Annotated in this window: 48 protein-coding genes, 1 tRNA gene, 1 pseudogene and 1 riboswitch (1 of these 51 running past the window's edge); of the genes and pseudogenes, 9 read left to right on the top strand and 41 right to left on the bottom strand. The window is 71.7% G+C overall.

Annotated features, from left to right (window positions below; all coding sequences use genetic code 11):
- Window positions 1–88: 88 nt before the first annotated feature.
- The 3 genes from AB0C84_RS16900 to AB0C84_RS16890 all read right to left on the bottom strand — a co-directional run bounded on the left by AB0C84_RS16900 (window position 89) and on the right by AB0C84_RS16890 (window position 3,865).
- Entirely contained in the window at window positions 89–529 is a 441-nt protein-coding gene (locus AB0C84_RS16900) for a hypothetical protein (RefSeq protein WP_361066655.1), read from the bottom strand.
- A gap of 12 nt (window positions 530–541) precedes the next feature.
- Window positions 542–1,636 carry a DUF6745 domain-containing protein gene (locus AB0C84_RS16895; RefSeq protein ID WP_361066652.1) on the bottom strand — a complete coding sequence of 365 codons (1,095 nt, stop codon included), beginning with the start codon at window positions 1,634–1,636 and terminating at the stop codon, window positions 542–544.
- A 636-nt stretch (window positions 1,637–2,272) separates the two neighbouring features.
- Complete coding sequence (locus tag AB0C84_RS16890) at window positions 2,273–3,865, bottom strand: GMC family oxidoreductase N-terminal domain-containing protein (RefSeq protein ID WP_361066649.1); 1,593 nt, start codon at window positions 3,863–3,865, stop codon at window positions 2,273–2,275.
- Window positions 3,866–3,935: 70 nt separating this feature from the next.
- Here AB0C84_RS16890 and AB0C84_RS16885 point away from each other — a divergent pair, with 70 nt between their 5' ends.
- From AB0C84_RS16885 to AB0C84_RS16875, 3 genes are all read left to right on the top strand, one after another.
- Window positions 3,936–4,550 (top strand): cob(I)yrinic acid a,c-diamide adenosyltransferase, encoded by a 615-nt coding sequence (locus AB0C84_RS16885; RefSeq protein ID WP_361066646.1) that lies wholly within the window; start codon window positions 3,936–3,938, stop codon window positions 4,548–4,550.
- A gap of 119 nt (window positions 4,551–4,669) precedes the next feature.
- A complete protein-coding gene (locus AB0C84_RS16880; RefSeq protein ID WP_361066643.1) occupies window positions 4,670–5,596 on the top strand; it encodes a DUF4097 family beta strand repeat-containing protein in 927 nt (308 codons plus the stop codon).
- A gap of 108 nt (window positions 5,597–5,704) precedes the next feature.
- Complete coding sequence (locus AB0C84_RS16875; protein ID WP_361066640.1) at window positions 5,705–6,280, top strand: DUF4913 domain-containing protein; 576 nt, start codon at window positions 5,705–5,707, stop codon at window positions 6,278–6,280.
- 27 nt (window positions 6,281–6,307) lie between these two features.
- Here the strand turns inward: AB0C84_RS16875 and AB0C84_RS16870 are convergent, their stop codons facing one another.
- The 14 genes from AB0C84_RS16870 to AB0C84_RS16805 form a co-directional block, all read right to left on the bottom strand.
- Complete coding sequence (locus tag AB0C84_RS16870; protein ID WP_361066667.1) at window positions 6,308–7,846, bottom strand: M28 family peptidase; 1,539 nt, start codon at window positions 7,844–7,846, stop codon at window positions 6,308–6,310.
- A 187-nt stretch (window positions 7,847–8,033) separates the two neighbouring features.
- On the bottom strand, window positions 8,034–8,513 hold the full coding sequence (locus AB0C84_RS16865) for a DUF2550 domain-containing protein (RefSeq protein ID WP_361066637.1): 480 nt from the start codon (window positions 8,511–8,513) through the stop codon (window positions 8,034–8,036).
- Between the two features lie 22 nt (window positions 8,514–8,535).
- A complete protein-coding gene (locus tag AB0C84_RS16860) occupies window positions 8,536–8,922 on the bottom strand; it encodes a F0F1 ATP synthase subunit epsilon (protein ID WP_179846415.1) in 387 nt (128 codons plus the stop codon).
- Between the two features lie 77 nt (window positions 8,923–8,999).
- Complete coding sequence (gene atpD / locus AB0C84_RS16855; protein WP_258945617.1) at window positions 9,000–10,430, bottom strand: F0F1 ATP synthase subunit beta; 1,431 nt, start codon at window positions 10,428–10,430, stop codon at window positions 9,000–9,002.
- Between the two features lie 7 nt (window positions 10,431–10,437).
- Window positions 10,438–11,343, bottom strand: a complete 906-nt coding sequence (locus tag AB0C84_RS16850) for a F0F1 ATP synthase subunit gamma (RefSeq protein ID WP_258945618.1) — start codon at window positions 11,341–11,343, stop codon at window positions 10,438–10,440.
- A 5-nt stretch (window positions 11,344–11,348) separates the two neighbouring features.
- Window positions 11,349–12,983 (bottom strand): F0F1 ATP synthase subunit alpha, encoded by a 1,635-nt coding sequence (gene atpA, locus AB0C84_RS16845; protein ID WP_258945619.1) that lies wholly within the window; start codon window positions 12,981–12,983, stop codon window positions 11,349–11,351.
- Between the two features lie 41 nt (window positions 12,984–13,024).
- The gene (locus AB0C84_RS16840) at window positions 13,025–13,846 is read right to left on the bottom strand and encodes a F0F1 ATP synthase subunit delta (RefSeq protein WP_179846411.1); all 822 of its coding nucleotides are present in this window, start codon (window positions 13,844–13,846) and stop codon (window positions 13,025–13,027) included.
- Entirely contained in the window at window positions 13,843–14,400 is a 558-nt protein-coding gene (locus AB0C84_RS16835) for a F0F1 ATP synthase subunit B (protein ID WP_258945621.1), read from the bottom strand. Before AB0C84_RS16835 ends, AB0C84_RS16840 begins: the two co-directional genes overlap by 4 nt.
- Window positions 14,401–14,432: 32 nt before the next feature.
- Window positions 14,433–14,663 carry an ATP synthase F0 subunit C gene (atpE, locus tag AB0C84_RS16830; protein WP_179846409.1) on the bottom strand — a complete coding sequence of 77 codons (231 nt, stop codon included), beginning with the start codon at window positions 14,661–14,663 and terminating at the stop codon, window positions 14,433–14,435.
- A gap of 103 nt (window positions 14,664–14,766) precedes the next feature.
- The gene (gene atpB, locus AB0C84_RS16825) at window positions 14,767–15,558 is read right to left on the bottom strand and encodes a F0F1 ATP synthase subunit A (RefSeq protein WP_361066629.1); all 792 of its coding nucleotides are present in this window, start codon (window positions 15,556–15,558) and stop codon (window positions 14,767–14,769) included.
- Between the two features lie 61 nt (window positions 15,559–15,619).
- Window positions 15,620–15,844: a hypothetical protein gene (locus tag AB0C84_RS16820; protein ID WP_179846407.1), complete on the bottom strand. Its 225-nt coding sequence runs from the start codon at window positions 15,842–15,844 to the stop codon at window positions 15,620–15,622.
- An 87-nt stretch (window positions 15,845–15,931) separates the two neighbouring features.
- On the bottom strand, window positions 15,932–16,348 hold the full coding sequence (locus tag AB0C84_RS16815) for a hypothetical protein (protein WP_179846406.1): 417 nt from the start codon (window positions 16,346–16,348) through the stop codon (window positions 15,932–15,934).
- 230 nt (window positions 16,349–16,578) lie between these two features.
- Complete coding sequence (locus tag AB0C84_RS16810) at window positions 16,579–17,739, bottom strand: MraY family glycosyltransferase (RefSeq protein WP_361066625.1); 1,161 nt, start codon at window positions 17,737–17,739, stop codon at window positions 16,579–16,581.
- 99 nt (window positions 17,740–17,838) lie between these two features.
- The gene (locus AB0C84_RS16805) at window positions 17,839–18,939 is read right to left on the bottom strand and encodes a DUF2207 domain-containing protein (protein WP_361066622.1); all 1,101 of its coding nucleotides are present in this window, start codon (window positions 18,937–18,939) and stop codon (window positions 17,839–17,841) included.
- Between the two features lie 237 nt (window positions 18,940–19,176).
- Here AB0C84_RS16805 and AB0C84_RS16800 point away from each other — a divergent pair, with 237 nt between their 5' ends.
- Window positions 19,177–19,605, top strand: a complete 429-nt coding sequence (locus AB0C84_RS16800; RefSeq protein ID WP_179846403.1) for a hypothetical protein — start codon at window positions 19,177–19,179, stop codon at window positions 19,603–19,605.
- 82 nt (window positions 19,606–19,687) lie between these two features.
- On the opposite strand, the gene AB0C84_RS16795 is transcribed toward AB0C84_RS16800, so the two are convergent.
- The 3 genes from AB0C84_RS16795 to AB0C84_RS16785 form a co-directional block, all read right to left on the bottom strand.
- The gene (locus AB0C84_RS16795; protein WP_361066618.1) at window positions 19,688–20,860 is read right to left on the bottom strand and encodes a hypothetical protein; all 1,173 of its coding nucleotides are present in this window, start codon (window positions 20,858–20,860) and stop codon (window positions 19,688–19,690) included.
- Entirely contained in the window at window positions 20,857–21,357 is a 501-nt protein-coding gene (locus AB0C84_RS16790) for a SigE family RNA polymerase sigma factor (protein WP_361066615.1), read from the bottom strand. The genes AB0C84_RS16795 and AB0C84_RS16790 overlap by 4 nt, the downstream gene beginning before the upstream one ends.
- A gap of 88 nt (window positions 21,358–21,445) precedes the next feature.
- On the bottom strand, window positions 21,446–22,183 hold the full coding sequence (locus AB0C84_RS16785) for a BTAD domain-containing putative transcriptional regulator (RefSeq protein ID WP_361066612.1): 738 nt from the start codon (window positions 22,181–22,183) through the stop codon (window positions 21,446–21,448).
- A 186-nt stretch (window positions 22,184–22,369) separates the two neighbouring features.
- Here AB0C84_RS16785 and AB0C84_RS16780 point away from each other — a divergent pair, with 186 nt between their 5' ends.
- Together AB0C84_RS16780 and AB0C84_RS16775 are read left to right on the top strand one after the other, a co-directional pair.
- Complete coding sequence (locus AB0C84_RS16780) at window positions 22,370–22,843, top strand: hypothetical protein (protein WP_361066609.1); 474 nt, start codon at window positions 22,370–22,372, stop codon at window positions 22,841–22,843.
- A 101-nt stretch (window positions 22,844–22,944) separates the two neighbouring features.
- The gene (locus AB0C84_RS16775) at window positions 22,945–23,199 is read left to right on the top strand and encodes a hypothetical protein (RefSeq protein ID WP_361066606.1); all 255 of its coding nucleotides are present in this window, start codon (window positions 22,945–22,947) and stop codon (window positions 23,197–23,199) included.
- A gap of 29 nt (window positions 23,200–23,228) precedes the next feature.
- Here the strand turns inward: AB0C84_RS16775 and AB0C84_RS16770 are convergent, their stop codons facing one another.
- The 13 genes from AB0C84_RS16770 to AB0C84_RS16710 form a co-directional block, all read right to left on the bottom strand.
- On the bottom strand, window positions 23,229–24,050 hold the full coding sequence (locus tag AB0C84_RS16770) for an L-threonylcarbamoyladenylate synthase (RefSeq protein WP_361066603.1): 822 nt from the start codon (window positions 24,048–24,050) through the stop codon (window positions 23,229–23,231).
- 61 nt (window positions 24,051–24,111) lie between these two features.
- A complete protein-coding gene (gene prmC / locus AB0C84_RS16765; RefSeq protein ID WP_179846392.1) occupies window positions 24,112–24,972 on the bottom strand; it encodes a peptide chain release factor N(5)-glutamine methyltransferase in 861 nt (286 codons plus the stop codon).
- A 52-nt stretch (window positions 24,973–25,024) separates the two neighbouring features.
- The gene (prfA, locus tag AB0C84_RS16760) at window positions 25,025–26,089 is read right to left on the bottom strand and encodes a peptide chain release factor 1 (protein WP_258945630.1); all 1,065 of its coding nucleotides are present in this window, start codon (window positions 26,087–26,089) and stop codon (window positions 25,025–25,027) included.
- Window positions 26,090–26,200: 111 nt separating this feature from the next.
- On the bottom strand, window positions 26,201–26,419 hold the full coding sequence (gene rpmE / locus AB0C84_RS16755; RefSeq protein WP_173396406.1) for a 50S ribosomal protein L31: 219 nt from the start codon (window positions 26,417–26,419) through the stop codon (window positions 26,201–26,203).
- A 169-nt stretch (window positions 26,420–26,588) separates the two neighbouring features.
- Complete coding sequence (locus tag AB0C84_RS16750; protein ID WP_361066599.1) at window positions 26,589–27,236, bottom strand: response regulator transcription factor; 648 nt, start codon at window positions 27,234–27,236, stop codon at window positions 26,589–26,591.
- Between the two features lie 58 nt (window positions 27,237–27,294).
- A complete protein-coding gene (locus AB0C84_RS16745; RefSeq protein WP_361066597.1) occupies window positions 27,295–28,680 on the bottom strand; it encodes a sensor histidine kinase in 1,386 nt (461 codons plus the stop codon).
- A 192-nt stretch (window positions 28,681–28,872) separates the two neighbouring features.
- Window positions 28,873–30,978, bottom strand: a complete 2,106-nt coding sequence (gene rho, locus AB0C84_RS16740; protein WP_361066594.1) for a transcription termination factor Rho — start codon at window positions 30,976–30,978, stop codon at window positions 28,873–28,875.
- A gap of 447 nt (window positions 30,979–31,425) precedes the next feature.
- Window positions 31,426–32,352 carry a homoserine kinase gene (gene thrB, locus AB0C84_RS16735; RefSeq protein ID WP_361066591.1) on the bottom strand — a complete coding sequence of 309 codons (927 nt, stop codon included), beginning with the start codon at window positions 32,350–32,352 and terminating at the stop codon, window positions 31,426–31,428.
- Between the two features lie 22 nt (window positions 32,353–32,374).
- Window positions 32,375–33,442, bottom strand: a complete 1,068-nt coding sequence (gene thrC, locus AB0C84_RS16730; RefSeq protein ID WP_179846387.1) for a threonine synthase — start codon at window positions 33,440–33,442, stop codon at window positions 32,375–32,377.
- 58 nt (window positions 33,443–33,500) lie between these two features.
- A complete protein-coding gene (locus tag AB0C84_RS16725; RefSeq protein ID WP_361066587.1) occupies window positions 33,501–34,805 on the bottom strand; it encodes a homoserine dehydrogenase in 1,305 nt (434 codons plus the stop codon).
- Entirely contained in the window at window positions 34,802–36,193 is a 1,392-nt protein-coding gene (lysA, locus tag AB0C84_RS16720; RefSeq protein WP_361066584.1) for a diaminopimelate decarboxylase, read from the bottom strand. Before lysA ends, AB0C84_RS16725 begins: the two co-directional genes overlap by 4 nt.
- The gene (locus AB0C84_RS16715; RefSeq protein WP_361066581.1) at window positions 36,190–36,864 is read right to left on the bottom strand and encodes a DALR anticodon-binding domain-containing protein; all 675 of its coding nucleotides are present in this window, start codon (window positions 36,862–36,864) and stop codon (window positions 36,190–36,192) included. The genes lysA and AB0C84_RS16715 overlap by 4 nt, the downstream gene beginning before the upstream one ends.
- Before the next feature lie 21 nt (window positions 36,865–36,885).
- Window positions 36,886–37,248: a response regulator gene (locus AB0C84_RS16710; protein ID WP_361066664.1), complete on the bottom strand. Its 363-nt coding sequence runs from the start codon at window positions 37,246–37,248 to the stop codon at window positions 36,886–36,888.
- Between the two features lie 114 nt (window positions 37,249–37,362).
- Here AB0C84_RS16710 and AB0C84_RS16705 point away from each other — a divergent pair.
- A tRNA-Arg gene (locus tag AB0C84_RS16705) sits at window positions 37,363–37,434 on the top strand.
- Between the two features lie 753 nt (window positions 37,435–38,187).
- Here the strand turns inward: AB0C84_RS16705 and AB0C84_RS16700 are convergent.
- Entirely contained in the window at window positions 38,188–38,763 is a 576-nt protein-coding gene (locus AB0C84_RS16700; RefSeq protein WP_361066578.1) for a dihydrofolate reductase family protein, read from the bottom strand.
- Between the two features lie 474 nt (window positions 38,764–39,237).
- Here AB0C84_RS16700 and AB0C84_RS16695 point away from each other — a divergent pair, with 474 nt between their 5' ends.
- On the top strand, window positions 39,238–39,441 hold the full coding sequence (locus tag AB0C84_RS16695; RefSeq protein WP_361066575.1) for a hypothetical protein: 204 nt from the start codon (window positions 39,238–39,240) through the stop codon (window positions 39,439–39,441).
- An 11-nt stretch (window positions 39,442–39,452) separates the two neighbouring features.
- Here AB0C84_RS16695 and AB0C84_RS16690 read toward each other — a convergent pair whose 3' ends face one another.
- The 6 genes and pseudogenes from AB0C84_RS16690 to AB0C84_RS16665 form a co-directional block, all read right to left on the bottom strand.
- Window positions 39,453–40,577: a PP2C family protein-serine/threonine phosphatase gene (locus AB0C84_RS16690; protein ID WP_361066572.1), complete on the bottom strand. Its 1,125-nt coding sequence runs from the start codon at window positions 40,575–40,577 to the stop codon at window positions 39,453–39,455.
- A 106-nt stretch (window positions 40,578–40,683) separates the two neighbouring features.
- Window positions 40,684–41,097, bottom strand: coding sequence for a VOC family protein (locus AB0C84_RS16685; RefSeq protein ID WP_361066569.1), 414 nt, complete (start codon window positions 41,095–41,097; stop codon window positions 40,684–40,686).
- A 130-nt stretch (window positions 41,098–41,227) separates the two neighbouring features.
- The gene (locus AB0C84_RS16680; protein WP_361066566.1) at window positions 41,228–43,519 is read right to left on the bottom strand and encodes a pyruvate dehydrogenase; all 2,292 of its coding nucleotides are present in this window, start codon (window positions 43,517–43,519) and stop codon (window positions 41,228–41,230) included.
- 16 nt (window positions 43,520–43,535) lie between these two features.
- Complete coding sequence (locus tag AB0C84_RS16675) at window positions 43,536–43,832, bottom strand: aldehyde dehydrogenase family protein (RefSeq protein ID WP_361066563.1); 297 nt, start codon at window positions 43,830–43,832, stop codon at window positions 43,536–43,538.
- A gap of 100 nt (window positions 43,833–43,932) precedes the next feature.
- A pseudogene (locus AB0C84_RS16670) lies at window positions 43,933–44,313 on the bottom strand (aldehyde dehydrogenase family protein); the annotation flags it as partial.
- A gap of 82 nt (window positions 44,314–44,395) precedes the next feature.
- On the bottom strand, window positions 44,396–45,985 hold the full coding sequence (locus tag AB0C84_RS16665; protein ID WP_361066560.1) for a bis-aminopropyl spermidine synthase family protein: 1,590 nt from the start codon (window positions 45,983–45,985) through the stop codon (window positions 44,396–44,398).
- A gap of 123 nt (window positions 45,986–46,108) precedes the next feature.
- Here AB0C84_RS16665 and AB0C84_RS16660 point away from each other — a divergent pair, with 123 nt between their 5' ends.
- Window positions 46,109–47,146 (top strand): cobalamin-independent methionine synthase II family protein, encoded by a 1,038-nt coding sequence (locus AB0C84_RS16660; RefSeq protein WP_361066557.1) that lies wholly within the window; start codon window positions 46,109–46,111, stop codon window positions 47,144–47,146.
- A gap of 65 nt (window positions 47,147–47,211) precedes the next feature.
- On the opposite strand, the gene AB0C84_RS16655 is transcribed toward AB0C84_RS16660, so the two are convergent.
- Window positions 47,212–48,687, bottom strand: coding sequence for an MFS transporter (locus AB0C84_RS16655; protein WP_361066553.1), 1,476 nt, complete (start codon window positions 48,685–48,687; stop codon window positions 47,212–47,214).
- A 228-nt stretch (window positions 48,688–48,915) separates the two neighbouring features.
- Window positions 48,916–48,968: riboswitch (cyclic di-AMP (ydaO/yuaA leader) on the top strand; it runs 88 nt beyond the window's last position.

Genomic DNA, 48,968 nt, shown 5'->3' with positions numbered 1-48,968 from the left:
CTAGACAGCTCCACTTCACAACCGGAGGCCTTCATCTGTCAGACAGACTCACCGATGCCGAGCGGTACAACCTCCCTGGACATCACAGCTAGTCGGCCACGAGGCGGGAGCCCCAGCCGCCGGGGGCGTACTCGCGCTGGCGGCGGACGACGTAGCGGCCCGGCGCGCAGCCGGACGCGCCGTGCTCGGGATGCAGAAGGTAGACGGGCGCGGACGCCTCGAAGACGCCGATGGCCAGGCCGCCGGGCTCCGACACGCCCCGCGTCCAGCGGCAGGTGCCGGGGTCGGCGACCAGCGTGTGCGGGTTGCCGCCCGCGACGCCCCGGAGCAGTTCGACGCCCTCGGGCGGCACGTCCGTCCATTCGGCCTTAGGCCAGAACGACAGCGACTGGGTCTCCGCCATGGGGACGACGATCAGATCGCCCTGGGCCTGGATCCCGTCGACGACGGGGATGCTCACCGACCGGTCGAGATGGTCGAGGACGGCGAGCCCGGTCTGCTGGGAGAGGGAAGCGAGAGTCACGGTCACAGAGATCACCTTTCAGGTTCGGCGGACGAGGCGTGCGTACTGCTCGGCGGACAGCCCGTAGGTCCATCCGGCCGCGGCGAGCGGGTCGTCGAAGACGCCGGGGACGGCCAGCCCGTACCGGCGGCGGCTCCCGTCGCGTTCGACGGAGCCGTTCACGGCGAGCAGGATCCTGGCCTGCTGGGGCGTCTCCTCCAGCCCGGTCTCGTAGAGCCGCAGCTCCGAGCCGGGGTTGCCGGGGTCCGGCGCGGCGGCCACGGGCCGCAGCCCGGCCCGCTCGATGTACTCGCCCCAGCCGATGTTCTCGACCGCGCACCGCCGGACCTCGACGTTGGCCTCCCGCGCGATCCGCTCGACGCTCGGATCGTCCACCACCCAGGCCGGCACCCTCGTGCCGTGCCAGGCGTGCACGTCCCAGCCGTCGGCGTACCGGAGCGCGGGACCGTCCGAGCGGTGCAGGCGCACCTCGCCGTCGTCGCCCGAGACCTCCGTGTGGACCTCGACGGGCCGCTCGGACACGACGCAGACGCCCTCGCGCGGCCACCACCAGCCGCAGGACCGGGCCGGAGTCGCCCACAGGTCGAGCAGACGCTCCTCCTCGGACGTGTAGACCACGCCGGAGGTCCGGCGAACCGCGTCGTAGTGGGCGCTCCAGGACGGGCACAGGGCCGCGTGCCAAGCGGAGCCCTGCCCGAACCTCTCGTGCTCCCCCAGAAGCGCCATGCGCAGCGTGCTCCGGGCGGAGTCCGTGATCGGCGCCCGGACGAGCTGCCGGATCATCGGGTCCAGCACCCGCGAGCTCCGCATGACCCGGGTGTCCAGTTGTACGAACAAGTCACCGACCAGCCTGCGGAAACGCGGCGGCAGATGCCACTCGGACAGCCGGTTCATGCTCTCGGACGGCCGCGGCCGGACGCCGGGCGGGACGGTCTCCAGCGCCGCCAGCGGCGACGGCACCCAGTGGAAACGGGGCGGATCGAGGCCGATCAGCCGATACAGCTCGGATATGGCCGCCTCGGCGGCCGGACGGTCGGCGGGCGCGGTGGAGAGCAGATGCCCGAGCCACTCCGCGCGGACGGCGGCAGCTTCCCGCTGCGCGTCGTCGCTCACCGGACGGGGGCGGCAGCGCCCCTTTCATTGATCATGCGCAGGATGGTGGCACACCACGCCCGCTCTGTCCACACCTGAGCGAACGCGCCTGAGCCTCCTAGGCTGGTCCTGCCGGCGGGACGGGCTGAGCGTCCTAAGGCCCGTCTCGAAGGGGCCTCGGCCACGCGCGCGAACGCGTGACCTGGCCGGTGGAGCGAAGCCGGAGGCGAGCGGAGCTGGGCAGATCGCGAAGCGATGCCGCGTTCGCCCAGGCCAGGTCACGTAGCGAGCCGCCAGGCGAGCTACGTGGGCCGGGACTGTTGAAACACAGCCGCCAGGCGAGCGAAGTGGGCCGGGACTGTGAAAACACAATCTAAGGCGTCTTAGGCATGCCTAGATAAGGCGTCGTCCCGATGTTGAGGGTGGGGCCTTAGGACGAACCTTGTACATGTCGGGCCAAGAGGGCCCGGCAGGGACAAGGAGAAGCAGATGTTCAGCCAGGAGTTCATGAAGGTCGTCATCGAGGACCGCGTACGAGTGCTGCGGGCGGAGGGTAAGAACAGCCGGCGCGCCCGTATCGCGAAGGCGCTCAAGCGGTGAGCCCCGCAGCCTGCGTCCCAGCGGTCACGCCCCCGTCGTCTCCGACGGGGGCGTTCCTCATTTCGGGGCGCCCGCGGGAGCGAGGGGGGCGCGGCCCCGGATCAGGTCGGCGGCGCGTTCGGCGATCGCGATGGTCGGGGCGTTGGTGTTGCCGCGCGGGACGGCCGGCATGACCGAGGCGTCCACCACGCGCAGGCCCTCGACGCCGCGCACCCGCAGTTCGGTGTCGCAGACGGAGTCGCCGGCGCCCATCGCGCAGGTGCTGGTGGGGTGGAACAGCGTCGCGACCTCGCGGCGGACGAAGTCGGCGATGGCCTCGTCGGAGTCGACCTGCTCACCGGGGGCCCACTCGCCGCCGACCAGGGACGCCAGCGGCCCGGAGGAGGCGATCTCGCGGGCCTGCCGGACTCCGGCGACCAGGATGTCCAGGTCGGCCTTGTCGGCGAGGTAGGCGGGATCGATCAGCGGCTTGGCGTGGGGGCTGGCGGAGCGCAGGGTGAGCGCGCCGCGGCTCGCGACCGCGACGGCGGTGACCATGACCGACAGCAGCCGCTCGGACAACTCGGTGAGGCCCTGGTCGACGAAGGGCGTCGGCAGGACGTGGTACTGCAGGTCGGGGGCGGGCAGGCCCTCCACCGTGCGGGCGAACCCTCCCGCCTCGGCGACGTTCGAGGCGAAGGGGCCGCGCGCCAGGGCCTGGTAGAGGGCGAAGGAGCGGGCGTTCGCCAGCTCCCAGATGGGCTTGGTGCGGGGGGTGGCGAACATGACGTTCACGAACGGGTGGTCCTGGAGGCGCTGCCCCACCGGGGAGTCGACCAGGACGTCGATGCCGTGTGAGCGCAGGTGGTCGGCGGGGCCGACGCCCGAGAGCATGAGGAGCTGCGGGCTGTTCACCGCGCCCCCCGACAGGATCACCTCCGCCTCGGCGCGGGCCGACATCGTCTCGCCGCGCGCCTCGTAGCGGACGCCGGTGGCGCGGCCGTCCTCGATCACGACGCGGGTGGCGAGGGCGTCGGTGACGACCGTCAGGTTCGGGCGGTACTCGATCGGGTGCAGGTAGCCGGCGGCGGTCGACCAGCGGCGGCCGCGCTTGTGGGTGACCTGGTAGAAGCCGACGCCGTCCTGGTCGGCGCCGTTGAAGTCGTGGTTGGCGGCGAGGCCGTACGCCTTGGCCGACTGCACCCACGCGCGGGTGAGGGGGTGCCGGTAGCGCAGGTCCTCGACGCGCAGCGGGCCGCCGACGCCGTGGTAGGGGAGCTCGCCGCGCTGCTGGTCCTCGGCGCGGACGAAGTAGGGCAGCAGGTCCTCGTAGCCCCAGCCGTCGCAGCCGTGGGAGTCGCGCCAGTTGTCGTAGTCGTACCGGGCCCCGCGGATGTAGATCATCGCGTTGGTGGACGAGCTGCCGCCGAGCGTGCGCCCGCGCGGCCAGTACACGCTGCGTCCGGCCGCGTGCTCCTGCGGGACGGTCGCGTAGTCCCAGTCGAACGGCCCCTTGATCAGCGTGGCCACGGCGGCCGGGATGTGGATCTCGGGCGCGTCGTCGGGCGGGCCCGCCTCCAGCAGCAGGACCTTCACGGAGGGGTCCTCGGTCAGTCGGGCGGCCAGGACGCAGCCCGCGCTGCCCGCTCCCACGATGATGTAGTCGTACACGGCGGCCTCCGGGGTCTTTCCGAAACCCTACCGAACGGGCTTCTGCCAGCGGCAGGGCTAGGCTGCCACCATGGCGAAGAACAGGGACAATCCCGTCGTGCTCTCCCGGATCTACACCCGCACGGGGGACGACGGCACCACCGCGCTGGGCGACGCGTCCCGCACGTCCAAGACCGATCCGCGCCTGGCCGCCTACGCCGACGTGGAGGAGGCCAACGCCGCGATCGGCACGGCGCTCGCGCTCGGGTCCCTGCCCGAGGCTCTGGTCACGCTGCTGACCCGCATCCAGAACGACCTGTTCGACGTGGGCGCCGACCTGTGCGCTCCCGTCGTCCCCGAACCGAAGTATCCGCCGCTGCGCGTCGAGCCGTCCTACATCGAGCGGCTGGAGGAGGCCTGCGACGAGTACAACGCCGACCTTCCGACGCTGCGCAGCTTCATCCTCCCCGGCGGGACGCCCGGCGCCGCGCTCCTGCACGTCGCACGGACGGTGGCCCGCCGCGCCGAGCGGTCCGCCTGGGCCGCGATCGAGGCCCACGGCGACTCCGGCGTCACGCCCGAGGGCGGGGTGAACCCGCTGACGGCCAAGTACCTCAACCGGCTGTCGGACCTGCTGTTCATCCTCTGCCGCGTCGCCAACGCCGAGCACGGCGACATCCTCTGGAAGCCCGGCGGGGAACGCTGAGGCGTTCCCGGGGGTGGGGCTAACCCCACCCCCGGTCGACCGGCTCTCCTCCTGGCGACGCCGGCGCGCCTGGAGCAGGCTTGGCCGGACGGGCGCACGCCGACGACGGGGAGAGACCAGTGAGGACCCTGACAGCCACGGCCGCCGCGGCGGTGACGGCGGCGGCGCTGGCCGGCTGCGGCAACGTGAGCGTCGGCCGACACCAGCAGGACCGCTCCTACAGTGCGCCCGCGGGCACCGCCGGACTGAGGATCACGGCGCACGGGGGCCGGGTCGAGATCACCGCGTCCGACTCCCCCGGCATCAGGATCACCGAGCGGCTGCGCTGGTCGAACGAGAAGAACAAGCCGAAGGCGCGGCACGTGTCGGAGGGCTCCACGCTGGCGCTGTCGTCCTCGTGCGGCAGGAACGTGATGGGGTTCGCGGCCTGCGGGGTCTCCTACCGCGTCCAGGTCCCGCGCGGCACGCCCGTGCAGGTCGACAGCGGGGACGGGACGATCGAGGCGTCCGGGCTCGCCGGGACGGTGCGGCTGCGCAGCGGCAGCGGCGCGATCAGGGCGACGGACCTGCGCGGGGCGACGGTGTCGATCAGTGCCGGCGACGGCTCGGTGCGCGTCACGGGCCGCGCGGCGACCGCCGACCTGCACGCCGGCACCGGCTCCGTCACCGCGGATAACCTCACCGCCGACCGGCTGAAGGTCCGCGCGTCCGACGGCCGCGTGGAGGTGAGCGGGCGCGTCGCCGCCGCCGACCTCGGCACCGGCACCGGCTCGATCTCCCTGGACGGGCTCGCCGCCGACCGGCTCACCGTGCGGACCGACGACGGCGGCATCACGATGCGGCTGGACTCGCCGCCCGCGAACGTCCGGGCCACGGCCGGCACCGGCTCGATCCGGCTGCGCCTGCCGGCCGGGGAGAGTTACGCCATCGCCCTGTCCGCCCAGGGGGGCAAGCGGATCGACCCGGCCGTCCACCAGGACTCGCGGTCCGCGCGGCGCGTCGACCTGCGCGCCCGCGACGGGGACATCACCGTCACCCCGAAATAGGTCATCACAGTCATACCGGACTATCGGTCACGCCGGAGTTGACCCGCCCCGCAGTTTCCGGACGGTCAACCATGGTGCTCGCGGCCAGTAGCACGATGGAGACTCACCATGACCGACTCACCCGACGGCCTCGCCGAGGATCTCGCCGACCTGCGCGCGGTCGTCGAGATCCACGGCCACGGTCTCGCCAGGCACGCAGAGGTCATCAAGGGACTTCGCGACCGGATCGGTTCGCCCGCTTCCATCGATGCCGACGAGACCGCCGGCCGGCCCGATGACGAACATCCGCTCGTACCGTCCTTCCTGCTGTATCTGGACGGCCCGGAGCACACCCTCGAACTCGAGACCATGGCCAAGTGGGTGAACTACCTTCTGGTCCCCGTCTACATCAACCAGGTGAGCCCGCTGCGACCGTGGTGCTCGCACTGGTGGGAGCATCCCGAGGCGCTCGCCCGCCTGCACGCTCTCTGGATCGCCTGGCAGGGGCTCACCGACGCGCCGGCCTGCGGGCACACAGGCCCCAGCGTCTGGCACCGCGACCACCTCGATCCCGCGCTCGCCCGCCTCCGCGCCCCCGACGGCCCCTTCGCAGAGTGCATGCTCGATCCCGCGCGGCCCGCCCACAACGCGAACCCCACCACCCCCATCGAGGACTTCGGGTCGCCTCTTTCGCCTCCGGAGTGACGCCGCCTCGGACGAGCCTGCCCGCCGCTAACGCACCAGGTACGGGCCCTGCCAGAGCGGCTCGTAGGCCCCGTCCAGGGCCGGAGCGCGGCGGGCGCCGCCGTTCACCGCGACCGTCGTCCGGGCCAGGTGCTGCAGGACGTGCGCGACACCGTCGGCATTGCTGGCGAGCATCTTGAGGTTGACGTTCCGCAGGCGGTCGCACTTGGCGTGGTAGCACGGGTCGTACGCCTTGCCCGCCCTGCCGCCGAACGCCTTGGCCTCGGCGGCGGTCTTCACTCCCTCGGCGCCGGTGTCCATCCCGCCGGCCGGGATGCCCCGCTCGATGAACGGCCCGTAGTCGGAGCGCCCGTTGAACTGGCTCTCGGTCACCGGCAGGCGGCGGCCCTTGAAGTACTGCCGGAACATCCTCTCGATCGCGCCCGACCCGGCCGGGGCCTGCGTGCCCGTGCCGGTCGAGTGGTCGCCGTCGTAGACGCCCCGGGTGCCGTTCGGCGAACCGAGCATGTCGAAGTTCAGGTTCAGCGCGATCCGTTCCCGCTGGGCCGCGGGCAGCGATCGCAGGTACTGCTCCGACCCCTGAAGCCCCTCCTCCTCGGCCCCCCACCAGGCGAAACGCACCCGGTTGCGCAGGCCGTCCTTACCGAGCTCCTTGATCTTGGCGGCGATGGCCAGGAGGGTGGCGGCGCCGGTGCCGTTGTCGTTGATCCCCGGGCCCGCCGGGACGCTGTCCAGATGCGCGCCGACGACCACGACGTTGTCGGCCCGCCCCTGCCGCGTGTCGGCGATGACGTTGGCCGACGTCCGCCTGCCGTGCACGGCGTCGGTCCTCACCCGCAGCTTCACACCGCCCTTGCGCGCCGCCTTCACCAGCGCGGCGCCCACCGCGTGGGTCGGCCCGACGACCGGGATCGCGGCCGGCTTGGACAGCGTCCCGTTCACCGGCCCCTTCTCCCCCGGCTTGTTGAAGATCACCACGGCGGACGCGCCGGCCGCCTTCGCGCGGGCGGCCTTGACCGCGAACGTGCAGGTCCCCCGCTGGACGAGCGCGATCGAGCCCTTCGCGAAGCCCTTGAAGTCGCCCGCCTCGCAGCCGCTCGTCCCCTCGCCCTTGGCCGGGACGTCCACGGCCGCCGCCGGCGCCGTCACATCCCCGGAACCGGAGTACGCGAGCGTGAGGAAGTCGACCTCCCGCTTGTAGGACGCCTTCGACGGCGCCGTACGCGCGAACGTCGCGTGCGACCGCTCCCGCCAGTACGGGTAGGTGAACTTCTGCACCTTCGGCGAGAACCCGATCCTCTTCAACCGGCCGGTGACGTACCGCACGGACACGTCGTAGCCGGCCCTGCCCGCCGCACGGTTGCCGCCGTTGTAGTCGGCGATCTCCTGGAACGCGGCCAGATGCGGCTGGATGTCCTTCAGCGTGACCAGCGCCGCGAGGTCGGGACGCGCCGGCGCGGCACCGGCCATCGGCAGGGCGAGCGGCAGGAAGGCGGCGGGCAGCGCCACGGCCGTGCCGAACAGGAGCCTGCGGGCGACGGGATGCCTGCGGCCGGTGAGGAGCATGCGCACGTGCACTCCAGCGGACGGAGTAGGGAGCGGACCAGCGCGATCCTCACCCCGCGCCCCCGGCCGCCTCAAGCAGCGACGGCACGGCAAGGCCGATTCGATACCGGGTTCTTACCAGCTCATTCCCGGACCGCCCTCATCCGGGCCAGCCCTCATCCGGGCCAGCCCTCGTCCGGGCCCGTGCTCATTCGGGCCCGTGCTCATTCGGGGAGTGCAGGTCCACCGGGAAGCCGGGCGGGGCCGCCTCCAGCCACGCCAGGAACCCGGTCAGGGCCGCCGCGCCCATCGCCAGCTCCACCACCAGGTCGCCGTCCCTGACCTCGATGACGCTCACGTCAGGCAGCAGGCCCTCGGCCTCGTCCCGGCCCGGGACGCGCCGGTTGGACACGACGAGGCCCCGGCGGTGGATCACCTGCCGGGGCCGTCTGCGGAAACCGAACACGCGGTGCCAGTGCAGGACATCGCCCTTGTAGCGGCCGATGCCGAGCCTCCACACTCCGGGGGCTCCGCCCTCCTGGGGCAGTTCGCGCAGGCTGCACTCCACGGTGCCGCCGCCGCGCGTGAACAGCCAGCGGCGCACCGCCATGGAGGCGAACAGCAGCGCCGCCGCCAGGACGAGCACGGCGAGCACCCCGCCGACGTCCAGTGCCAGGTGCTCGCCCAAGTCCCCCGCCGTCCGCCCGAACCTAGGCCTCGACGCCCGCCGCGCGCAGCCGCGCCCTGGCGCGCCGCTCCGGCGTCGCGTCCTCGCCCTCGGCGGACAGGGCCTCGTCCAGCGCCCGCTTGGCGTCGTTGACGTCGATCTCTTCGTCCCGCTCGACCTGCTCGGCCAGCACCGACACCTCGTTGGCGGCGACGGAGAAGAACCCGCTGCCGACCGCCGCCAGGACCGGCGCACCGCCGTCCGCGGGCTCGATCTTCACCACGCTGCCGTCGAGGAGCACGCCCAGCACCGGGGCGTGGCCCGGCAGGATGCCGAGCGAGCCCTCGATGGTCTGCGCGACCACCATCTTGGCCTCGCCGGACCAGACCTCGCGCTCCGGCGAGACCAGCCCGACCTTCAGGGTTGCCACGTCATTCCCTCCGACTACTGGAGCGGATCCGGCGGGCCGCCCCGGGCGCCGAGCCCGGGCCGACCCGCCGGAGCGGACTACTTCTCCAGCTCCTTGGCCTTCTTCTCGACATCCTCGATGCCGCCGCACATGAAGAACGCCTGCTCGGGGAGATGGTCGTACTTGCCCTCCGCGATCGCCTTGAACGAGGAGATCGTCTCGTCCTTCGGCACCGTCTCGCCGGGCTGCCCGGTGAACTGCTCGGCCACGTACATCGGGTGCGACAGGAAGCGCTCGATGCGCCGCGCCCGCTGGACGGTGACCTTGTCCTCCTCGGAGAGCTCGTCGATGCCGAGGATCGCGATGATGTCCTGCAGTTCCTTGTACTTCTGCAGGATCCGGATCACTTCCTGGGCGACCTCGTAGTGCTCGTTCCCCAGGATCTGCGGGTCCATGATCCGCGAGGTGGAGTCGAGCGGGTCCACCGCCGGGAAGATCCCCTTCTCGGAGATGCCTCGCGACAGCGTCGTGGTGGCGTCCAGGTGCGCGAACGTGGTGTGCGGCGCCGGGTCGGTGATGTCGTCGGCGGGCACGTAGATCGCCTGCATCGAGGTGATCGAGTTACCGCGCGTCGAGGTGATCCGCTCCTGGAGCACGCCCATCTCGTCGGCCAGCGTCGGCTGGTACCCCACCGCGGACGGCATGCGCCCGAGCAGCGTGGACACCTCCGAACCGGCCTGCGTGAACCGGAAGATGTTGTCGATGAACAGCAGCACGTCCTGGTTCTGCACGTCGCGGAAGTACTCCGCCATCGTCAGCGCGGACAGCGCCACCCGCAGCCGGGTCCCCGGCGGCTCGTCCATCTGGCCGAACACCATCGCGGTGTCCTTGAGGACGTCCGCCTCGTCCATCTCCACCCAGAGGTCGTTGCCCTCACGGGTGCGCTCGCCCACTCCGGCGAACACCGAGGTGCCGCCGAAGTTGCGGGCGACGCGGCGGATCATCTCCTGGATGAGGACGGTCTTGCCCACACCCGCGCCGCCGAACAGGCCGATCTTGCCGCCCTTGACGTACGGGCACAGCAGGTCGATGACCTTGATGCCGGTCTCCAGCATCTCGGTCTTGGACTCCAGCTGGTCGAACGGCGGAGCGCTGCGGTGGATGCCCCAGCGCTCGTTGATCTCCAGCGAGGCGGTCGGGACGTCCAGCGCGTCGCCGAGGGCGTTCCACACGTGGCCCTTGGTGATGTCGCCGACCGGCACCGCGATCGAGCGGCCCGAGTCCGTCACCGGAGCGCCGCGGACGAGGCCGTCCGTCGGCTGCATCGAGATCGCCCTGACCATGTTGTCGCCGAGGTGCTGGGCGACCTCGAACGTCAGGGTCTTCGCCTCCCCGCCCAGGGTGACCTGCGCGTTGAGGGCGTTGTAGATCTCCGGGATGGCGTCGGCGGGGAACTCCACGTCGACGACCGGTCCGATGACACGGGCGACGCGCCCGGTCGCGGTCGCCGTCTCTACCTGAGCAGTCATACCCTTCTCACTCCCCGCCAGAATCGGCGAGCGCGTCAGCGCCACCGACGATCTCGCTGATTTCCTGGGTGATCGCCGCCTGCCGCGCCTGGTTCATCTGGCGCGTGTAGACCCCGATCAGTTCGTTGGCATTGTCGGTCGCCGACTTCATGGCCCGCCGGACCGACGCCTGGAAGGACGCCGCCGACTGCAGCAGCATGTGGAAGATGCGGCTCTCGATGTAGTTCGGCAGGAGCAGGTCGAGCGCGGCCTGGGCGGACGGCTCGAACTCGTACGCCGGCGGGACCTTGGCGGCCTCGGACTCCGAGGCCTCCTCGATCTCCAGCGGCATCAGCCGGGTGACCCGGACGGTCTGGGTCAGCATCGAGACGAACTCGGTGTAGACCACGTGGATCTCCCCGACCCCGCCCTCGGCGTCGGTCTTGAGGAAGTCCTCGGCCAGCCGCCGCCCGATCCCCTCGGCGTTGCCGAAGTTCGGGCGGTCGCTGAACCCGCGCCAGGACTCGGCTACGTCCCGGCCCCGGAACCGGTACCAGGTGATGCCCTTGTTACCGACCACGTAGGGGACCGGCTCGCGGCCCTCGTCCCGCAGCGCCTTGATCAGCGACTCCGCCTCGCGGAGGACGTTGGCGTTGTAGGCGCCGCAGAACCCGCGGTCGCTGGTGATGATCAGCACGGCGCTGCGGTTGTCGGCCGGCTGCTCCTCCAGCAGCGGATGGTCGATCCCGACGTGATGGCTCACCAGCGCGGTCAGGGCCTGCGTGATCTGGTCGGCGTACGGCTTGGACGCCGCCACCGCCTGCTGGGCCTTGACGATCCGCGACGTGGCGATCATCTCCTGGGCACGAGTGATCTTGGCGGTCGACTTGACCGTCTTGATCTTCTGCCGGAGTTGACGAAGCTGTGCGGCCATCGCCGTCAGCCCTTCTTGACGCGGGTGATCGTCTCCTGCTTGACGTCCTCGTCCTCGATCGCCTCGACCGGCTCCTCAGCGAGCAGCTCGCCCTCGCTGGTCTGGAAGCCCTTCTTGAACTCCGTGATGGCGTTCTTGAGGCTGGTGAAGCCGTCGTCGGACAGCTTGCCGGTCTCGCGGATCGAGGTCAGCACGCCACCCTCCTCCCGCTCCATGTAGTCGAGGAACTCGCGCTCGAAGCGGCGGATGTCGGCCACCGGGACGTCGTCCAGCTCGCCGGAGGTGCCCGCCCACACGGACACGACCTCCTGCTCGACCGGGAACGGACTGCCCTGCGGCTGCTTCAGCAGCTCGACGAGGCGGGCGCCGCGCTCCAGCTGCGCGCGCGACGCGGCGTCCAGGTCGGACGCGAAGGCGGCGAACGCCTCCAGGTCGCGGAACTGCGACAGCGCCAGGCGCAGCGTGCCGGCGACCGTCTTCATCACCTTGATCTGCGCGTCGCCGCCGACCCGGGAGACCGAGATGCCGACGTTGATCGCCGGCCGGACGCCCTGGTTGAACAGGTCCGTCTCCAGGAAGCACTGCCCGTCGGTGATCGAGATGACGTTCGTCGGGATGTAGGCCGACACGTCGCTGCCCTTGGTCTCGATGATCGGCAGGCCCGTCATCGAGCCGCCGCCCATCTCGTCCGACAGCTTCGCGCAGCGCTCCAGCAGGCGCGAGTGCAGGTAGAACACGTCACCGGGGTAGGCCTCGCGGCCCGGCGGGCGGCGCAGCAGCAGCGACACGGCGCGGTAGGCCTCGGCCTGCTTCGACAGGTCGTCGAAGATGATCAGGACGTGCTTGCCCTGGTACATCCAGTGCTGGCCGATCGCGGACCCGGTGTAGGGGGCGATGTACTTGTAGCCCGCCGGGTCGGACGCGGGAGCCGCCACGATCGTGGTGTACTCCAGCGCGCCGGCCTCCTCCAGGGAGCGGCGGACGTTGGCGATCGTGGAGCCCTTCTGGCCGATCGCGACGTAGATGCAGCGGACCTGCTTGGTCTCGTCGCCGGACTCCCAGTTCTCCTTCTGGTTGATGATCGTGTCCACACAGACCGTCGTCTTGCCGGTCTGCCGGTCACCGATGATCAGCTGCCGCTGGCCGCGGCCGATCGGCGTCATCGCGTCGATCGCCTTGATGCCGGTCTGCAGCGGCTCGCTCACCGACTGCCGCTGCACGACCGTGGGGGCCTGCAGTTCGAGCGCGCGGCGCTCGGTCGTCTCGATCGGGCCCTGGCCGTCCAGTGGGTTGCCCAGCGCGTCCACGACGCGGCCAAGGAAGCCGTCGCCGACGGGGACCGAGAGGACCTCGCCGGTCCGGCGGACCTTCTGGCCCTCTTCGATCTTGCTGAAGTCGCCAAGGACAACGGCGCCGATCTCACGTACGTCCAGGTTCAGAGCCAGGCCACGGGTACCGTCCTCGAACTCAAGGAGTTCGTTCGCCATCGCGGAGGGCAGGCCCTCGACGTGGGCGATACCGTCGCCGGAATCGACGACGGTGCCGACCTCTTCGCGCGCGGCGGCCTCGGGCTCGTACTCCTGGACGAAGCGCTCCAGCGCGTTCCGGATCTCGTCCGGACGGATCGTCAGCTCCGCCATGATTCCTCTCTTGCTCCCTATGGGGTCAGCTAGCCGGCGGGTCAGCCGGTGCCGAGCCGCCGGCGGACGTCGTCCAGCCGTCCGGCGATCGTGCCGTCGATGATCTCGTCCCCGATCTGGACCGAAAGGCCGCCGATCGCGGTGGGGTCGAGCTCGATGTTCAGATGTACCTCGTGGCCGTAGGCGGCGGCGAGCACCGCGGCGAGCCGCGTCCGCTGCGCCGCCGACAGCGCCACCGGCGTGCGGACCAGGGCGACCAGCCGCTGCCGCCGCTGTGCGACGAGCTTGCCGTAGTCGGCCAGCCCGCTTTCCAGGCTACGTCCTCGCGGGCGCAGCACCAGCTCGGTGACGAGCGTCAGCGTCGCGTCGGTGACCTTGCCCTCCACCAGCGCGTTGACCAGGCCGAGCTTGTTCTCGTCCGGCAGCGCCGGGTTGGCCAGGGCGCCGCGCAGGTCCGGCTCGCCCTCGACGACCCGGGAGAACCGGAACAGCTCGTCCTCCAGGTCGTCGATCCTGCCGTCGGCCTCGGCGCGGGCGGACTCGGCGGAGACCGCGAGGATCTCCAGCGCGTCCGACAGCTCCGAGGGCCTCGACCAGCGCAGCCGGACGACGTCGGCGACCAGCCCGAGAGCGGCCGGCGACACCTTGCCCTCCAGCAGGATCTGGACGAGCTGCGCCTTCTCGGCACCGTCGCGCGACGGGTCGGAGACCGCCCGCCGCAGGCCGTGCTCGCGGTCGATCAGGTGCAGCACCGCGAACAGGTCGCCGCCGAGCCGCGCCAGGTCGGCGGAGGCAATCGCGGCCTCCAGCCGTTCCATGGCCTCGGCCAGCGACGCCCTGCTCACCGCTCCCGTGATGGTCATGATGTGATCTGCTCCTGGGTGCGAGCGCGTTCCTCGAGCTCCTCGAGGAACCGGTCGACGACCCGGCTCTGCCGCGCGCTGTCCTCGAGGGACTCGCCCACGACGCGTCCGGCCAGCTCGACCGACATGGCCCCGATCTCGGCGCGCAGCGACTGCAGCGCCTGCTGCCGCTCGGCCTCGATCTGCGCCTTGGCGTTCTCGACGATGCGGCGCGCCTCGACCTGGGCCTGCTCCTTGGCCTGGGCGATGATCTGCGCGCCCTGCTCCTCGGCCTTGCGTCGCTCGTTGGACGCCTCGACCGCGGCCGCCTTCTGCTGGGCCTTGTACTGCTCGAGGACCTGGGCGGCCTCTTGCTGCGCCTGCTCGGCCCGCAGGAGACCGCCCTCGATCGCCTCGGTCCGCTCTTCCAGCGTCTTCTGGATGCGCGGCGTGAGGATCTTGCCGAGGACGATCAGGACGACGAGGAACGAGAAGATTCCGACGACCAGCTCGAACGGGTGCGGAATGAGAGGGTTGTTCTCCTCCGCCGCCAGGACGGAAGCTGCTGTGATCATGTCTGCAGCCCTTCCTCAGGTTCGGATGGGTCTCAGATGTTCTTGAAGATGAACGGCGCGACCAGGCCGATCAGGGCGAGCGCCTCGGTAAGGACGAAGCCCAGCAGCATGTTGGTGCGGATGACACCGGTCAGCTCGGGCTGGCGGGCGATGGCGTTCACGCCCTGGCCGAAGATGATGCCGACGCCGATGCCCGGGCCGATCGCCGCGAGGCCGTAACCGATCGAGGTGACGTTACCGCTGAGGGCAGCGAGGTCTCCCATGTTCTTTCCCTTTTCTGTCGGCCGGCGGGAGCTCCGCCGGTCTGGGCTTACGAGGTTGTCCGATGGGGTCCGCGGAGCCGGGGGCGTCGCGTGCCCCGCGGTCTCAGTGGTCGGCTTCCAGGCCGCTCTGGATGTACATCGCGGCAAGCATGGTGAACAGGAACGCCTGCAGGAACTGGATCAGCAGCTCCAGCGCCGTCATCGCGATGGTGACGAGCACGCCGACGATGCCGACTCCGAACCCGGCGACCGTGGGCTTCTCGAACAGGAACCAGAAGCCGACGAGGCTGAAGAACGCCAGGATCGTGTGGCCCGCGAACATGTTGGCGAAGAGCCGCACCGCGTGGGTGAACGGGGCCAGGACGAAGGTCGAGAGGTACTCGATCGGCACCAGCAGGAAGTAGACGGGCAGCGGCAGGCCGCTGGGGATCATGTTCGTGAAGTACCGGAGCCCCTGGTGCCGCAGACCGAGGTAGATCTTGACGATGTAGACGAAGAGCGCCAGGACGATCGGGAACGCGATGTGCGAGGCGATCGGGAACTGGATGATCGGAACGACCGCGAAGATGTTCCACATCCAGATCAGGAAGAACATCGACATCAGCATCGGCATCCACCGGTCGGTGTTCTTGCCGAGGAACGGGCGGGCGATCTCGTCCCGCACGAACATGTAGCCGACCTCGCCGAGGTTCTGCACGCCCCGCGGCACGAGCTTCGGCTTGGCGAAGGCGCTCCAGAAGAAGACGCAGACCACCAGCGACCCGACGACCGCGAAGAGGACGGGCTTGGTGAGCCAAGCGGGGCCACCGGCGAACAGGGGCGGGAAGTCGAACAGCTCTGGGCCGGGGGCCTGGAACTCATCTCCGCCGGAGGCGAGGACCGTCAGCGCGTTCACGCGGCGTTCCCTTCATCAATGTGGTGATATTTCACGAAGGCTTCCTCGGCGGCGGGGCCGCTCAGGAGGAGTCGCGACCGAACTTCACGTAGATCAGGTAGACGGCGAGCACGATGCCGACGACCAGGCCGATCGGGACCAGCCAGTCCTGGTGCGTCCACTTGGACAGCAGCCACCCGAGACCGCCCCAGATGAGCATCCCGGACAGGAGGTAGCTGGGCGCGGCCCATGCGGCGTCGGCGAATTCCCGCTGGCCGTCCTCCGGCCGGCGTTTCTGCTCGCTCATCGCGCTCCGGACGATAGCAGGCCATGCCTGCGGTGGTCATATTGGAGTAGTCCGTCATGGGGGCCGGCACCGTCCGCGAGCGCATCATCACGGACTCCGGTCCAGCACGTTCTCGGGTTCGTCAATGTAGGGCCTCCGCTGGAGGACGACTCGGAACTCGGCGCCGATCCAGAGCAGCGCGAGCCCGATGACCGTCCAGCCGAAGACCTGGGTATCGAAGATCGACACGCCGTCGATGACCGTGACCAGGACCATCACCGCGAGGATCTTCACCGCGTAGCTGGCGAGGGCGGCCAGCATCATGGTCTGGGACGAGTACTTGGCGGCCCAGGAGACCGCCAGCGCGCTGACCGAGAAGAAGGCGATCACCACGACGGAGGCCAGCGCCGCCGCCAGGGCGCCCTTGGCGCCGGCGGTCAGCAGGCCGATCACGACGGCACCCACCCCGACGACGGACGTCGGGATCGCGGCGCCGCGGAGCATCCGGGCGTCGGAGGTATGCATGAGGGCTCCGGCTGGTCACGTTCAGTGGTCGTCTGTTGTTCGTGAAAGGTATCACAAGCGTCCGGAATGTCCACAATTACCCTAGAGGTAATGCGATCCGGCGCGCGCGGGGAACTACCGCGCGCAACGCCCGCACGAGGGACTGTAGCCGAGCCCGCCCGATGCCCAGGCACGTTCGGTGCTCGCGGAGTGGCCCGCGCCGTGCCCGCCCGGGGCCATCGAGGCGCAGGTCAGACGGGCATCGAGGGCTGCTCGGCGGGCTGCTCGCCGGCGCCCGGCGCCTTCGCGCGGGCGGACCTGCGGCGACCGGGGCCGCGCAGCATCAGCAGCACGCCCGCGACCGCCACCAGCAGGGTGACGCCGAGGGTGATCCAGGCGGCGTCGAACAGCGCGAGGCCGACCAGCCCGGAGGCCAGCAGCCCGACCCAGAAGTACATGATCAGCACGGCGCGCCGGGTGGAGTGGCCGAGCTCCAGCAGCCGGTGGTGCAGGTGCTGCTTGTCCGGGGCGAACGGCGAGCGGCCCTGGTTGGTGCGCCGCCACACCGCGAGCAGCATGTCCATGAACGGGACCGCCGCCACCGCCGGGATGAGCAGCACCGGGACGAAGAACGGGAACAGCCCGTTGGCGAGGATGGCCGGGTCGAACTGCCCGGTCAGCATGATCGTGGAGGCGCTGAGCAGGAGCCCGATCAGCATCGAGCCGGTGTCGCCCATGAAGATCTTGGCCGGGCTGAAGTTGTGCGGCAGGAACCCCGCGCACATGCCGAACAGCACCGCGGCGGTGAGGGTCGCGGCGGACAGCGTGGTGAGCCCGTTCGTCCTCGACAGCAGGTAGGCGTAGGAGAACAGCGCCAGCGCGGCGATCCCGACGACGCCGGCGGCGAGGCCGTCCAGCCCGTCGATGAAGTTGACCGCGTTGATCGTGGCGACCACGACGAGGACCGTGAGCGGCACCCCGTAGGCGGGCGGGAGCGACAGCGAGTCGCCGGTCGGCAGCGGGATCACGTAGATCTGGATGCCCTGCATGATGAAGATCCCGGCGGCCGCGACCTGCCCGGCGAACTTGGTGAGCGCGTCCACCTCCCACCGGTCGTCGGCGATCCCGATCAGGACGATCAGCCCGCCCGACAGCAGCAGCGCCTTGCTGACGCTGATCCCGCCGTCGCCGAGGACCTTGCGCATCTCCGGCAGCCCGGTCGCGACCACCAGCGCCGCCACCATCCCGCCGAACATCGCGAGGCCGCCGAGCCGGGGCGTCGGGATCACGTGCACGTCGCGGTCGCGCGGGACGGCCTGCGCCCCGAACCACACGGCGAACCTGCGCACCGACGGGGTCAGCAGGTAGGCGACGAGAGCGGCGACCAGGATCGTGAGCAGGTACTCCCGCACTCCCCTGCGCCTCCCTTCGCCGGTTGACTCGCCGATCAACGATGCGTACGTGCCCCGTCCGGGGCGGAGTTCACCTGGGTAGATGACCCGCCGGAACGATCAGTTCACGTCGCGACCGACCAACTGTAGTCCTCCCGGACGGCCGTCCGCCGCAAATCGGGCACTACGGGTCTGCCGAACGCACAGGATCCCGGCGCCGACGATCATGAGCGCGAGGCCGGCGAGGCACCGGTCGCCCAGCGAGAACGCCCACGGGCCGTTCGCCGCGACGTCGTCCCCGGCGTCGGCGAGGACGAGCAGCGCCCCGGCGGCGGCCAGGCCGGCGCCGGTCCCCCGCCGCGGCGCCGGGCGGCGCGCGAGCAGGGGCACGGCGGCGAGCGCGAGGGCCAGCACGGCGGTGCCCGCCCAGTGGCCCGTCCAGCGCGGCGCGACGTACCGCGGCGGCGGGACGGCGATCGCGTGCTTGGGCAGCCGGACCCGGATCCTCATCCCCTCGTGCGGGGCGAGCGCGTTCTGGACGAAGTCGATGGCGTACGGGCCGTCGCGGTCGCGCAGGCACCGGGTCGTCGCGCCGGGCGCGCCCGCCCGGCAGGTCGCGTGTCGCAGCGGCACCGGCGCCTGCACCCGGACCGCCGCGTTCCCGATGGGGACGTCCCAGCTCGTCCCGATGGCGTCCCAGACCAGGTCGTCGTGGTCGGCGCGCGGGGTGAACGCGCGGCGCACCTCGTACTCGATCACGTAGGCCTGGCGGCCGCGGACCTCGCGGTGCCGGTCGCCGACGCTGATCTGCACGTCGTGCAGGAACCGGGTCGTGCGGACGCGGGCCGGGGCGCCGGTGGAGGAACTGCTGCTGACGCCCCGCACCTCGTAGAGGCGGTCGCCGCGGCGGAACGGCACGTGCCGGACGATCCCGTGCTCGCCCGCCTGGTCGAAGTCGTAGGTGATCGTCTCCCGCACGTACAGCACGCCGTCGGTGCCGATGGTGAGGACGACGTCGTAGGCCGGGATGCTCTCGCCGCGGTAGGCGGGCTCGGGGGGCGGCGCCACCCCGGACGCCCCCGGCGCGGGCTCGGCGGCCCCGGGCGCGGGCTCGGCGGCCGCCGGACGGGCGGCGCAGGCGGGCAGCCCGAGCACGAGGAACAGCAGCAGCACCCCCGCGATGGTCGCGGGGCGCCGGACTCGGCCACGCACGTCGGGCATGTTTCCACCGTTGCCGTGATCGTGTCGGCCTAACGCGGTCGATGCGGCCGTCCGGTAAGCCCTTTGCCCCTCGCGCGGAGGCTCGGGGCGCCTTGGACGCTGCCAACGCCGGATCGGTTCGCCGGACCGCCGGATCCGGCCTGCCCCGGTCAGATGCACCTCCCTACCGAAAATCGCTGGTAGGGGGCTGCTAGGTTATCGCTCGCTAACCCCCCAAATCCGAACACGGAGGGACCTATGCGGCGAATCGCTGCAGTCGCCCTGACCGCCGGCACCCTGATGGCCGGCATGGCCGCCGTCAGTGCCCCCGCCGAAGCCGCCACCGGCAGCTGGAAGCCCTACAACTCCTACAGCCACGTGGCCGCCTGGGGCTCCTACACCCGCAGCGGCGGCAGCACCGCCGTCACGGGCTACCTCGCCGACGACAAGAAGAACGGCTGGACCTCCTGCGTCCGCTTCAAGTTCACCGAGGGCTCCAAGGTGTACTGGTCGCGCTTCAAGATCATTGGCGTGGACAAGTACGGCAACCGCTACAACTTCGACGGCACCGCCAAGGTCAAGATCAGCGTGAAGTCGTCCTACGGCAGCCACATGTGGGTGCAGGAGTGCGGCCGGAACAAGAAGACCGGCAAGTACTACTACGGCAAGGGCAAGAAGATCTTCTGATCTCCTCCCCCTTCCGCCTGACGACACAGGCCCCGCCCGGCCCGGCGGGGCCTTCGCGCTTTCTCCGCCCCGTTTCCCCGGATCACCATTCCAGGTCGTAGAAATCCTCGCCGACGCGGAATCCGGCCACCCCGTCCGGCTTTCCGAGATCGACCATCCCATGGACGGTCAGGAGATACCTGCCGGAAGGATCGCCCTTCATTACGGAGTCTCCCGCGAAGAGCAGGCTCCGACGCCTGATCGACCTCAGCACGCTGCCGTCTCCGGTCGACAGTTCCCTCACCACGAAACTGCGATCGGCATCCGGTTCCGGGCCGTCGCCCGCTCCCCCGGAGACCGCCCCGACGGCCCCCTCCAGCACCAGGACCCGGCGGCCGTCCTCGGAGGCCGCCACCCCGTCGATCGTTCGCGGCGAGGTGATTCTCCTGATGGGACGCCCGGCCGCCACCGCCCTCGCGCCGCCGCTCACCCGCAGTGACCGCAGTTCGTGGATCGTGCGATCGGCGCTCCCGTACCACGATCGGACGAAGAACAGTTGATCACTGTCTCCCGCCCACGCGAGTCTCTGGTCGACGGCGCCATGCGATTCCCGCCATTCCCACCGCGCCCCGCTCGCCACGTCGAGAACCCCCATGCGGGCGCCCGCGCTCATCTGCCCCGGTTCCGGTTCCGGCGTGCAGGGCTCGACGCTGTAGGCCAGCTTGCCCCCGTCGGCATCGGCGGCGAGCGAGCCCCGCCCGGCGGGACTGCCGGAGATCGATCCGCCCGGCACCGACCGGTCGCCGGTTATCTTCCCGTGATCGTTCAGTAGAAGGCGGTGGAGCGTGCTCACACACCTTCCCCGCCCGCTCCGCGTCGCGAAAAGGAAGAGCGTCCGGCCGTCTCCGGCGGCCGCCAGATCGAGGAAATTCGTTCCCCTCGGGGCGGACTTCGCGTCCAGGAGACGGCCGGTGCGCGATTCGCGGACCTCGACGCGCGAGGACTCCCCGCCCCCGGCCAGATAACTGGCGAAGTAGAAGCGGGGCATCGTGGGGACCTTCTGGAGGCGCCGGTCGGGCTCCATCATCTTGCGGACGCCGACGATCCCCGCGGCCAGGACGAGGACGGCCAGCACCGCGCAGACCGGGACCAGCCACCGCCGCGCCGGGGCGGCGCGCCGCGGCCTCCGTTCCGGGAAGGGCCGGGGCTTGTCCGCGTCCACCCGGCCGGCCGAGGCGTGCAGGGCGTCGCGCAGGCGATCCTCAAGCCCGCTCATGGCACCTCCTCCCCCAGTTCGCGTGCCAGGGCGGCGAGCGCCCTGGCCATGGTGGACCGCACCGTCGCGGGCCTGATGCCCATGGCCGCGGAGACCTCGTCGTCGCTCAGATCGAGGTAGTAGCGCAGCACCACGGCCTCGCGCTGACGGCGCGGGAGCTTCCGGAGGGCCCGCATGACCGCCCGGCGGTCCTCGCCGAGCATCGCCGCCGACTCCGCCGACCAGACCGGCGGTTCGTGGGGTTCGGTGTGCCGCCGCATCATCCTGCGTCGGCGCAGGACCATGCGGCAACCGTTCAGCACCGCCGCGCGCACGTAGGCGAGCAGCTTGCCCTCACCGTCCAGCCGGGGGGACCTGTCCTGCATGCGCAGGAAGACGTCCTGCACCACGTCCTCGGCGGTGGCCTCGTCCCCGACCAGCAGGACCGCCATCCGCACAAGGCGGAGCTGGTGCTCCTCATACAGCGCGACGAGATCGCTGGTCCGGGGGATGACCACGGGGCGTGATCTTAACCGGGGCCGCCCGCGGGACCCCCGCGAACGACCCGCCCGCCGGACGGCCGGTTGAGGCCAGCGCCGCCGCCGGTCACGACACGAGCGTCCGGCCGTCCCGCTCCAGGAGACTCCGGAACGCGGCGCTGGGCTGGAGCCCCATCTCCTCGTCCAGCAGCCGCCGGTAGCGCGTGAACACCCGCCACGCGCTCACCCGGTCCTCCCTCACGAGATGCGCGGCGGCCCGGATCCGGTGAGAGGCCTCGGCCAGCGAGTCCACTCGCGCGGCCGCCTCCGCCAGGTCGATCGCGCCGGTCGTGTCGCCGGACGCCAGCGCGTGCTCGGCGAGCCGTTCCAGCGCGAGGAGCCGCAGCAGGTCCCACCGGTCCCGGGCGGCCCACACGTCCTCTTCCGGCAGGCAGGGCAGTAACTCGCGGCCGAGCAGCTCCACCTCGTCCGGCTCCGCGGACGTGGCCGCTCCCCTGGCCGCCAGCCGCGCGAGCCGCTCGCCGCGGCGCAGGTCGACGTCGACGTGGTCCGCCAGCGCGACATGGGACGAGGTCACGGCGAGCAGCCCCGCCCCGGTGTCCCGCCGGACGCGCCACAGCGACTGCCGCAGCCGCTTCGCCGCCTCGGCGGCGCCCGCGTCCGGCCACAGCCTCCCCTGCAGCGACTCCCGGCCCAGCCCGCCCGGCTCCAGCGCCACCGTGACGATCAGACGGCGCGGCGCGGGGGCCAGCCGGACGTCCCGTCCGCCCACCCGGCACCGGAAGAAGCCGAGGAGCCCGAGCCCGGCGTCCTCCGCGGCCACATCATTTCGATCACCATGCATGCACGGTTGATGCACGCGCCCCGCCGCCCGCTGCTTCATCCGCCGAAATTTCTACAGATTCCCCACAGCGATGTCAGACGGCCCGGTCGGTCCGGCCGGCGAGCCGGAGACGTCCGGGAGACACCGCGGAGACGCCCTCTTGATGGTCTCTGCGCAAGGGAAACCGAGTGCCGAGAGGTGGCATCGATGCGTATCACCATGCCCACGGGGGCCGGGGTGGTCCTGGGCGCAGTGCTCACGAGCACCCTGATGGCGGCGGGACCGCCCTCAGCCTCCGCCGACACCGAGCAGGTCGCCCTCGCCCGCGGGTCCGCGCCGGCTGCGGCGCCCGCCGCGCTCCAGCAGCGAGGATGGCGCTGCCGCACGGCGACGAGCACGGTCACCGGCGCCAAGGTCACCGGCAGGATCTGCTGGAGCGGCTACAAGATCAAGGCGTCCGGGATGATGTACGACACCAAGGGCGACCACAAGTCCGCCGGCGTGAAGGTCCACGTCGTCACCCCGAGCGGCGTGGTCCGAACGGGGTACCTCGACTGGATCGACGGCAGCAAGCCCGGCAAGAAGGAGAGCTGGGGAGAGACCGAGACCGGCTACAAGTACTGGTTCAAGGCGTGCGTCAGCGACTGGCGCAAGACCAAGTGCGCGTCGCGCTGGAGCTGATCCGGCGCTCCTCGACCGGGCGTTCGCCGCACGGCGGACGCCCGGTCCTCGTCTCTGCCGGAACCGACGCATCACCAGAACCGATCTCTGGGGACATCACCGTGACCAAGACACGCGAGCCCGTACCGGAAGCCGCATGGGTGCTGACGTTCATCCCCGCCGCGGCGTCGTCGCTCATGCGGACCCTGCTGGACGGCGATCTGGCGACCTACACGAGCGGCGCGCTGCTCTGCGTGGCCGCTCCGGCGGCGCTCGTCCTGCTGGCCTTCTCCGTCAGGTTCGGCGCACGGTCGTGGTCATGGGTCCTGATCACCCTGGCCTCGGTGGCTCTCGGGCCGGTGGCCGCCCTCACGTGACCCGCCGGAGGCCCGGGACGGCTTCGGGGTTAGGAGGTGCCGGGGGCGTCCTCGTCCTTGCGGAGGGACGGTTTGGGGTTCGGGGCGGGGGTTTCCTGGAGGGGCTCAGAAGGCTCTCGGGGAGTCTGCGGAGGCTCTTCCTTGGTGAGGGAAGGCTTGGCCGCCTCGGTTATGGAGGGGGGCTCTGCGGGCTTCTCGGGCTCGTCCTCTTCGGTGAGCAGGACGCCCACCACGCCGCGTATCTTGTCTTCGGAGACGGCGCCGGCGCGCAGCAGGCGGGGCACGGGGCCGGTCAGGTCGATGATCGTGGACGGGTCGGCGTGGCCGGAGGTGCCGCCGTCCAGGTAGACGGCGACCGAGTCGCCCAGCATCTTCTCCGCCTCGTCGACGGTGCGGGCAGCAGGGCGGCCGGACAGGTTCGCGCTGCTGACGGCGAGCGGGCCGGTCTCCTTGAGCAGTTCGACGGCGAGCTCGTGCATCGGCATCCGGATGGCGACGGTGCCCTTGGTCTCGCCGAGGTCCCACATGAGGTTGGGGTTCGCCCGGCAGACGAGGGTCAGCGCGCCCGGCCAGAACTCGTCGATGAGGTCCTGCCCGTAGGTGCCGAGGTCGTCCACCAGGGCCGTGGCGGCGCGGACGGAACCGACCAGCACCGGCGGCGGCATCTCGCGGCCGCGGCCCTTGGCGTCCAGGAGGGCGGTCACCGCGGGCGGCATGAACGCGTCCACGCCGACGCCGTACACGGTGTCGGTCGGCAGGACGATCAGCTCGCCGCGCCGGACGGCCGAGAACGCCTCGGCGATCCCCCGGGTGCGCTCCATCGGCTCAGAGCAGTCGTAACGTCGGCTCACGGTCGCCCGTCTTCCCATCTGCACAGCGCTCGCGGGTATGGCACCGACCAGGATAGCGGGGCTAGTCGGCGGCCAGGCGCGCGGTCACGAAGCGGTCCCGGTTCGCCAGGTCGCGGCGGTTGCGCACGTCGCGCCAGCCGTGCTCCTCCGCGAAGACCCAGTAGACGCCGTTGCCCTGCAGGTCGCTGTGCTCGACGGCCGCGTAGCCGCCCGGGCGCAGGAGGCGGCGGGCGGTGCGCTCCACCACGCGGATCGCGTCCAGGCCGTCGTCGCCGCCGCCCCACAGGGCGTCGGCGGGGTCGTGGTCGCGGACGTCGCGGGGGACGTACTCCCACTCGCTCATCGGGATGTACGGGGGGTTGCTGACGACGAGGTCGACCGTGCCGTCAAGCTCGGTGAGAGCGCTTGAGAAGTCGTCCAGGTGCAGACGGACACGGCCCCGCTCGTCCAGCTCCTCCACGTTGCGGGTCGCGTGGACGAACGCCGTCGGGTCCTTCTCGACGGCGTGGACGCGGGCGCGGGGGGCCTCCAGCGCGATGGACAGCGCGATCGCGGCGGAGCCGGTGCCGAGGTCGACCACGAGGGGGTCGCGGACGTCCATGTCGCGCAGCGTCTCCAGCGCCCAGCCGACCATCACCTCGGTCTCCGGGCGCGGCACGAACACGCCGGGCCCGACCTTCAACTCCAGGTAGCGGAAGAACGCGCGGCCCGTGATGTGCTGCAGCGGCTCGCCCGCCTCGCGGCGCGCGACGAACTCCCAGAACCGGGCGTCGAACGCGCTGTCGGGGACGCCGTGCAGCTCCGAGCGCCGCACCCGGTGCACGGCCGCCGCGAGCTCCTCGGCGTCGGCGCGGGGCGAGGCGGCGCCCGCGTCCGCGAGCCGCGCGGTGGCCCTGGCGATCTCGTCGAGCAGCAGGTTCATGATCCTGCCTTTCGAGGGGGGACGACCCCCCGCGCCCCCCGATTCGCTGCGCTCATGATTTCTGGGCTTCGGCCAGGCGGCGTTCCATCTCGGCGTCGACCAGCGCCTGCGTGACGTTCTGGAGGTCGCCGTCCAGCACCTGGTCGAGGTTGTAGGCCTTGTAGCCGACCCGGTGGTCGGAGATCCGGTTCTCCGGGTAGTTGTAGGTGCGCACCCGCTCGGAGCGGTCCACGGTGCGGACCTGGCTCTTGCGCTCGGCGGAGGCGGCCGCGTCGGCCTCCTCCTGCGCCATCGCCAGCAGCCGGGACCGCAGGATGCGCAGCGCCTGCTCCTTGTTCTGCAGCTGGCTCTTCTCGTTCTGGCAGGAGACGACGACACCGGTCGGCAGGTGCGTGATGCGGACCGCGGAGTCGGTCGTGTTGACGCTCTGCCCGCCCGGCCCGGACGAGCGGTACACGTCGATGCGCAGGTCGTTCGGGTCGACCTGGACGTCGACGTCCTCCGCCTCGGGCGTCACCAGGACGCCGACGGCGCTGGTGTGGATGCGCCCCTGCGACTCGGTCGCGGGCACCCGCTGCACCCGGTGGACGCCGCCCTCGAACTTCAGCCGCGTCCAGACCCCCTCCTCCTGGGCGCCCTTGGCCTTCACCGCGACCGTGACGTCCTTGTAGCCGCCGAGGTCGGAGGGGTGGGAGTCGAGGACCTCGGTCTTCCAGCCGACGCGCTCGGCGTAGCGGAGGTACATCCGCAGCAGGTCGCCGGCGAACAGCGCCGACTCCTCGCCGCCCTCCCCCGCCTTGACCTCCAGGATCACGTCCTTGGCGTCGTTCGGGTCGCGCGGGACGAGCAGCCGCCGCAGCCGCTCCTCCAGCTCCTCGCGGCGCTTCGCGAGGTCTTCGGCCTCGGCGGCGAACGCGGCGTCCTCGCCGGCCAGCTCACGGGCGGCGGCGAGGTCGTCCTCGGTCGAGGCCAGCTCGCGGTGCGTCTCGACGATCGGGCGCAGCTCCGCGTACCGCTTGCCGAGCTTGCGCGCCAGGCTCTGGTCGGCATGGACGGACGGGTCGGCGAGCCGTTCCTCGATGCCCGCGTATTCGCTGATCAGATCGTCGAGATTCACGCTGTGTCCTGGCCCGTTGCGGCGCGGGGACGGCCGCCCCCGCACCGGTTTCGGGCGGCCCGGGGACCTGGAGTCCCCGGGCCGCCCCTGATGTCCGCCGTGCGGCTCGTCCTACTTGTCGGCCTTCTTCTTGCCGAAGCGCTGCTCGAAGCGCGCGACCCGGCCGCCGGTGTCGAGGATCTTCTGCTTGCCCGTGTAGAACGGGTGGCAGTTCGAGCACACGTCCGCGTGGATCACGCCGTTGGCGGCGGTGCTGCGGGTCTCGAAGGTGTTGCCGCACGTACACGTCACGGTCGTGACGACGTAGTTCGGGTGGATGTCGGGCTTCATGGGTTCTCCTCGCTCCAGGCGGTCGCCGGGCGCCCCCGGATCCGCATGGCGAAGCCATGGGAGATGTGGGAGGCGTGAACCGGTACCGCAGCGGTTGCACACCAAGTGTGCCAGATACCCGAACGTGGCGAGGTCACCGGTCATTCCCGATCAAGGGCGCACCCCCGGGCTAGTGCAGCCCGAGGTAGGCCAGCACCGCCATGACGCGGCGGTGTCCGCCCTGCGCGGGCTGCAGGCCCAGCTTCATGAAGATGTTGGAGATGTGCTTCTCGACGGCGCCCTCGGTGACGACGAGGTCCGCGGCGATGGCGCCGTTCGAGCGTCCCTGCGCCATCAGCCCCAGCACCTCGCGCTCGCGCGGGGTCAGCGCCTCCAGCGGGTCGCCGGTGCGGCGCCGGCCCAGCAGCTGGCCGATCACCTCGGGGTCGATGACCGTCCCGCCCGCGGCGATGCGGCGCACCGCGTCGATGAACTCCTCGACGTCCGACACCCGCTCCTTCAGCAGGTAGCCGACGCCCTCGGCGCCGCCGCCGATCAGGTCGGTGGCGTAGCGCTCCTCCACGTACTGGGACAGGACGAGGATCGGCGTGCCCGGGCGGCGCTCCCGGACGGTGAGGGCCGCGCGCAGCCCCTCGTCGGTGAACGAGGGCGGCATCCGGACGTCCACGATGGCGAGGTCGGGGGCGTGCTCCTCGACGATCCCGGGCAGGCCCGGCCCGTCCCCCACGGTCGCCACCGTCTCGATCCCCGCGTCGGCGAGCAGCCGGACGAGCCCTTCCCGCAACAGCACCGAGTCCTCGGCGATCACTACCCGCATCCGGCCATTATCGTGCCCGGCGCGGCGCCGCGCGCCAAGGTCACGCCGCGCGCCCCGGTCACCACGTGCAGGGCAGATCCGCCCGGATGATCGTGGGGCCGCCGGGCGGGCTGTCCACGATCAGCATGCCGTCGATCGTCGCGGCCCGGTCGGCCAGCCCGGCCAGGCCGCCTTCCGGCCGCGCGACCGCGCCGCCCACCCCGTTGTCGATCACCTCGACGACCACCCAGCGGTCCTCGCGGACCACCCGGACGGACGCGCGGGTCGCGCGGGCGTACTTGGCGATGTTGGCCAGCGACTCGGCGACGATGAAGTAGGCGATGCTCTCGACCGCCGCCGGCGGCCGCTCGTCGAGGTCGACCGCCACCTCGACGGGGACGGGGGCGCGCCCGGCGAGCCCGGACAGCGCCGGGTCCAGACCGCGGTCGGTGAGGATCGCCGGGTAGATCCCGCGGGCGAGGTCGCGCAGCTCGGAGATCGCCTCCCGGGTGCCCGCGTGGGCCTGCTCGATCAGCTCCCGCGCGCCCTCGGGGTCCTCGTCGAGCTTGGCGCGGGCGCGCCCGATGTCCATCGCCACGGCCAGCAGCCGCTGCTGCGCCCCGTCGTGCAGGTCGCGCTCGATGCGGCGCCGCTCGAACTCGGCCGCGTCCACCCCGCGGGCCCGGCTGGCCCGCAGGTGCTCGGTCCGCTCGCGCAGCGCCGCGTTCTCCCTCTGCGACGGGCTCGGGCCGAGCATCAGAGCGGCGAACGCGGCGTGCCCCATCGCCATCGCGCGCGTCACGTACATCGCCGGGACGAGGCACGCCAGGCCCAGGAGCGACACCGGCAGCGCCTCGACGGGGTTGCTCGCCCAGTACGAGACCCCGAAGTTGACCTCCGCGCCACCGGCCACCGCCACGATCACCGGGAGGAACAGCAGCGTGCCCGTCCCGGCCCACACCATCGCCGACACGAAGAACTCGCCCAGCGTGATCGGGAGCAGGACCGCGAAGTAGACCAGGTCCTTCCAGGTGGCCGGGTCCCCCGCCATCCCCCTGAGCTTGGACAGCGGGTTGCGGCCCTCCGGCATGCGCCGGTACGGGGCCGGGATGCGGACGCCGAACGCGGCGAGGACGAACCGCCGCTCCAGCACCGCGCCGAACCGCCATGCGACCATCAGCAGCGCCAGCAGCGGCAGGCCCACCCAGATGATCAGCAGCGCGACCGACAGGGACAGCCCGACGGCGAGGACGACGAACCAGCCCAGCCCCCAGGCCAGGCTGACGCCCAGATACAGGGCCGACCGCCACGTCAGCGAGGACTTCGCCATCGCCAGCGGATGCCAGGACCGGTTCATGACGGACGTCCGCCCGTCGTCCGCCCGCGTCGCCGTCGCCCACCGCGCCGCGGCCCACCGGACCGCGCCGCCGCCCGCGGCGCCGGTGTCCTTGCTCAGCTCGCCCACGTCGTCCCTCCGTGCCGCTCCGGCCTGCGCCGGCCCTTCCTGCTCACGTACCGAGCGTGCCGGGCGGGCGGCGAGTCCGCCATGACGTCCGCCGCCCGATCGGAGGTGGGGCTAACCCCACCCCCCCCACGCCGGGCCGCGGACGGCGACGCCCCCGGCCGGAGGACCGGACGGGGGCGTGCGCGGCGCGTCTCAGCGATCGTCGGAGACGGTCGTCTTCTGCACCTGGAGCAGGAACTCGGCGTTGGACTTGGTCTCCTTCATCTTCTCGATGAGGAGCTCCAGCGCCTGCTGCGTGTCGAGCGCGTGCAGCACCCGGCGCAGCTGCCAGACGACCCGCAGCTCCTCCGGAGCCATGAGGATCTCCTCCTTGCGGGTGGAGGACTGGTCGACGTCCACCGCCGGGAAGATCCGCTTGTCCGCGAGCGACCGGTTGAGCTTCAGCTCCATGTTGCCGGTGCCCTTGAACTCCTCGAAGATGACCTCGTCCATGCGGGACCCGGTCTCCACCAGCGCGGTGGCGAGGATCGTCAGCGAGCCGCCGTTCTCGATGTTGCGCGCCGCGCCGAAGAACCGCTTCGGCGGGTACAGCGCGGTCGAGTCGACACCGCCGGACAGGATGCGGCCGGACGCGGGCGCCGCCAGGTTGTAGGCGCGGCCCAGGCGGGTGATCGAGTCGAGCAGCACCACGACGTCGTGACCGAGCTCGACGAGCCGCTTGGCCCGCTCGATGGCCAGCTCCGCGACCGTGGTGTGGTCCTCGGCGGGACGGTCGAAGGTCGAGTGGATGACCTCGCCCTTCACCGTCCGCTGCATGTCGGTGACCTCTTCCGGACGCTCGTCCACGAGGACGACCATCAGGTGGCACTCCGGGTTGTTCTTGGTGATCGCGTTGGCGATCGCCTGGAGCACCATCGTCTTGCCGGCCTTCGGCGGCGACACGATCAGGCCGCGCTGGCCCTTGCCGATCGGCGACACCAGGTCGATGATCCGGGTCGTCAGGATGCCGGCGTCGGACTCCAGGCGCAGCCGCTCCTGCGGGTACAGCGGGGTCAGCTTGGAGAAGTCGACGCGGCCCTTGGCCTGGTCGGGCTCCATCCCGTTGACGGTGTCGAGGCGGACCAGCGCGTTGAACTTCTCGCGCCGCTCGCCCTCGCGCGCCTGCCGGACGGCGCCGGTGATGACGTCGCCCTTGCGCAGCCCGTTCTTGCGGACCTGCGCCAGCGAGACGTACACGTCGTTCGGGCCGGGCAGGTAGCCGGTCGTCCGGACGAAGGCGTAGTTGTCGAGGATGTCGAGGATGCCCGCGACGGGGATGAGGACGTCGTCCTCGGTGATCACCGGCTCCTCGTAGCGCTCGCGGCCGCGGCCGCGGTTGCGCTCCCGGAACCGGCGCCCGCGACGGCCCCGGCCGCTGCCGTCGTCGTCGTCGTGCTGACCGCCGCCGCCCTGGCCACCGCCGCCGCCCTGGCCGCGCTGACGCCCGCCGCCCTGGTCACCGCGGTCGCCGCGGTCGCCGCGCTCACCCCGGTCGCCACGCTCACCGCGCTCGCCACGGTCACCGCGCTCGCCCCGCTCACCCCGGTCGCGGCCTTCGCCACGCTCACCGCGCTCACCGCGCTCGCGGCGCTGCCGCTGGCGTCCGCCGCCCTCGCGGCCCTCGCGGCCCTCACGCCCGTCGCGGTTGCCGTCGCGGCCGCCCTGGGACTCGCCGTCCTCGGCGTTCTGCTCGCGGCCCTGGTCGCGGCTCTGGTCCCGGCCCTGCCGGTCGCCGCGTCCCTCGGAAGCACCCCGGTCCTGCTTCTCGCCCCGCTGCCGACCGCCCTGCCGGTCGGCCTTCTCCTGCTTGTCGCCCTGCACGGCCTTCTCGGCCGTACCGGACTGGCCCGCCGGGCCGGACTGGCCCTCGGACGCGGCCGCGTTCTCGGACGCGGGCGGGGCCGCGGGCGCGGCGTCGGCGATGGTGACCTGCTCGTCGGACACCTCGCGCTTGGCCGCGGCGCGGCCGCGGCGCGGGCGCTCGGCCGTCACCGGGGCAGCGGCTCCCTGCTCGCCCCCCGCCGAGCCCTGCCCCTGACCGCCCTGCTTGTCCTGAATGGCGGCGATGAGCTGGCTCTTGCGCATCCCGGTCGTGCCGGTGATGCCGAGGCTGGACGCGAGCGCCTTGAGCTCGGGGAGCACCATGGCCGACAGGCCGGTGCCGCGGCGGCGCCGGGGGGCGGCGGGCTCCGCGCCGGCCGGAGCGGCGGCGGTTTCCGTGCTGGTTGCGTCCGTAAGGAGTTCGCTGGATTCGCTCACTAAGGGTCCTTCCCAGGGCGCGGGCGTTGGCCGGCGTTCGGCCAGTCGACCCGGTGGTGCGGCCCGGCGGGGGCGCCGGATCGGGCTCCGCTGATCACGATGGAACCGGGATCTGCGTGTTCTGGGCACAGCCAGATGGTGGACGGGACGTTCCGCTCGTGCGTGTCCCCGGTACCGCCACGTCCGAAGTTTCGCTGGAATGCCTGACAACGGGAAGTCACGGTGTCGGGGAGCCTGGTACGCGGGACCGGCACGGCCGGAGGGCCGAAAAGGTGACGCGCGGCTGACGAGCACGCTGCCCCGAACGGGGCATCTGGTGCGGCATTCAGCCTAACATCACCAGGGCACACTGCTATTCCCCAGAGGTCGATGTCTTCGCATTTTACCTAGCTGGATCCTGCCGGACCGGCACCCGGCGACGCAGGTCCCCCGCCCCCGGCGCCGCCGTCAGTCCCGGTCCCGGTAGTCGGATTCTCCGGTCATGACGTGCGCGCCGCGGGTCGCGACGTCCAACGGGTGTTCGTGCCACCCTTTACCCACTGGGCCATCGGTCGAATCAACCCGTGATGCGGTTGTGAAGGCCAGGACAGTGGGACCCGCGCCGGAAATCACCGCCGGAACGCCCGCGTCCCGCAGTCGCGCGACGAGTGCCGCCGATTCGGGCATGGCCGGCGCGCGGTAATCCTGGTGGAGCCGGTCCTCGGTCGCGTCGAGCAGGATGCCGGCGTCCAGGCCGCCGGTGAGGGCCGCGACGAGCAGCGCGGCGCGTCCGGCGTTGGCGGCGGCGTCCCCGTGCGGGACGGTCCCGGGCAGCAGGCCGCGGGCCCGCTCGGTCGCGAGCCGCTGCTCGGGAACGAACGCGACGACCCGCCTGACCTGCGGCTCCAGCCGCACCGACCGGGCGCCGCCCGGCGCCGTCCAGGCGACGGTCAGGCCGCCGGCCAGGCACGGAGCCACGTTGTCGGGATGGCCCTCGATCTCCGTCGCGAGGCGCAGCGCCCCGGCGTCGTCGAGGAGCTTCCCGGCGGGGTGCAGCGCGCGCGCCGCGACGATCCCGGCGACGATCGCGGCGGACGAGGAGCCGAGGCCGCGGCTGTGCGGGATCCGGTTGCGGCACCGCAGCCGGAGCCCCTCCGGCCGCGCGGGACCGGTTCCGGCCAGGTCGTCCAGGACGTCGAAGGTCCGGCGCAACACCCGCACGATCAGGTGCCGCTCGCCGCGGTCGGCGACCTCGGCGCCCTCCCCGTCCACCTCGATGGACAGGCCGCCGTCCGTCGCCTCGACCTCGACGTCGTCGTACAGGGCCAGCGCGAGGCCGAGCGAGTCGAATCCCGGGCCCAGGTTGGCGCTGGTCGCGGGGGTCCGCACCAGCACCGGGCCGTCCTGCCAGCCCACCTCAGGTGAGGCCGAGCTCGGAGGCGGCGGAGTGCGCGTCCACCTTGATGGTCGTCGGCGCGGGCGCCCCGGAGATGGCCCAGTCGGGGTCCTTGAGGCCGTTGCCGGTCACGGTGCAGACGATCCTGGACCCGGCCGCGACCTCGCCCCGCTCGCTCGCCTGGAGCAGGCCGGCGACGCTCGCCGCGGACGCGGGCTCCACGAAGACGCCCTCCTCCCGGGCGAGGAGCCGGTAGGCGGCGAGGATCTGCCGGTCGGTGACCGAGTCGATCGCGCCGCCGGACTCGTCCCGCGCGGCGACCGCCAGGTCCCACGAGGCGGGGTTGCCGATGCGGATCGCGGTGGCGATGGTCTGCGGCTTCAGGACCGGCTCGCCCTTCACGAACGGCGCCGCGCCGCTCGCCTGGAAGCCCAGCATGCGCGGGGTGCGCGAGGCGACGCCGTCCTTGGCGTACTCCTTGTAGCCCATCCAGTACGCGGAGATGTTTCCGGCGTTGCCGACGGGCAGGCAGTGGACGTCGGGCGCGTCGCCGAGCGTGTCCACGATCTCGAACGCGGCCGTCTTCTGGCCCTGCAGCCGGTACTTGTTGACCGAGTTGACCAGCGCCACCGGGTAGTCGACCGACAGCTTGCGCGCCAGTTCGAGGCAGTCGTCGAAGTTGCCGTCCACCTGGAGCAGCCGGGCCCCGTGCACCAGCGCCTGCGCCAGCTTGCCCATCGCGATCTTGCCGTTGGGGACCAGGACCGCGCAGGTCATCCCGGCCCGCACCGCGTACGCGGCCGCGGACGCGGAGGTGTTGCCGGTCGAGGCGCAGATGACGGCCTTGGCGCCGTCCTCGGCGGCCTTGCTGATCGCCATCGTCATGCCGCGGTCCTTGAACGACCCGGTCGGATTGGCGCCCTCGACCTTGAGGAACACCTCGCAACGGGTCATCTGGGAGAGCCGGTGGGCGGGCACCAGGGGGGTCCCGCCCTCCAGGAGGGTCACGACGGGCGTCGCGTCCGTCACCGGAAGCCGGTCGCGGTACTCCTCGATAATGCCGCGCCACGCGCGGGCGTTCGCGTTCACTCGGTCTCCTCGGCTGACCTGCGATGTTCGCCAGGAGTCTACCGGGACGGGCCCCGCCTCACTCGTCCCCTTCGACGCGCATGACGCTCGTCACCCCGCGGACGATCTCCAGCTCGCGCAGGCCCGCCACCGTCGCCGACAGCGCGGCGTCCGGCGCGCGGTGCGTCACGACGACGAGCTGCGCCTCCTCGCCCGAGCCCACCTGCCGGACGGCCTGGATCGACACACCGTGCCTGGCGAACTCCTCGGCGACCGTGGCGAGCACGCCCGCCTCGTCCGTCACGTCCACCTCGATGTAGTAGCGGGTGACGGTCTCGCCCATCGGCAGCACCGGCAGCTTCGCGTACGTGACCTCCACCGGGCCGGGCGTGCCGCCGACCACGTTGCGGGCGACCGCGACGAGGTCGCCGAGGATCGCCGACGCCGTCGGAGCGCCACCGGCCCCCGCCCCGTAGAACATCAGCGAGCCCGCCGACTCCGCCTCGACGAACACCGCGTTGTACGCCTCCCGGACGCTCGCCAGCGGATGCGACCGGGGGATCATCGCCGGGTAGACGCGGACCGACACCCCGCGGCCGTTCCGGCCGTCCCGCGAAGGGATCCGCTCGCAGATGGCCAGGAGCTTGACCACGCAGTCCATGCCCTGGGCGCCCGCCACGTCGGCGGCGCTCACCTCGGTGATGCCCTCGCGGTGGACATCCGCGGCCGTCACCGGCGTGTGGAAGGCCAGCTGCGCCAGGATCGCCGCCTTGGCGGCCGCGTCGAAACCCTCCACGTCGGCCGTCGGATCGGCCTCCGCGTAGCCCAGCGCCTGCGCCTCCTCCAGCGCCTCGTTGAACCCGGCGCCGTGCGTGTCCATCTGGTCGAGGACGTAGTTCGTGGTCCCGTTCACGATGCCGAGCACCCGGTGCACGTGGTCGCCGACCAGGGACTCCCTCAGCGGCCGCAGCAGCGGGATAGCGCCCGCCACGGACGCCTCGTAGTACAGGTCGGCGCCGTACTCCCGCGCCGCCGCGAACAGCGTCGCCCCGTCCTCGGCCAGCAGCGCCTTGTTCGCGGTGATGACCGACTTGCCGGTCTTCATCGCCTCCAGCATCAGCGACCTGGCCGGCTCGATGCCGCCGATCACCTCGATGACGATGTCGACGTCGTCCCTGGTCACCAGCGTCTGCGCGTCCGTGGTCAGCAGCCCCGGGTCGATGCCCGCGCGCACCCGGTCCGGCCGGCGCACCGCGATCCCGGCCAGTTCCAGCGGGGCTCCGACGCGCGCGGCCAGGTCGTCGGCCTGCTCATTCAGCAGCCGGACGACCTCCGTCCCGACCACGCCGCAACCGAGCAGCGCCACGCGCAGTCCGGGTTTCACGCTTCGACCTCCGCATCGAGCCGCAGCAGGTCCTCCGGGCTCTCCCGCCGGACGATCACGCGCGACCTGCCGTCCCTCACCGCCACCACGGCGGGCTTCGGGACATGGTTGTAGTTGCTGGCCATCGACCGACAGTACGCACCGGTCGCCGCCACCGCCACCAGGTCCCCCGCCGCAAGATCTTCGGGGAACCACAGGTCCCGCACCACAATGTCGCCGCTCTCGCAGTGCTTGCCGACAAGCCTACTGAGCATGGGGGCGGCCTCGGACGTCCTGCTGGCCAGTACCCCGGTGTACTCGGCGCCGTACAGCGCCGTGCGCAGGTTGTCGGACATGCCGCCGTCCACCGACACGTACGTGCGCAGGCCCTCGACGTCCTTGACCGTCCCGACCTCGTACAGCGTGACGCCGCCGGGACCGATGATCGCCCGTCCCGGCTCCACGGTCAGCCGCGGCATCGACAGCCCGTACGCCCGGCACTCGCGCGCCACGATGTCGCGCAGCCCGTCCGCGATCGACTTCGGATCGTGCGGCTCCTCGCCCGGCACGTACGCGATGCCGTAGCCGCCGCCGAGGTCCAGCTCCGGAAGCTCGATGCCGTGCTCGTCCCGGATGGCCACCAGCAGCCCGGCCAGCCGGTGCGCGGCCACCTCGAACCCGTCCACCTCGAAGATCTGCGACCCGATGTGGCTGTGCAGCCCGACCAGTTCGAGCTGCCCCAGCCCCAGAACCCGCCTGACCGCCTCCAGCGCCGCCCCGGAACTCCGGGAGAACCCGAACTTCTGGTCGTCGTGCGCGGTGGCGATGAACTCGTGCGTGTGCGCCTCCACCCCCGTGGTGACGCGCACCATCACCTTGGGCCGCACGCCCCTCTCCTGGGCGAGGTACCCCACACGCGCGATCTCCTCGAACGAGTCGAGCACGATCCGCCCGACCCCCACATCCAGGGCCTTCTCCAGCTCCCAGGGCGCCTTGTTGCTCCCGTGCAACGTGATGCGCTCGGTGGGAAAGCCCGCCGCCAGCGCCACCGCGAGCTCGCCCCCGCTGCACACGTCGAGGCCGAGCCCCTCCTCGTTCAGCCACCGCGCGACGGCCGTGCACAGGAACGCCTTGCCCGCATAGTGGACGTCCCCATCATGGAACGCCGCCGCGTACTCCCTCGCGCGGCTCCGGACGTCCTCCTCGTCATAGACGTAGAGGGGCGTCCCGTACTCCTTCGTCAGGTCCCTGACGTCCACTCCCCCGACGGTGAGGACACCGTCCTCACGCTTGGAGTTCCGCGGCCACACGGCGGCCTCAAGCGCGTTGAGGTCCTCCGCCGGCCCCGCCGGATGGTCCTCCGGCAGGACGTCGGCGTGCCGCGGCCCAGCAGGGTGTACTCGACTCATATCCGCTCTCTAGGTGTTTCACCGATCATGTTCAGCCCGTTGCCCAGGACGACCCTGACGGCCTCCGCCAAGCCGACCCGTCCCGCGTGCACCGCCCCGGGCTCCTCATCGCCCACGGGCAGCGCGGGGCAACGCTCGTGCACCTCGTGGTACGCCCCGGCAACGCTCTCCAAGCACAACATCAGGGGCCTGGCGTCGCCTTCCCGCTCCGCCTGAGCGGCCCGCCCGGGAACGTCCCCCAACGCCCCCACGAGCTCCTCCGCACCACCCTCGAACGGCCCGGCCCCGACCCCGAGTTCCCGGGCCCAGCGCCCCACCCAACAGGCCCGCGCATAGGCGTAACGCACCGAGAAGCCGGGATTGTCGAACGTCCGGGGCCACTCGCTCCAGCCGCCCCGCGGCACCCGCGCGACCCCGTAACCAGGATCACGCCGGATGACCTCCACGAGCTCGGGCCCCACCACGACCCTGACGAACCCGGGCCCGGAGACACTCCCCCCGACGCGCCGCGCGATCACCCACGGGTCGACGCCGAGCCTCAGCGCCACCGGACTCTCGAAGACCCCGCCGCCCCGCCCGAAGACCACGACCTCCGCGGGGACCGCGACATCGATCTCCCCCGCGTCCACGGCGTCCCGCACCGCGCGCACGAGAGCGTCCCCTGGAGTCACCCTGGTGAGACTAGCCGACCACTATCTGGACACCGCCGCCAGTTTCCGCACCGTCTGGATCAGCTGGTTGGGGTCGAACGGCTTCGTCACGTACGCGTCGACACCGATCTCGTGCCCCCGCCGCACATCGTGCTCCTGCGCCCGCGCCGTGATCATCACGACCCTGATGTGCGCGGTCCCGGGATCCTCCCGCAGCCGCACCGCGGTCACCCACCCGTCCAGCCGGGGCATCATCACGTCCAGCGTGATCACGTCCGGCCCGACCTCCACCACCTTGTCCAGGCAGTCCCGCCCGTCCACCGCGGTCGACACCTCGAACCCCTCCAGTTGCAGGTTCACGGCGATGAGCTGGCGGATCACCTCGTCATCATCGACGACCAGCACGCGTCCCAGTGGCTCGGTCACGGCCTCGAAGTTAGCCCACCCGACCCCCGGACGCACGGCGAACCTCCCCGTGCGCGTCACCCCGCCAACCCTGGTAACCTCATACCGCGTCGCGCCCCCTTAGCTCAGGGGATAGAGCAACGGCCTCCGGAGCCGTGTGCGCAGGTTCGAATCCTGCAGGGGGCACCTACAAACGATCAGCCGGTTCCCGCGTCCCACCAGCGGAAACCGGCTCTTCTCGTTCCTGGCCCAAGCGACACCAGACGCCACCACAGAACCCGCAAGCCACGGCCCACGTTCCATCTGTGTTCCAGCGCCCGAACTCGCCGTCTACACGCGCGTCTCCCACACGCGGCCGTAACCAGCGCGCGAGAGCGCACCCGGTCACCAGACTCCGAGCGGCATGACGTTCCACGAGAGACGAATGACGGGACGCGTCTGCAACCGCAACGGCTCAAGGTCACCACTCGCGAAGAGCGGGACCAGGCCCTCGTACTCGTCCCGCTTCTCAACGGTGAGGCTCTCCAACCACGGAGCCGGCCAAGCGACATGGTCTCTTCGGCCGCCTCGTGAGGCCGTGTGCACAAGTTGAATCCTGCAGGGAGACTCCTCTCTAAGAGCAGCGAATTCACCTTGCTGACGAGCACGAGAGCTCCAGGACCGGGCGGAATCTCGGTCCAACTGGACCGCGCTCGATGCGTGACGCTGCCCCTGCCGCTCGCTGTCGTCCGTCCACCTCCTTGGGGGCACCGGGAGTGTTTGAACGGGCGTCAAAATGCCTCATCCGGCGTCCGGCAGGTGGCAGTCGCTCTCTCGTAGCGCTACACATTTATTGGTCGTAGACCAGGGTTGTAGGGCGTCGTGGAGAGTGGCGTGAGGGGGCGGCCTCGGCCCTTTTCCTCACGAGGCGGCGTAGCTCGGCAGAGCGTTTTCTTTTCGTCAGTGGACGACGCGGTAGGAGATGTGGGTTGCCGCGGGGGTGGCTATCACCCGGGTGCGTTCGAGGGGGATCGAGGAGGCGAGCGCGCCGAACAACGGTGTTCCGCCGCCGACCAGGACCGGGACCACATGGACGCGGATCTCGTCGACCAGGCCGAGCGGGAGTGCCTGCTGCATGACGGTCGCGCCGTGCAGGCCGACGACCTTGTCGCCCGCCGCCCTCTTGGCCTGCTCGATCGCGCTGGCCACCCCGTCGGTGACGAAGGTGAACACGGGCGGGTACGACTTGGTCGGCGCCTGGTGAGTGACCACGAAGCACGGGACGTCGCCCATCGGGCCGCCCTCGCCCCAGCCGCCATCCCCCTCGTTCTTCTCGAAGGACTTCCGGCCCATCACCACCGCACCCCAGTTTGCGATCACCTGGCCCAGGATGGCCCAGTCCTCGTCGGTCGCCTGGTCGGACATCCACTTGTGCAGCATCCAGGCACCGTCGCCGAACGGGTTCTCGCGGCTGTCGTTCGGGCCGGTGACATACCCGTCGAGCGAGACGGACATGTCGCAGATCACTTGTGCCATGGGTAGTGCCCTCCATCTGCCGGTGTTCCCAAGGTCTGTTGTGCTTTGTACGACTCGGCGTGCCGGTCGAACTCATCGGTGACCTGGTGCTGGCGGCGGGGCTTGGTTGTTAGGTGGTGGGGTCGTTGGGGAAGGTTTTGGCTACCATTTTTCGGACTTGGGCGTAGAGGGTTGCGTGTGGCGATGGGTCCAAGCCTTCGGCCCGGAACACTGCTTTTGTGAAGGCGTCCACGTCGGCTGGCGGCGAGTCGCATAGCGCGGCTTGTTCCTGCGGCGGCAGGCAGAAGCCGAGGTCTATGCAGAGGTCACGGAGCAAGTGAGCGATGTCCTCGCGGGACAGCTTCGCTGAGTCCACGGCTCTACGGTGACACACCGTGCGCGGTCCGGTTCAGGGCCTTGGCCATGCACTACGTCTTTCCTCCGGTGAGTTCCTCCGACCCTCATGGGTCGTCTTCCGCGTGCGAGACTTGGCGCGTGATCGATCGTTGGGGCGAGATCGACGAGTACATCGTGCGGCATCGGATCCTTCCCGCCATCGTGATCTTGCATGAGGAGTACGGCTACAGCATTCATGAGGCGATCGACGCGTTCGACGTCCGGTACAGGCTGCTTCGGGAGACCAGGCCGGGTGATTTCACCGTGAGCCGCGAGGAGTACGGCAGGCATTTCTATAGCTGATGAGGTCGGCGTCACTCGTCATTCGGGGTGGGTTTTCTGTGGAGGATCAGGAGGGCTCTGTCGTCTGTGAGTTTGCCTTGGGAGTACTGCTCCAGGTCGTGGTTGACGGTGGGGGCCATCTCGTTGGGAGGTAGGTCTTTCCAGGTGGGGAGGCGGGCTTCTAGGGGGTAGAAGGCGCCGGCGGGGTCGCGGGTTTCGGTGACGCCGTCGGTGCACAGGAGGAGTGTGGAGTCGGTTGGGAAGTCGAAGGTTGTAACGTTTCGTGGTTCTGGGCTTAGGGAGGCCAGGCCCAGTGGCAGGGACGCCTCTCCTAGGGGTACCTGGCCTGTTTGCCGGGCGGTCAGTAGGTAGGGCGGGATGTGACCGCAGTTGATGGCTTGGGCCGTTGTCTGCGTGATGCCCAGGACGAGCGCTGTGACGAATCGTTGTTCTTCACCCGTCTGGGCGACGAACGAGTTGTGCCGCAGGACCGAGTTCTCCAGGGCGTTCACGAGGGCGGTGAGTGTGGGCGCTACCAGGGCCGCCTCGCGGAACGAGCTGAGGACCGCGAAGGCCGCGCTGATGGCGGGGAGGCCCTTGCCCTGGACGTCGGCGATGAGGACGCGGCTTCCGTACGGCGTCGGCATGGCCTCGTAGACGTCGCCGCCGACCATGCTGTCCTCCTCGACCGGCTCGTAGAGGCCGTGGACGAGGAGTTCGCCGGTGACGAGGGGGAACGGGCGCAGGATCTGGCGCTGGAGGGCGGCCGCCGCGGAGCGGAGCCGGCTGATCTCCTTTTCCTGGCGGATGCGGCGGACCGCCTGGATCACGCTCAGGCCGTCGAGCGCGACGGCGAAGGCGATCACGCTCGCGTTGGCGGCGGCGGACGGCAGCGGGCTGCGGATCAGGGAGCCGGCGATGACCAGGATCGTCCACACGGAGGCGACCGCGGTCTGCCGGACGGTGCCGCGGCCGGCGATCAGCGTGGGCAGGAAGATCAGGAACGGGGCCAGGCCGGTCTCCCTGCCGAGCGCGAGGCCGGTCACGGCGAGGGCCGCCGTGATCCCCACCAGCCATCCCGCCACGACCCGCCAGGTGAGGCCGCCCCGTCCCGCGGCGGCGTCCGGATCCTCCGAGATGCCCATCTCCTGTCCCACCGAGAGCCGTCCCTGTTGTGATCATTAGATCACGCAGGGTGGTTTCGGATCCGGGGCCCGGTGGTTCGGCGCCGGCGACACCGCGCCGACGCCGAACCGGGCTTGGTCACTCCGCGTAGGGCTGGTCCTCGCCCTGGGCGCTGTAGCCGAGGCTCCAGATGTAGCCCTCCGGGTCGGCGAAGGTGCCGCCGTACCCGCCCCACGGCAGGGCGCCGGCGGGCTTGAGGATCGTGGCGCCGGCCTTCTCGGCCTCCGCCATGACCTCGTCGACGCGCGCCTCGCTGCGGACGACGTAGGTGAGCACCAGGCCGCTGAAGCCGCTGCCGTCCGCGCTGGTGCCGACCTGGTCGGCCAGGCCGTCGCGGCCGTAGAAGCCGACGGGCGAGGCACCGTCCGACTCGAAGAACACCGAGATGCCGTAGTCGTTCTGGATCTTCCAGCCGAGACCCTCGGTGTAGAACCGCTTGGCCCGCTCCATGTCCCGGACGCCCAGCAGGATCGAACTCACGTGCGCCTTCATGTCGTGTCCCCTCGTGTGCGCGATGGTCGCATCGGCGGTGGGTGGGCCTGTCGGCCACCTGCTTCCGCCTTCGTGAACATCACGCTACGTAGGGACGGGAGGCCGGCGCTTCTCGATTCCTGATCGATCCTCAGGAGTGGAGGTCGAGGGCCGCGCGGATGATCGAGTCGGTGTCGATGCCGTGGTGGCGGTGGACGTCTTCTATGGAGCCGGACTGGCCGAAGGTGGTGACACCCAGGGTCGTGCAGGGGACGTTGTTCACGCCGGCCAGGAAGGCCAGGGTGTGGGGGTGGCCGTCCAGGACGGTGACGAGCGGGGTGGCGCGGGACGCGGGGAACGCCTGGTCCAGGATCCAGTTCGGGCCGTCGTCCTGGCCCTGTCGGGAGCGGAGAGCCTGGAAGAGCAGGCCGGGGCTGGTCACGCAGACCACGTCCGCGCCCACTCCCGCCTGCTCCAGGCGGTCGGCGGCGGCCATGGCCTCGGGGACGAGGGCGCCCATCGCCGCGATGGTGACGGCGGGACGGGCGGAGCGGCGCAGCGGGTAAGCGCCGGCGATCACCTGGCGGCGGCGACGTTCGCGGGCGGCGGGGTCGACGGGGACGTCCGCGAGGGTCTGGTCGACCGGGCGGGTCGACAGGCGCAGGTAGGCGGAGCCGCCGCCCGGCCGGCCGAGGCGGGCCATGCTCGCGAGCAGCGTCCATTCGGTGTCGAGGACGAACGCGGGCTCGTAGGCGACGCAGCCCGGCTGCTCGACGCCGATCGACGGGGTGACGATGGACTGGTGCGCGCCGCCCTCGGGGGCCAGCGTGACCCCGGACGGGGTGCCGATCAGGATCGACTGGCCGCCCGCGTAGATGCCGAACGACCAGGGTTCGAGCGCGCGGCCGACGAACGGGTCGTACAGGACGCCGATCGGGAGCAGGGGACGGTTCCAGCGGCTCCAGGTGGCGCCGAGTTCGCCGAGGAGGCCGACGAGGTTGGTCTCGGCGATGCCGAGTTCGATGTGCTGGCCCGCCGGGCCTTCCCGCCAGTGCAGGATCGTCTCGCCGTCGTCGGCGAACCAGTCGCGGCGTTCGGAGGTCGACCAGACGCCGGCCTTGTTCACCCAGCCGCCGAGGTTGGTGCTGGAGCTGACGTCCGGGCTGACGGTGACGACGCGGGCGGCGGCGTCGGGGGCCTCGCGGGTGAGGTCGAGGAGGAGGCGGCCGAGGGCGGCCTGGGTGGTGGCGGTGCCCTTGGGGGTGCGGCCGATGTCGTCCGGCACCGGGGGCGGGGCCTGCGGGGCGGCGGGGGTCCGGCGCAGGCGTGCGGCCGTTTCGGCGCACAGGCGCGCGGCCTGCGACCCTTCGCCGAATCGGGCCCAGGGGGCGTCCGGGTCGGCGCCCAGGCGGGGCGCGAGCTCGGCGATCTGGTCGGCGGTGAGGAGGGAGGAGTGGTTCTGGGGGTGGCCCTCGCTGGGCAGGCCGTGGCCCTTGACCGTGTACGCGAAGATCACGGTCGGCCGGGTGTCGTCGATGGCGTCGAAGGCCTCGGCGAGGGTGCCGAAGTCGTGGCCGCCCAGGTTGCGCAGGGCCGCGAGGAGGGTGGCGTCGTCGAGTTCCGCGATCAGGCGGGCGACGGGCTCGCTGCCGCCGGGGAGGCGGTCGCGGAGTTCGGCGGCGTCGCAGCGCAGGAGGCGCTGGTACTCGGGGTTGGGCATCGCGTCGATGCGGGCGCGCAGGTCCTCGCCGCCGGGGCGCTCGAACAGCTCGGTGAGCAGGCGGCCGTACTTCAGCGTCAGCACCTGCCAGCCCGCGGCGGCGAACATGCCCTTCAACCGGTGCGCGGCCAGGTACGGCACGACGCGGTCGAGGGACTGCCGGTTGAGGTCGACGATCCACACGATCTCGCCCAGTTCGGCGACGCCCGGGTCGAGGATCGCCTCCCAGACGGCGCCCTCGTCCAGTTCGGCGTCGCCGACCAGGGAGTACTGGCGCCCGGCGGGCGCGCCCTCCACGTACCGGCGGGCGACCGCGCCCCAGATCGGCGCGGTGGCTCCGATGCCCACCGATCCGGTGGAGTAGTCGACCGGGTCGGGATCCTTGGTGCGGCTCGGGTAGCTCTGGAGTCCGCCGAACTCGCGCAGCGTCGTCAGGTACCGCTCGTCCAGCTCGCCGAGCAGGTAGTTGATCGCGTGCAGGACGGGGGACGCGTGCGGCTTGACCGAGACGCGGTCCTGCGGCCCGAGGTGGCGGAACCACAGCGCCGTCATGATGGACGCGATCGACGCCGAGGACGCCTGGTGGCCGCCCACCTTCAGCCCGGACGGGTTGGGCCGGACGCGGTTGGCGTGGTGCACGATCGCCGTGGACAGCCACAGCACCCGCCGCTCGACCTCCTCCAGCACGCCGGAGTGCGTGGCCGTCGCCACCGGATCGTTCATCGTCGGCTCCTTTGCCTCAGCGCCAGGGCGGGGTCAGGTCGACGGAGATCGACTGGATCTCCGTGACGGCCTCCGCGATGTAGCGGCCGCCCAGCCGGCCGTGACCGCTGTCGGTGCCCGGCGCACCGCCGAACGGCAGATGCAGCTCCCAGTAGTTGCTGGTGTCGTTGACGGTGACCTGTCCCGCGCGGAGCCGGCCGGCCACCGCCAGGGTACGGTCCAGATCGCGTCCGAAGACCGCCGAGCTCAGCCCGTACCGGCCGCGGTTCGCGGCGGCGAGGATCGCCTCGGTGTCGTCGGCGACCCGCAGCACCGGCGCCAGCGGGCCGAACGTCTCCTCGCCCAGGGGCCGCGGCGTCCGCGTCCAGCCCGACCAGGACGGTGGGACGCCAGAACAGGTCGGTGGGGCGGTCCGGCAGGGGGGCGCCGCAGAACGCCGTCCGGCCGCCGCGCGCCAGGGCGTCGGCGACGTGCCGGGCCATCGCGTCGGCCACGCCGCGCGTGTGCACCGGCCCCATGGTGGTGCCCGCCTCGAAGGGCGACCCGACCACCTCGCGCCGGGCCTCCTCGACCAGGCGTTCCTCCAGCTCGGCCGCGACCGATGCGGCGGCGATGACGCGTCCCGCCGCCGAGCAGGACTGGCCCGAGTTGGCGAACGCGTCGGCACCAACTTCGTCTTCCTCGATCTGGCTTCGCTCGGGCTCGACCGCGAGGGCGCCCGGGACCGCCTGCGCTCCCACGGCGTGCTGTGGTCCAACGCCCACCACCCCACCGTCCTGCGCGCCGTCACCCATCTCGGCCACTCCGAAGCGGACCTCCGCACCGCCGCGGCCCGGACCGTCGAGGCCCTGTCGAAGGAGTCGTGACGGCGCGGCCCTAGCCGGCCGGGGCCGCGGTGACGAGGTCCAGGGAGGCGCGGACGGCGGCGGGCAGGTCGCGCAGGCGGTGGAGCGGGAGTTCCACCAGGGTGACGTCCCGCGCCCAGGGAGCGGCGTCGGCCACGATCGCGCGGGCCTGCCGCTTGGTCAGGCCCGCGTGCGCGTCGAGCAGGGCGTCGCGCCAGACGTTGGCGACCTTCCCGTGCGCCCGGTCCAGGATCGCGCGCACGATCCGCTGGGTCTCGTCGGCCGTGCCGGACGGGGTGCGCACCGCCTCCACGACCGAGCCGCGCCGGGTCAGCTCGTAAACGGCCGCGAGCGAGGCGGCCTCGTCCGCGAGGTCGCCGGGAGCCTCGGAGAGGAACACCCGGACGTGCTCGGCGCGCGTGGCCAGCAGCACGCGGACCAGCGCGCCCTCCAGCCCCGGGGGCAGCGCGACGGCCGCGTGCCGCACCCGCGCGGCGTACGGCTTGGCCAGCCAGGTCGTCAGCCGCACGCGCGGCACCTGCGGGAGCACCTGCTTGGGCCAGTCTCCGACCAGGACGTCCGGGTGGAGGTCGGCGACGTTGGGCGACGCCCCCTCCGCCGTCCGGGCTTCGACCGCCTGGGGCCCCTGGGTGTAGATGGCGGTGGCGAACCGGTCGGCGCGGGCGGCCGCGGCCGGCAGGCTCTTGCCGGTCGGCCGCAGGACGTACAGGTCGGCGCGCGAACCGATCGCCTCCGCGCCGAAGTAGCTGTTGAAGTCCGGGTAGACGGCTTCGCTCACGAGGTTCAGATCCTGCAGCGCCTGCTGGACCTTCAGCGCGAGCATCGGAGTGCGGTCGCTCGCCCCGTAGGCGAGCAGGACCCGGCCCTGCCCCTGGTCCCGCAGCCCCTGAACAGCTCGCGCCACGAACAGCCCGACGCCCTCCGGCGTGTACGGAGGATCGGTCACCGCCAGGTCGGCGTACTCGACGGCCGACGCCGGAAGCCCCAGCCTCAGATCCGCCCAGCGGGTGCGCACGTCCAGCCCGAGTTCGGCGGCGCACTCGTCAATGTAGGCCAGGATCCGCTCGTCGACGTCCACGACGGTCGTTTGCACGCCCGGGTGCACCAGCCCGACGGCCAGCGAGGTCAGATCGTGGTCGCCCACGCACAGCAGGCGCGTGCCCGGCAGCCAGAACCGCGCCCCCAGGAGCAGGGCCCGCCGCACCACCGTCTCCGGCGTGGCCGACACGTGGTCCAGGACGTGCCGCGCCCGCGGCGCCCGCTCGATCAGCCCGGCCACCCGCTCCACCACGGCGGTGTACTCGGGCAGCAGGTGCCCCACCGGGTCGGCCGGGTCGAGCGGGCGGTACCCGGTGCGCAGCGACTCGGCGATCTCGGCGCCCTGCTCCGGGGTGAGGCGGAACCGGTCGCCGCCGGCGTGCTCCAGCGAGAGCCCGGCCAGCAGCGACTCCACCGAACGCCGCGGCGCGCCCGTCTCCCGGACCAGCTCGCCGAGCGTCCGCCAGCGCCGGTCAGCCAGCAGGCTCAGCGCGGCGTGGATCCGCCGGGGATCCATGTCCGCCGCGACCGGCGGCCCTGTCGGTGCTCCCCCATCAACCACCCGCGAATGCTACCGGCGTGCGGGCCCGCGCGAATTCGCCGCGACGTCGCCGAAGATTCACGCGGCCACCTCTGGTCACGATGAGCACTTCTGTCGCTACTTTGAGTAGCGTAGGTTCGTGGTATGCCCCTTCCCACAGAGCCCATCGGCAGCATCCCGCGTCCCCGGGAACTCCTCACCGCCGCGCCGTCCGAGCTGGCCGCCGCCCAGGAGCGCGCCGTGCGCGAGACCCTCCGCCGGCTGGAGGAGCTCGGCTCCCCGGTGGTGACCGACGGTGAGCAGTCCAAGCCGAGTTTCGCCACCTACCCGATCGCGGGCCTGGCCGACCTGGCCCCCGACGGCGCGGTGATCCCGTTCGCCGACGGGCACCAGCGGCAGCTGCCGCGGCTGACGGCGGGCCCGTTCCGCTACACCGGCCACGCCGTGGACTACCTGCGGGCCGCCCAGCGCCACGCGACGGCGCCGGTCAAGCAGGCCGTGATCGCGCCGTCGGCGCTGAGCCTGCTGTACCCGGCCGACGGCATCGACGGCTACCCGCGCGAGATGTTCCTCGACGACCTGGTCGACGAGGCCGAGGCCGACATCCGCTCCTGCCTGGACGCGGGCGCCCACGTGGTGCAGCTCGACTTCACCGAGGGGCGGCTGTCGCTCAAGCTCGACCCCAGCGGCGGCGTGCTGGACGCCTTCATCGCGCTCAACAACCGGGTCCTGGAGCGCTTCTCCTCCGACGAGCGCGCCCGGATCGGCGTGCACGTGTGCCCGGGCGGCGACCTCGACTCCACTCACAGCCTCGACGTCGACTACGCGGGGCTGCTGCCCAAGCTCTTCGAGCTCAAGGCCGGCGCCTTCTACCTCCAGCTGGCCAGCGAACCCGACCCCGACCGGATCCTGGCCATCGTCGCCGCCCACCTGCCCGCGGACGCCCGCGTCTTCGTCGGCGTCGTCGACCCCATCGACCCCCGCGTGGAGACGCCCGAGCAGATCCGCGACCGCGTCCTCGCCGCCGCCCGCCACCTGCCCGTCGACCGCCTCGGCACCTGCGACGACTGCGGCTTCTCCCCGTTCGCCGACGACACCTCCACGTCCCGCGACACGGCCTTCGCGAAGATAGCCGCCCGCGTGGAGGGCACGGCCCTGGCCGCCGCCGAACTGGGCGTCTGACCGCCCTGGAGCCCTGCTTCCCCTGAGCGCCCTCGCGGAGGTGCGTTCAGGGGAAGTCGCGGCGGTCATCGGGAAGCGCGCTCTGTGGGGGCGTCCGACGGCGGCGGGGTGCGGATGAGGAGCATCACCACGACGGCGACGGTGGTCAGGGCCAGGGCCGAGACGGTCGCACCGGCGGTGTAGCCGTGCACGAGGGCGCTCACCCGCGGGGCGCCCGGGCCGTGCTCGCGCAGGTAGCCCGCCGTCGCGCCGATCGCGACGGTGTTGACGACGGCGGTCCCGATCGAGCCGCCCATCTGGGACGCGGCGTTGACGACGGCGGCGGCGACGCCGGCCTCGCGCGGGGAGACGCCCGCGGTCGCCAGCGAGAACGCGGGCGGGAACGCGGCGCCCATGCCGAGCCCGAGCAGGATCTCGACCGGGACGACGGCGGTGGCGTAGCCGCTGCCCGCGCCGAGCCTGGTCAGGATGGCCAGCCCGGCCGCGGCGGTGAGCAGGCCCCCGGCGATCAGCAGCCGGGCGGGCACCCGCCTGATGAGCAGGGCGCCGACCAGGTAGCCGCTCGCGGAGTTCGCGACGGCCATCGGCAGGAACGCCAGCCCGGTGCGCATCGGCGAGAAGTGCGCGACCACCTGGAGGTAGTAGGTCAGCGTGAGGAAGACCCCGAAGGCGCCGACGACCGCGGTGGCCACCGCGAGGTAGGCGCCCGCCCGGTTGCGGTCGGCGAGGATCCGCAGCGGTAGCAGCGGCGCACCGTGCCGGGCCTGGCGCACGACGAACAGGGCGAGCGCCAGGACGCCGGCCGCGAGCGGCGCGGTGGTCTGCCACGCGTCCCAGCCGTGCGGGGCGGCCTGGCCCGCGCCGTACACGACGGCGGCCAGTCCGCCGGTGACGAGGACGGCGGAGATCCAGTCGAGGCGCGACCCGGGGAAGCCGGGCGGCGCCGGAAGGACGATCCGTCCCGCCACCGAGGCGGCCGCGGCGATCGCGACGTTGACGTAGAGGCACCAGCGCCAGTCGGCGTACTGGGTGAGCGCGCCGCCGAGCAGCAGCCCGACCGCCGCGCCGCTGCTGGCCACGGCGCCGTACACGCCGAACGCCTTCGCGCGCTCCTTGGGTTCGGTGAAGGTCACCGCCAGCAGGGACAGGGCGGTCGGCGCGAGGAGCGCGGCGAACGCCCCCTGCAGGGCGCGCCCGACCACGAGGACCCCGAAGCCCGGGGCGGCCCCGGCGATCATCGAGGCGATCGCGAATCCGGCCAGCCCGGCCAGGAAGCTGCGGCGCCGCCCGACCAGGTCGGCGATCCGGCCGCCGAGCAGGAGCAGCCCGGCGAAGGAGAGGGTGTAGGCGGTGATCACCCACTGCCGGTCGGCGTCGCCGAAGCCGAGCGCGTGCTGGGCCGTCGGCAGCGCGATGTTCACGATCGTGGCGTCGAGCGCGATCATCAGCTGCGCGACGGCGATGACGACCAGCGCCGCCCAGCGCCGGTTCGGGGTGCCCGCGGACGGGCCGGACGCGGTCCGCGCCGTGATGGCGGTCATGGAACCCACCTCCCAATAAATGAAGGGTTCTCCTCCGGATAATAACTGGAGGTTTCTCCTCCGTCTAGAGGTGACCTTGCCCTCCCTGGGAGGTTTCAGTAGCTTTGCCCCTTCAAGGCGTCTGCCAGGCGTTTTGTCCCACTCCGGTGGGGCGGGGTGCCATCCCCGCGCGCCAAGGCCCGAGACCCCTCATCGATCGGGCCCCACATCGTCAGAGCCGCTGTCTCCCAGCGGCACCCGCCGAGTCCGCCGTGGCGCGGAGCCGGGGACCCAACCCGCAC

This window comes from Actinomadura sp. NPDC048955, from assembly GCF_040649435.1.
GTDB classification, from domain to species: Bacteria; Actinomycetota; Actinomycetes; order Streptosporangiales; family Streptosporangiaceae; genus Spirillospora; species Spirillospora luteofluorescens.
Note: the sequence above shows the minus strand (reverse complement) of the source record. Positions and strands in the feature narration are given on the sequence as shown.

What these genes read in the sequence shown, in the direction of transcription:
- AB0C84_RS16885 (WP_361066646.1), top strand. Translation starts at nt 3,936, where the DNA reads ATGGCGAAGAACAGGGACAATCCCGTCGTGCTCTCCCGGATCTACACC.
- AB0C84_RS16875 (WP_361066640.1), top strand. Translation starts at nt 5,705, where the DNA reads ATGACCGACTCACCCGACGGCCTCGCCGAGGATCTCGCCGACCTGCGC.
- AB0C84_RS16870 (WP_361066667.1), bottom strand. Translation starts at nt 7,846, where the DNA reads ATGCTCCTCACCGGCCGCAGGCATCCCGTCGCCCGCAGGCTCCTGTTC.
- atpD (WP_258945617.1), bottom strand. Translation starts at nt 10,430, where the DNA reads ATGACTGCTCAGGTAGAGACGGCGACCGCGACCGGGCGCGTCGCCCGT.
- AB0C84_RS16850 (WP_258945618.1), bottom strand. Translation starts at nt 11,343, where the DNA reads ATGGCCGCACAGCTTCGTCAACTCCGGCAGAAGATCAAGACGGTCAAG.
- atpA (WP_258945619.1), bottom strand. Translation starts at nt 12,983, where the DNA reads ATGGCGGAGCTGACGATCCGTCCGGACGAGATCCGGAACGCGCTGGAG.
- AB0C84_RS16840 (WP_179846411.1), bottom strand. Translation starts at nt 13,846, where the DNA reads ATGACCATCACGGGAGCGGTGAGCAGGGCGTCGCTGGCCGAGGCCATG.
- AB0C84_RS16835 (WP_258945621.1), bottom strand. Translation starts at nt 14,400, where the DNA reads ATGATCACAGCAGCTTCCGTCCTGGCGGCGGAGGAGAACAACCCTCTC.
- atpE (WP_179846409.1), bottom strand. Translation starts at nt 14,663, where the DNA reads ATGGGAGACCTCGCTGCCCTCAGCGGTAACGTCACCTCGATCGGTTAC.
- AB0C84_RS16820 (WP_179846407.1), bottom strand. Translation starts at nt 15,844, where the DNA reads ATGAGCGAGCAGAAACGCCGGCCGGAGGACGGCCAGCGGGAATTCGCC.
- AB0C84_RS16815 (WP_179846406.1), bottom strand. Translation starts at nt 16,348, where the DNA reads ATGCATACCTCCGACGCCCGGATGCTCCGCGGCGCCGCGATCCCGACG.
- AB0C84_RS16805 (WP_361066622.1), bottom strand. Translation starts at nt 18,939, where the DNA reads ATGCCCGACGTGCGTGGCCGAGTCCGGCGCCCCGCGACCATCGCGGGG.
- AB0C84_RS16800 (WP_179846403.1), top strand. Translation starts at nt 19,177, where the DNA reads ATGCGGCGAATCGCTGCAGTCGCCCTGACCGCCGGCACCCTGATGGCC.
- AB0C84_RS16795 (WP_361066618.1), bottom strand. Translation starts at nt 20,860, where the DNA reads ATGAGCGGGCTTGAGGATCGCCTGCGCGACGCCCTGCACGCCTCGGCC.
- AB0C84_RS16785 (WP_361066612.1), bottom strand. Translation starts at nt 22,183, where the DNA reads ATGCATGGTGATCGAAATGATGTGGCCGCGGAGGACGCCGGGCTCGGG.
- AB0C84_RS16780 (WP_361066609.1), top strand. Translation starts at nt 22,370, where the DNA reads ATGCGTATCACCATGCCCACGGGGGCCGGGGTGGTCCTGGGCGCAGTG.
- prmC (WP_179846392.1), bottom strand. Translation starts at nt 24,972, where the DNA reads ATGAACCTGCTGCTCGACGAGATCGCCAGGGCCACCGCGCGGCTCGCG.
- rpmE (WP_173396406.1), bottom strand. Translation starts at nt 26,419, where the DNA reads ATGAAGCCCGACATCCACCCGAACTACGTCGTCACGACCGTGACGTGT.
- AB0C84_RS16750 (WP_361066599.1), bottom strand. Translation starts at nt 27,236, where the DNA reads ATGCGGGTAGTGATCGCCGAGGACTCGGTGCTGTTGCGGGAAGGGCTC.
- lysA (WP_361066584.1), bottom strand. Translation starts at nt 36,193, where the DNA reads ATGAGTCGAGTACACCCTGCTGGGCCGCGGCACGCCGACGTCCTGCCG.
- AB0C84_RS16700 (WP_361066578.1), bottom strand. Translation starts at nt 38,763, where the DNA reads ATGGCACAAGTGATCTGCGACATGTCCGTCTCGCTCGACGGGTATGTC.
- AB0C84_RS16685 (WP_361066569.1), bottom strand. Translation starts at nt 41,097, where the DNA reads ATGAAGGCGCACGTGAGTTCGATCCTGCTGGGCGTCCGGGACATGGAG.
- AB0C84_RS16680 (WP_361066566.1), bottom strand. Translation starts at nt 43,519, where the DNA reads ATGAACGATCCGGTGGCGACGGCCACGCACTCCGGCGTGCTGGAGGAG.
- AB0C84_RS16660 (WP_361066557.1), top strand. Translation starts at nt 46,109, where the DNA reads ATGCCCCTTCCCACAGAGCCCATCGGCAGCATCCCGCGTCCCCGGGAA.
- AB0C84_RS16655 (WP_361066553.1), bottom strand. Translation starts at nt 48,687, where the DNA reads ATGACCGCCATCACGGCGCGGACCGCGTCCGGCCCGTCCGCGGGCACC.